We start from the raw sequence: 54811 nt of genomic DNA on the forward strand, positions 1-54811 counted from the left end.
GCCGGGTCGTGGACGGTCCGGTCGGCGCCGGTGAGGCGGACGGCGATCTCGTAGCCGCCCTCGGCCAGCGGGCCGTCCGGCAGGCGCTGCCCGTCCAGCAGTTCGACCCCGGGGGCCTGGTCGTCGGGCAGCCGGACGCTGACCTCGGGCAACCGGGCGGCCGAGCCCTGCGGCGCCCCGGCGGCGGTACGGGCCGGGTGCACCCCGACCTCCCAGGAGCGCGGCTCGAACCAGCTCGGCCGAGCGGTGGCGGCGAAGCGCATCAGGAAGCGCAGCCCGAGTTCGGGGACGGTCTGGCCGGTGCCGCAGAACATCCCGACGTTCATCAGGTCGTCGTAGTCGAAGAGCAGGGCGCCCTCGGTGTCGCGGCTGTGCGGCAGGCCGGCCGCGGCGAGTCTGCCGACCTGGTCGGGGGTGGCCCGCAGGGCGCGGGCGGCGGTGTCCACGCCGGTGTCGTAGCGGGCGATGTCCTTCGGCGCGGTACGGAACCGGCCGACGGCGTGGACGAGGGCCTCGGGCTGGGCGAGTTCGACCGTCATGCCCGGGCGCTCCTTGCCACCAGGTCGGCCACGAAGCCGGCCAGTTCGGCGACGGTCGCGGTCTCGAAGAGGAAGTCGTCCGGGATGACCACGTCGCACTCGTCCTCGATCTCGGTGATCGCGCGCAGGGCCTTGACCGATTCGATACCGGGGACGGCCGAGAGCGGCTTGGCCGGGTCGATGGCCTCGACCGGGACACCGGAGTGGCCGGCCAGGGCGGTCCGGACGACGCCGAGGATGCGGACGTCGTGGCGGGCCTGCAGGTCGCTGCTGGTGATGCTCATGTGGTGGTTCCCTTCGATGAGTTGGCCAAGGAGGCGGCCGTGGTCGCCGGCTCGCGGTAGAGCAGGGCGGCGGCCGAGCGCTTGACCTTGCCGGAGCTGGTGAACGGGATGCTGGACGGCGCCACCGGGCAGACGTCGGCCGAGCCGAGGCCGAGCCGCCCGGCCAGCCGGGTGCGGATCTCCTGGCTGACCTCGGCGGCCTGGCCGGGGTCGAGCTTGGTCTCCCAGAGCACGACCATCCGCTCGTCACCGTCCGAGCCCCAGGCGAAGGCGGCGCAGTGCCTGCGGTCCACGCCGGGGGTGTTGCGCACGATGTCCTCGACGTCCTCGGCGTAGTAGTTGTGGCCGTGGACGATCGCCATCGCCTTGATCCGGCCGACCACGTAGAGCTCGCCGTCGAGCTGGAAGCCGATGTCGCCGGTGCGCAGCCAGCCGTCCGGGCTGAACGGCTGCTGCTCGGGGGCGAGCCCCAGGTACCCGGAGGTGACGGAGGGGCCGCTGATCTGGACCTCGCCGACGGTGCCGGCCGGCAGCGGCTGGCCGGGGCGGTCGGGGTGGGCGATCCGGACCCGCACTCCGTCCACCGGGGTGCCGCAGGAGACCACGCTGCGCGCCTGCGGGTGGTCCGCCGGGAGCGGCGTGACGTGGGCGCCCGGTGTGAGTTCCAGCCGGTCGACGTCGATGCTGCGGTACTGCGCGAACGGTCGGCCGGTGCTGACGATCAGCGTGGCCTCGGCCAGCCCGTACTGCGGCTGGACGACCTGCGGGCGCAGCCCGGCCGGCCCGAAGGCGGCCTGGAAGGCGTGCAGGCTGCGCAACTGGACGGGCTCCGAGCCGTTGCCGGCCAGCCGCCAGCGGGACAGGTCGAGCCCGTCCGGCAGGCCCTCGGCCGCGGCCGCGGCCGTCAGGTGGTCGTAGAAGAAGTTCGGCGCGGGCGCGGCGGTGGCCCCGGCCTCGGCGAACGCGGCCAGCCAGCGCAGCGGCCGGCGGACGAAGTCGCCCGGCTGCCACAGGTGCACCCTGCTGCCCCGGCGCAGCGCGTTCAGCAGGGTGAACAGGCCCATGTCGTGGAAGAGCGGGAGCCAGAGCCCGAGGTGGTCCTCGGGGGACCACTCGGTGCCCGAGGCGATGGCGTCCAGGCCGGCCGAGACGGCCGCGTGCCCGAGGACGACGCCCTTGGGAGCGGAGGTGCTGCCGGAGGTGTACTGGATGACCGCCGGGGTGTCGCCGCCGAGGCCGGTCGGCGGCAACTCGGCGTGATCGGCCGGGGGTTCGGCGATGTCGATGATCCGAAGCCCGGGGACGACCAGCCGGATCCGGTTCAGGATCCGATGGCCGACCGAGCCGTCCACCAGGATCGCGTCCAGCGAGGCGTCCTCGGAGATCCGCCGGATGTGCTCGGCGTAGGCCTCCACGCCGCCGAAGGCCACCGGGAGGGCCAGCGGTACGGCGGCGGCGTCCAGGCGCAGCAGCGCGAGCAGGCCCCGGACCCACGGCTCGCCGTTGGCCATCAGCAGCCCGGCGCGGCGCACCGGGCGGCCGGAGTCGGCGGCGTCCGGGGAGTCCGGGCCCGCGCCGACCAGCAGCGCACCGGCGGTCCGCTCGGCACGGTCGAGCAGCTCGGGGCCGGTGACCGGGCCGCAGTCCCGGGACGGGGTGTGCAGCACGGTGCCGTCGTGCACGGATTCGGCCAGCAGGTGCCAGAGATGGGTCATCGTCGTCACCGGGCCCCGGCGAGGGCGGCCGAGCGGCCGAGGCGGCTGCCGAGCCGCTGGCGCAGCACCGCGCGACGGACCTTGTACGAGCCGGTGACCGGCATGGCCTCCCACTCCCAGAAGCAGACGGTGAGTTCGGGCAGACCGACCTCGGCCGCCACCGCGTGGAACCGCTCGCGGTCCGGGACCGAGCCGGGGCGCGGGCAGGCGACGGCGAAGATCCCGCCGTCCTCGGACTTGATCAGCACCAGCTCGACCAGTTCGGGCAGCGCCTCCAGCAGCCGGTCCTCCTTCTCCAGCAGGCTGTCCACGCCGTCCACGTGCTCGACCTCGCGGTCCAGCAACTCAAGTGATCCGTCCGCCAGTTGACGGCCGATGTCGCCCATCGGCCACCACGAGTCCTCGGGCGGCATGGCCGGCCCGCCGACATAGCCGCGCATCCGGCCGGTCGAGCGGGTCTCGATCCGGCCCGGCGTGCCGGCGGGGACGGGCGCGCCCGCCTCGTCGACGATCCGGACCTCCATCCCGCCGCCCGAGTGGCCGACGTTGCGCGGCGAGTAGTGCGCCGACTCGTCCCGGGTGACGACGCGCAGGCTGATCGGGCCCGACTCGGTCTGCCCGTACGCCTGGAGGTAGTGCGCTCCGGGCTGGTCGGAGGCGCTGAGCAGGGTGCGCACGGTGCGCGGGTGCATCGCGTCGAAGGTGCTGATGAACCGCTCGACGCCGCCGAACGGACGGTCGGGGTCGGCGGCCAGCTGCTCCCACTGGATGAAGATGTTCGGGTGGGTCTCCACCGAGGTGGGGCGGTGCTCCAGCAGCAGCCGCTTGACGTTCTCGGGCGACGGGTCGGCGATGGAGAGCGAGGCCATCGACGTCTCCAGCGAGGCGAGCGTGCCGGCGCAGGTCCGGGCGTGCACGAAGGAGAGGTGCTTGGCGTTGAGGTCGGCCGGGTTGTACTGGTCCCGGAAGATCATGATCATCGGGGCGACCATGCCGAACAGCGACCGCGTCGAGTGCGCGGCGAGCTTCGGCGCGCCGGTGGTGCCCGAGGAGTGGGTGATGACGAACCAGTCGTCCTCGTCGCGCGGGGCCGCGACGTGCGGGGCGCGGTCCTGCACCGGGAGCACCCAGTCGGCGTCGGTGGGCTCCAGCGACAGCACGCTGCGGGTGAGCAGGCTCAGCGCGTGCCGGTGCTCGGCCAGGCGGGCCAGGCCGAGTGAGTCGACCAGCACGTACGGGTTGCCCAACCGGGCGAAGCACTCGAGGAGTTCGCCGGTCTCCATCGCCGACGAGAGCAGGGCGGGCAGCGCGCCGATCCGGCCGAGCGCGCACATCACGCCCTCGACCTCGATGTGGTTGCGCTGCACCACCGCGACGGTGTCCCCGCGCCGGATGCCGGCGGCCCAGAAGCGGTCCGCGTAGTCCTCGACGGCTACGGCGAACTCGGCGAAGGTGGTGACCGGGCCGTCGTACGTCCGCCAGGGAAGGTCGGAGCGGAACGGGGTGTCGGGGTGCTTGGCCGCGGCGATCTCGGGCAGCACGCCCAGCGGCGCGGTGGGCTGCGGAACGGTGCCCAGCTGGAGTGCGGATACGTCAGGCATGCGGATTCCCTCTGCTCGGCATTGCTGATGGCACGCCGGAGTACGGCGTGTCTGGATGTGGGGGGTGTCAGCGCTCGGTTCGGCACTCCGGAGGTCGTCCGGACGGGGGCGAAAAGCCCGACACCGGATAAGAGCGAGGGGAGACCTGACACACTCCACCGATCCTCGAGAATTTCTCCGGACTTCGGTTTGGGGCTCGCAGGGAGCGTTCCGGCGGTTTGGCTCCTCTTATCGGGTATGAGTCGAGCAGAGCTCCAACCGGCCCTGGAGGAACAGGCCCTCACCCCATGGGAGATCGCCGCCCCCCTGGTGCGCGCCGCGCAGGCGGGCGACGTGATAGCGCTCAACGACCTGATGGAGCTGCTGCTTCCGTACGTCGGGCGGCTGTGCCGTCCGATCGCCCTGGCCGAGAGCGCGGACGCCATACAGGAGGCGCTGATCGTGGTGTTCCGGGGAATCGGGGGCCTGAAGGACCCGAGCGCGCTGTACGGCTGGGTGCGCACCATCACCGTCCGGGAGGCCGTCCGGGTGGCCCGCCGCGCCTCCCGCGAGACGCCGGTCCCCGATGTCGGCGACCAACCGGTACTGGCCGACAGCGAGTTGGCCACCGACGTGCACGACGTCCTGGGCCGGCTCTCGTCCGAGCACCGGGCGATCCTGGTGCTGAGGGAGTTGGAGGGGCTGAGCGAGCAGGCGGCGGGCGAGGTGCTGGGGCTGGCCCGAGGCACCGTCAAGTCGCGGCTGAGCCGGGCCCGTAGCAGCTTCCGTACGGCCTGGACGGCGTGAGAAACCGGGGGCGGCGGCCCGCGATGACCGCCGCCCCCGGGCCGGTTCAGGCGGGGGTCTCGAAGAGCTCCAGGGCGGCCCTGGCGACCACCTCCGGCCGCTCCTCGTGCAGGTAGTGCCCGCAGCCGGGCACGGCGGTGGTTCGCAGCGCGTCGGCGTTGCGCTCCCCGCCCGGCAGCACGCTGGGCGGCAGGACGAAGTCGTGCTCCCCGGTGAGCAGATGGGTCGGCGTGCTGAGTCGCAGCTTGCGGTACCGGCCGAGCGCCAGGCTCGCCACGTCCCGCAGCGCGAAGGCGCGGTGCAGGGCCTCGCCCGCCCTGGCGGCGCCCGGCTCGGCGCTCGAGGACACGAACTCCTCCAGCGCGCCGCCGCCCCAGACGGACTGGTCGACCACGCCGCGGCGCAGCAGGTAGCGGGTGAACCCCGGCCGGTGGCGCAGCAGGTAGCGGCCGAGCAGTGGTGCCTCCAGCAGCGCGGTGTACCAGAACCGCCAGGACTGCGGCGCCAGCCGGTGGTGCAGCGGCCAGGGGTGCACGATGTTCAGTGCCAGGAACTGCCGGAAGCGCTCGGGTGCGCGCAGGCAGAGCATGAACCCGACCCAGGCGCCCCACTCGTGCCCGATCAGCCGGACGGACGGCAGCTCCAGCGCGTCCATCAGGGCCAGCACGTCGTCGGCCCTGGTGCCGGTGTCGTACCCGTGGGCGGGGGCGTCCGACCAGCCGAAGCCGCGCAGGTCCGGAATGATCAGCCGGTACCGGTCCGACAGCAGCGGGGCGACCCGCCGCCAGGCGTACCAGTGCTGGGGGAACCCGTGCAGCAGCAGCACCGGCTCGCCCTGGCCGACCTCGGCGACATGCAGGCGGACCCCGCCGATGTCGACGAATCGGTGGCGCACACCGGGCAGCGGCGGGAAGGGCCTGGCCCCGTCGGGGGTGGTGACGGTCATCGGTACGGCTCCCTGGCTGGTCGGGACCGGGAGCCCGTGCTCCCGGCGGTTGCTGTGTCCTGTCAGGAGGGCCGGGCAGGGGACGAGGTTCCCGTGGAAATCCCTCGGAACCTCCGGGCGGGCCGCCCCCTCCTGTTTCCGTGACGGCTTATCCGATGCCGATGGAACTCGACGACCAGGGAGAACGACGTGCGAAGCAGGCGAGGACTCGCGGAAGCGGCCGGGCGCTGGAGCGCCACCCATCGATGGACAGCGGTGCTGCTCTGGGTGCTGTTCGTGGTGCTGGCGACCGTCCTGGGCGGGGCGGTCCAGCCCAGGACCCCGACCGCGGCCGAGTTGACGAACGGCGAGGCCCAGCGGGCCGAGCACATCCTCGATCAGGCCGGGCTCACGCTGCCCGCGCACGAGGTGGTGTTCATCCAGGACAGTACCGGGACGGTCGAGTCGGCCCGGTTCCAGGCCGCGGTGAAGGACACCGTCGCCGCGGTGAACGGCACCGGCAAGGTCACCCATGTGGTCTCGCCGCTCGACCCGGCCGGGCAGGCCGCGGTCTCGGCGGACCGGCACTCGGCGCTGGTGCAGTTCGACATGGCGGGTGACGGGCTGACCGCGAAGGACAGGGTCCAGCCGGTGCTGGACGCGGTGGCCAAGGTGGCCGGCTCCTACCAGGGCATGCGGGTCGAGCAGTTCGGCGAGGCCTCGTTCGCCCACAGCTACGGCACCAAGCTGAACACCGACTACTCCAATGCCGAACTCCTGTCGTTCCCGGTGACCTTGGGCATCCTGCTGGTCGCGTTCGGCGCGGCGATGGCAGCCCTGGTGCCGGTGCTGGTGGCCGTCACCGTGGTCACCGCCGCGAGCGGACTGCTGGTGGTGGCAAGCCAGTTGGTCCCGATCGACCAGAACGGCAGCTCGGTGATGTCGCTGATCGGCATCGCCGTGGGCGTCGACTACTCGCTCTTCTACCTCAGGCGAGTCCGCGAGGAGCGGGCGCTCGGCCGGACCACCGAGGCGGCCGTGACCGCCGCGGCCGCCACCTCGGGCCGCTCGATCCTCGTCTCCGGTCTCACCGTGATCGTCTCGCTGGCCGGCCTCTACCTCTCCGGCAACGGGATCTTCCTGGGCATGGCCACGGCCACGATCACCGTGGTCGCCGTCGCCGTGGCCGGCTCGCTGACGGTGCTGCCCGCGCTGCTCTCGCTGCTCGGCGACCGCATGGACAAGGGCAGGATCGGGCTGCGACGCAAGTCGGCTACGGGTTCCGGGCGTTCCGGTGTGCTCGACCTGGTGCTGCGCCGGCCCGCCGCCGCGGTGCTGCTGTGCGCGGCCTTCCTCGGGGCGCTGGTCGTTCCGGCGTTCTCGCTGCACACCTCGGACCCGGGCGTCAGTGACCTGCCCAAGGGCAGCCTGGCCGCCCTGCAGACCTACGACCGGATCCAGCAGGCCTTCCCGGGCGCGTCCTCCCCTGCGAAGATCGTCATCAAGGCCGACGGACTCACCGGCCCGGCCGGTACGGCCGCGCTCGACCGGCTGCGGCAGGCCGTCACCTCGACGCCCGGCCTGCGCGGCCCGGTCACCTTCGACGCCGACGGCACCGGCAAGGTCGGCGTGGCCACCGTCGGCCTGGACGGCAACGGCACCGACCGGACCTCCGTCGCCGCCCTCGACACGCTGCGCCGCACCGTCGTCCCCCGCGCCTTCGGTGATCTGGCGGGCGCGCAGATCGCGGTCGGCGGCACGACCGCGAACTCGGTCGACAGCAGCAAGCACCTCTCCGACAGCACGCCGTGGGTGGCCGGCTTCGTCCTGCTCTTCACCTTCGCCGTGATGCTCTTCTCGTTCCGCTCGCTGGTGATGGCCGCGCTGACCCTGGTGCTCAACCTGGTCTCGGTCGGGGCCGCCTTCGGCCTGGTCGTGGTGATCTTCCAGCACCACTGGGCCGAGGGGCTGCTCGGCTTCACCTCGACCGGCGGCATCGCCTCCTGGGTCCCGCTCTTCCTGTTCGTCTTCCTCTTCGGGCTGTCGATGGACTACCACGTCTTCGTGGTGAGCCGGATCCGCGAGGGCCGGGACCGCGGCCTCAGCACCGCGCGGGCCGTCGCTGAGGGCATCAAGGGCACCGCCGGGGTCGTCACCAGCGCCGCCGTCGTCATGGTGGCCGTCGCGGCGGTCTTCGGAGCGCTGCCCCAGCTGTCCATGAAGGAGTCCGGCGTCGGAATGTCGGCGGCCGTGCTGATCGACGCCACGCTGGTCCGGGCGGTCCTGCTGCCCGCCGCGCTGACCCTGCTGGGAGACCGCAGCTGGTACCTGCCGCGTCTGCTGCGCAGGCTCCCGGGCGGTCACGGCGGTCACGGCACTGGGCCGGCCCCGGCCGTGGATGCCGTACCGGAGCACGAGTCATCCGTGGCCCTCGTCGTCTGAGGCTCCGCCAGTAGGTGAGCGAGCAGGGACGGACAGGGGCGCGGGGAACTGCGCGAAGCGGCGGGGCGCACGTGGTGGCCCTCCGGTTTCGCACAGTTCCCCGCGCCCGTCCTGGTTGTCCGACCCTCATCAGGGCTAAGACCGACCGGCAAATGGAGGGTGGGAGAAGGAGCGGGTCGAGGGCCGAGTCCAGGCGGTGCCGACGAAGGAGCCCTGGCGACTGAGGAGAAGCCGTCTGGGGGAGAGCCATCGGCCCGCGACGCCGCCCTCCATTTGCCGGTCGGTCTAAGTCGGCAGTGCCCAACTGAGTACGCCCCCGGCCGTCCGCCGCACGGTGACCTGGACGGCGAGGTCCGGCCGCGCCACCGGGGAGGCGTGCCAGCCGTCGGGCCCGGCGGTCAGCCGGATCGCCCGCAGACCCGGCAGGGCGTCACCGTCGACCAGCGGGCTGAGCGCCTTGAAGGCGGCCTCCTTGGCCGAGTACAGCGCCAGCAGCCGCTCGGTCGCGTCCGGGGCCGCCGGGTCCAGCAGGCCGCTCTCCGCCGGGCCGAGGACCAGGTGGGCCGCCGCCAGGGGCGGGCCGCTCAGCTCCAGGTCGATCCCGACCGTACGGAAGTGCTCGGCCGGCCCGGCCAGCGCCACGGCCACGCCCTGCGAGTGGCTGATCGAGGCGCGCACGCCGACCGGGAGCCTCGGGCGCGGCCCGTCGCAGAGCACCGGGCCGCGGTCCAGGCCGACCGCATCCAGAGCACGGTGCAACGCCTCACGCCCCGCCAGGAATTCGACCCTGCGGCGCTCGGGAAAGGCCGCTGCGAACCGCTGCTCCACCCGGTGCCCACCCCCGCCTCCCAATTCCCGCACATAGGTCACGGCGAAACCGAGTCCGGTATCGCGGAGTTCATGCCAACTCTGCTCCGGCCCGGCATTCTGGTGCGCATCCACGCGAATTCTCCTGTCGTCCCACAACGGGCGTGATGCCCTCATGGGGACAGAGGCCCGGAGCGGCCCGGGCGCTCCCGGCGGAGCGCGGAATAGCGCCGAACACCCGGAATGCAGTTACTGATGAGTACTTCTACTGATGAGTACTGGCCGGAATTGGATGAGACGGCCCCCCCGGACCAAGATCTGCTAGTGTTCCCGCGGTGTGATGGCACGTGGCCCGCTGTACGCCGTCGAAACGGTCTTTCAGCGTGGTCCGTGAACGGGGACCAACGACGGGGGATATGTCGATGGCGGGTACGCATGGACGACAACAGGACGATCTGGCCGGACTGGTACGAAAAGCTCAGCGGGGCGATGTCATCGCGATGGGCGAGCTGTTGGAGTTGCTCGAACCCTATGTCGGGCGGGTATGCGCGCCGATAGCCCTGCAGGAGGCCGCAGATGCGGCCCAGGAGTCGATGATCGCGATTTTCCGGCGACTCGACCAACTCAAAACTCCTGAAGCCCTGTTCGGCTGGGCCAAGGCCATCGCGGCACGGGAGGCCGTCCGGGTCGTGACACGCAGTCGACGAGTCCCGGCAGCCGAGGTGGTCGAGGAGCCCGACCCCAGCGACGCCGAACTCGCCGCGGACATCCGCGACGCCCTGGGTCGCCTCACTCCGGAGCACCGAGCAGTGCTGACGATGCGTCATATCCAGGGCCTGGACGAGCAGGCGGTCGCCGGCATTCTCAATGTCCCGATCGGGACGGTGCGTTCCCGGCTCTTCCGGGCCCGCTCCATCTTCCGCAAGTCCTGGCTCGAAGGCAATCGAGCCTGAACGCGACTGGGCCTGAAGGCAGTTGAGCCGAGCCGGGACGCATCCTGCGTCCCGGCTCGGCTCAACTTGCCTACGGCCGCCGCCGTCAGGCGGTCTCCGCTGCGATCTTGGCGCGCACCCGATGCTCCAGGCGGTCCATCATCACCAGGCCCTTGCGCTTCACAGCGGCCGGGAACAGCTGCCGGACCACCTGAGTGCCGGGCAGCCGCAGGCCGCCGAAGAGCGCGAACCGCACCCCGTCCGGATCCGGCACTGCGGCCATCCCGCCGACCACCGCGCTGCTCTGCATCAGGCACCAGCCGGGCCTCAGCACGATGTCGAAGTGCTCCCGGTGCCCGATCGCACTGGTCGCCACAGCACTCAGTCGGTCACTCCCCGGCACGGCCGGCGAGACGCTGAAGGACCTCAGGCCGGAGATGAACCCCGGTAGTTCCCCCTCCAGATCAGCGGCCACCGACCAGACCTGGTCGAAAGACCCGGGCAGAACGCGTTCCTCGAACAGTCGATGTCCGCCCGCCGTCGCGAGTACTCGTAGCCGGCGCACCGAATCCAGCTCGACCGAAGGCCAGTCCGGCCGAGTCTGCTCGGCCGACCCTTCACTGCTGCTCATCATTCCCTCCCTGGACCAGCTGCTCCGTCAGAGTGACGGGGCAGCATCCGCGAGGCCTTCCATTCGTAGCGGCTGCCGACAACCAGGGATGCGGACCGTGCCCTGCGCCGGATGGGGTAGACCTCCCCACCGTACAAGAGTCCTCGCGGTGTCGAAGTACTCCCCGTCACCCGTGGATTTCCTCAAGAAATGCAGGGAGTATCCGGGCCGCAACGCCACTCTTTCGAAATGAGCCCCCCAGGACGAAAGAGGTCGGCAGATGGACCGGAACAACGATCGCCCGCCACGCGGGCTCCCGGACGGGATCCCCTGGCGGCCGATGGCCCGCTCCGGCCGGCTTGCCGCTCTCCCGCTCGGATACGCGGGGAGATCGGCGGTCAAGGTCGGACGGCGGCTGCTCGGGCAGTCCGCCGAGGCGCTCACCGAGGAGTTCCAGCGCCGCACGGCCGAGCAGCTGTTCTCGGTTCTCGGCGAACTCAAGGGCGGCGCGATGAAGGTCGGGCAGTTGCTGTCGGTCTTCGAGGCGGCGCTGCCCCCGGCCGTGGTCGCGCCGTACCGCACTGCCCTTGCCCAACTTCAGGATTCCGCACCACCGTTGGGGATCGATCTGCTGCGCGGCATGCTGGCCGAGGAGCTCGGCGACTCCTGGCGGGAGTTGTTCACCGAGTTCGACGAGACCCCGGCGGCGGCGGCCTCGATCGGGCAGGTGCACCGGGCCCGCTGGCACGACGGGCGGGAGGTCGCCGTCAAGATCCAGTACCCGCATGCCGGCGAGGCCCTGCTGGGCGACTACGACCGGATCTCCAAGCTGCTGCGGATCCTCACCCTCCCCTACCCCGGACTCGAGATCGGGCCCATGGTGCAGGAGTTGAAGAGCCGGGTGGCGGAGGAGCTGGACTACCGGCTGGAGGCCGCCGCACAGCAGAGCTTCGCCGAGGCCTACGCGGACGACCCCGACATCCACGTCCCGGGTGTGGTCGCCCACACCGGCCGGGTACTGGTGACCGAGTGGCTGACCGGCCGGCCGCTGGCCGATGTGATCACGCACGGCACCCAGCAGGAGCGCGACACCACCGGGCTGCGCCTGATCCGCTTCCTGCTCTCCGGGCCGGCCCGGGCAGGGCTGCTGCACGCCGACCCGCACCCCGGGAACTTCCGGGTGCTGCCGGACGGCCGGCTCGGCGTCCTGGACTTCGGCGCGGTCAAGCGGCTGCCCGAAGGGCTCCCGCGCACCCTTGGCACCCTTCAACGGCTCGCCCACGAGGGGGGTTTCGGGGCTGCCGAGGAGTTGATGCGTTCCGTCGGCTTCATCCGGCCCGGGTCGGCGCCCGGCCCGGACGTGGTCGCCGCCTTCCTCGCCCCGCTCGCCGTCCCCGCGGCACACGAGGAGTTCCACTTCACCCGCGCCTGGCTGCGTACCGAGCTGGCCCGGGTGGCAGGGCCGGACAGCCGGGGGCTGATCCGGCAGCTCAACCTGCCGCCGTCCTACGTGTTGATCAACCGCGCGATAACGGCGGGCAGCGCCGTGTTGTGCCAGCTCGACTGCACCGTTCGGTTCCGTGCCGAGGCGTTGCGCTGGCTGCCCGGCTTCGCGCCTGACGTCGCACCTGACGTCGCACCTGAACTCGCACGTGAACTCGCACCTGGCGTCGCACCTGAAGGAGTGTCGGCATGAGCAGCGGTTGGGACTTCCTCCCGTCGGCGTCGCTCGCCCCCGGTGAGGCCGGCCCGGACTCCGGACTGCTGGCCCCCACCTGGGCGGGTACCCCGGTCGAGACGCTGACCGGTGACATCGCCTGGTTGCAGGCGATGCTCGACGCCGAGGCCGCCCTGGCCCGGGCACAGGCGCAGCTCGGCCTGATACCGGCTGCGGCGGCGCAGACCATCACCGTCCAGGCGCGGGCCTCCTCGCTGGACCTGGTCTCGATCGCCAGGGGAGCGCGCGAGGCGGCCAACCCGGTGGTGGGCTTCGTCAGGGAGTTCACCCGGGTCGTCGAGTGCGCTGACCCGGACGCCGGGAGTTACGTCCACTACGGCTGCACCAGCCAGGACATCATGGACTCGGCGGCGATGGTGGTCTGCCGGCGTGCGCTGGCTCTCGCGGAGTCCGATCTGGTCGGGATCGCCGCGGCCCTGGCCAGGCTCGCCCAGCGCCACCGCGACACCCCGATGGCCGGCCGGACACTCGCCCAACACGCGGTGCCGATCACCTTCGGGGCGAAGGCGGCGGGCTGGCTCCAGCTGGTGCTGGACGCGACCGACCGGCTCCGCCGCCTGCTCGACACCGGACTGCCGGCCCAACTCGGCGGAGCTGCGGGCACGCTGGCCTCGTACGCGGAGATCTGCCGGTCCCGTGGGACGGGCAGCGCCCTCGAACTGTCCGCCCGTTACGCCGCCGAGCTCGGCCTCGCGTCGCCGCCGACCGCCTGGCATGTCGTCCGCACACCGATCGCGGACGTGGCGGCTGTGGCGAGCCTGGTCACCGGGGCGCTCGGCAAGATCGCGCTGGACGTGCAGCTGATGTCCCGGACCGAGGTGGCCGAAGTGGCCGAGCCGGCCGCGGACGGCCGGGGAGCCTCGTCGGCCATGCCGCAGAAGCGGAACCCGGTGCTCAGCACCCTGGTTCTCACGGCCGCGCGTCAGGTACCGGTCTACGCCCTCGTGCTGAACCAGAGCCTGCTCGCCGAGGACGAGCGACCGGCCGGCGCCTGGCACGCCGAGTGGCAGCCGCTGCGGGAGTGCCTGCGGCTGGTGGGCGGAGCGACCCATACGGCGCTGGAGCTGCTCGCCGGGCTGGAGGTCGACGCCGAACGGATGGCGGCCAACCTGCGGCTGACGGGTGGCTCGGTGGTCTCGGAGCGGCTGGCACTGGTGCTGTCACCCGTCCTGGGCCGGGCCGCCGCCAAGCAGACCCTGACCCGGGCCACCACCGAGTCCACCGCCACCGGGCAGCCGCTGCCGCAGGTGCTCGCGGCCCTGCTGCCGCCAGGCACCGAGGCCGCCTGCGGCGACCTCGACAAGCTCACGGACCCACGGGACTACCTCGGCGAGTCGGGCACCACCGTGGACCGCGCCCTCGCGCGCCACCGGTCCTCCGAGGAGACCGACGGCGTCACTCGTGTCCGGCCATGAGGGGATTGAAGGCCGCCGGCCTGTGGTAGCACTTGCTGGCATGACGGAGAGGCATACCGAGCGCGGCAGTTATCACCACGGTGCCCTGCCCGAGGCGCTGGTCGCGGCGGCGTTGGCGCTGCTGGACGAGGCGGGGCAGGACCGGGTGACCATGCGGGAGGTGGCGCGGCGGGCCGGGGTCTCGGCGGGGGCGCCGTTCCGGCACTTCCCGGATCGGCAGGCGCTGCTGACGGAGGTGGCGGACCGGGTGCTGGCCGACTTCGAGCAGTGGCAGCTGGCCGAGATCGAGGGGAGCGAGGGGACGGCGATGCGGGCGCTCGGGCTGGGGTTCGTCCGGTACGCGATCCACCATCCGCACCGGTTCGCGCTGGTCCGCTCACGGGTGTTCACGGCCTCCCGGCAGCCCGAGTTGCGCCAGCGGCTGGCCGGGATCGACGAGGCGCTCACCGAGTTCATCGTCGCGGACCAGCACGCGGGCCAACTGCGCCCCGGGGACCCGGCGCTGGTGGCGCTGGCGGGTCAGGCACTGACGTACGGCCTGGCACAGATGATCATCGACGGGTATCTGCCGCCGGAGAAGGCGGAGGAGCTGACCGCGCAGGTGCTGGACACCTTCGGTAAGGGAATTGCCAACCCTCGCTGACCGCAACGGATTTGGGCGTGCAGGGAACCTTGACCGGGATGTCGGGCGCTGATGTAATCACCGCTTACATAGGTGGTACGGAAAGCTGGAGGCACACGTGTTCGCCAAACCGACACCGGGATTCACCACCGCAGCCGCCACCGGAGACACCGTGGTGCTGCTGATCGGGATGCGCATCAACCGCTTCTGGGCCGTCCATCACTGGGTGCCGGTGATGGCGGCCATGTTCCGGATGCTCCACGACCTGGCCAAGGAGCCGGCGCGAGGCCTGCGCGGGCGCGTCCTGCTGACCGCCTCGCCGCGCACCTACTACGTCGTCCAGTACTGGGAGTCCGGCTCGCGGCGGATCACCCGGAACAGTTCGGCTACCGCCTCGCGGATCTGCTCGTTCGGGATCGCCGGAGGCTGTTGGACGAGGTCATGGCTCCCCTCCCGCCCTGCGGTCGCGTGGGCGACCTCCGCGCCGGCCGACGGCTGATCGGCCTGCTCAGCGGGGAGGGAGGGTTCTTGGTACCGGTTCTTTACAAGACAGGCGCCAGTAAGGCCGGTCGTCGCCTGACCGGAAACCGGACGGGGGACACCCGGTATCGCCAGCTGTGGGGTGTCGTAGACGTGGGCCTCGGAGCGGACGGTGCCGTCGGGCATCCGGATGATCTCGACCCGGTAGTACCCGGCCTCGGTCAGCTCCTTCAAGGCCTTGCGGATCGTCCCGCGCCCCTGCGGGCTGGAGTCGGCCATGTGTCGACCGTCCTCGCGCCAGCCGTCCGGGCGAGAGAGGAGGTCGGCCAGCAGTCCGCGGGCGGTGTAGGTGAGCCTACGGTCCTGCAGCAGGCTGTTGGGCAGCACCGTGAAGTTACGCATGTGGGCGTTACGATGTACGCGCATCGGGAGTTACAGCTCCTGTTGCCGGACCCCGGGGTGTTAGCGCACCGCCGGGGTCGCCTATTTTTGGTTGGACTACGGAACGTATCACAACGTCCAGGCACGCAAGGCGTGTTGGCGCCAGCGGGCTTGATCACATCGCTAGGCGGCCGAACGGGCGGCCCGGGCTACTGCTCGTAGGCCCAGGCACGGCCGGTCTGGCGGTACTCCTCGACGGGGATGGGGCTGACGCCGGCCCGCATCCGTGCGACGTAGAGGAGCCCGTCGAGGTGGTCGATCTCGTGGTGGACCAGCCGGGCGAGCCCGCGTTCGTAGGTGGTGGTGACGGTCCGGCCGTCCAGCGTCGTGGTCTCCACGGTGATCCGCAGCGGGCGAGGGACCAGGCCGCGGACGTCGAAGAAGGACAGGCAGCCCTCGAACTGCTCGTCCGTCTCCTCGGAGCCTTCAGTGATACGGGGGTTCAGGAGGATGATCGCCGGCGCGTCGGCCTCGGCGGGCCGCACGATGGCGGCGGCGCGGCCGATGCCGATCTGCGGTGCCGCGATGCCCATCCCTTTGGCGAAGGGGTGGATCTGCCCGATTCGGTCCATTGAGGCGAACAGCTTCTCGATGACCTGCTCGGCAGCCTCCCGCTCGGCGGGCACGTCGAAGGGGCTGGCGGGCTCGGCGAGGACGGGGGCGCCTTGCTGTACGACGCCGAGGTCACGCATCTGCTCGCTGGGCCGCACCTGGATCACCTGAACTCCCCTTGGGTCGTGTCGCGTTCGGGTCGTGCCCGAAATCGCCATTCCAGACGGTACCGGGCGTGGACTGCGGGCGTGGACGTGCTCCAGGAGAAGACGCGCGTACTGTCCTCCTCGCGCCGGATCGGTGCGGTCCGCAGCGGCGCCGCCTCGGCAGTCATGGAGGTCTCGGTACCCCACACCACCGGGTCAAGCTCGGCAGGAAAGGCGAGTTCGACTTCCAGGTGCTCGGTGGGAAGGCGGACTGCCCGTTGGAACCAATGGCCCCACTTCTCGTCGCCGACGGAGTACGCGTACTCGATCCACACCGACTCGCCTGGGTACAGCGGGTAGCGGCCCTGGTCGTTCTCGAAGAGCAGCCACACTTCCTTGAACGCATCGCGGTCGTGCTTTGCCTGCCAGCGCATCTCCTCGCCGCGGCAGGTGGCCGTCAGTGCCAGCTCGTCCCAGGTCAGCGGGTGCTCGCGGTAGTGCGCGTTGGAGCGCTCGGGCTCCCCGGGGTAGCGGTCGACGCTGATCCGGATCAGGTAGCGGGTGATCGGCTCGCTGCCAGTGTTCCGCAGCAGCCGGCGCATCGTCAGCCGGTAGAGGCTGCCGTCGTAGTCGAGGCGGGCCGCGTCGTGCTCCACCACGATCGCTGACCCCGTCGCGTACGGCTGCTCTGCCCTCCTGGGGGCGGGCGGAGCCGTGGCCGGGGTGGTGCGGGCCTTGGCGGCCTCGTAATCCAACCAGCGCTTCCAGATGGCCTTGCCCGCGTTCAGAACCTCCTCCGCGCGGCGGGCGAAGTCCTCGGTCGGCTTGTGCCGCCCGGACTCCACGTGGCTCACGTAGGACGGATCGAAGCCCATCTTCCCAGCGAGCTCCCGCTTGGGCAGGCCCCGCACCTCGCGCCAGTAGGCGACCTCCGCCGCGAACGCCTCGGCGGCCTGTTCCGTCGTGATGGCCTCGTCCTGCGCGTCCATCAAAGCCCCCGCTCTGGCTGCCGCGTGAGATGAATGAACCGTGAGTGATCTCGATTCATCATTCTGTCACGGATCCTGTTGCCAGTTTCCTTCCTTTAGCAGCCCGAGGCGACCCTCGGGCCACGAGAGGGAGGGCGCAAGCGATGCGCGTGCTGTACCTGCTCAACGTCTCCAACTCCAGCCAGCTGACAGCCGATTCCGGCTACACCTTCGCCGACCTGCTCGCCCCCGCCCTGGTCGACGCCGGGGCCGAGGTGACCGTGGCATCTCCCGTCCCGGCGGGCGATGACCGGGTGCACTTCGAGAGGATGCTCCCGGCGTCCACCAAGTACCGGGCCCGCTTCGACCCCGGCATGAAGGGACTGGTCGCTCTGATGGGCCGATGCCGGCCCGAGGTGGTGGTGGCCAACCAGATCGAGGCCGCCCCCGCGATCCGGGCCGCACTGCTGGAGGCCGGGGTGGGCGCCCGGATCGCCGGGTACTGCCACTACTTGCCGTTCTCCTTCACCGACACGGGCAACCTGGAGCTGGACCCGGCAATGGACGACGGCGGGCTTGGCCGCAGCGTGCTGCTGGCCTTCGTGGCCGGCCTTGCGGCCTGCGACCGTGTCCTGGTCCACTCCGCCGCCGCCGCTTCCTGGACCACGGCCGCCGCCGCCCGCATGGGCGTGGAGCTCGGCGAGAAGCTGCATGTGGTGCCCGCCCCCAGGGACGGGCGCCTGGTGCGCGACCCGGCCGAAGCCGCCCCACCCGACGGGCAGGCCACCGGGATCTACAACCACCGCCTGTACGCGCACTACGGCACCGCCCGCTTCACTCAGCTCGCCCGCCACCTTGTGGCCGAGGCACCGGTGAAGCTCACGGTGATGGACCTGTTCGGCAAGCGCAGCGCGGAGCGGATGCGCCTCGACCCCAGCCCAGAGCGGCACTTGGCTGAGCTCACGGCGACCGACGGCGTCACCGTCACCTCCGACCGGGGCGACCGCGTGCGCTACCGCAACCTGCTGGCCGACGCCGACTTCGGGATCGCCCCGTTTCGCCCCGGCTGCCCCTGGTCGATGTCGGTGATCGACTGCCAGGGCATGGGCCTGCCCGTAATCGCCCCGAGAACCGGCTGGCTGGCCGAACATATCGACAGCGAGTTGCTCTTCGACACCGACGAGCAGGCGGTCCAGATCGCCGCCCGCCTCGCCGGCGACGCGGAGTTCTACCGGGTCCACGCCAAGCGCGCGCACGCCTCCACCGCCGACTTCGCACCGGCTGCGGTGGCGGCCCGCTACTTGGAGGCGATCGCGTGACCGGCTTCGACGCGGTCCAACTCTCGTACGACGAGCCATTGGCCGACTCCCTGCACACCCGGCTCGCCCGGGTGCTGGGCGGCAACGTCAAGCGCCTGCACGGGGTGCGCGGGATGCGCCGCGCCTACCGGCTCACCGCCGAACTGGTCGACACCGAACAGTTCTTCCTCGCCGACGGGGACTTCGCTATCGACCACGAGTTCCCGACGGGCGCGGTGGAGCCGCTGGCCGATGGGGTGTCGATGCGGGTGTGGCGGGCGGTCAACCCGGTCAACGGCCTGACCTACGGCTACGGCGGGCTCAAGCTGATCCGGGCGAGCACCTTGCGCGAGATGGGGCAGGCGGTCGACGTGCTGGCCGCGCTGCCCGGCCGGGTCGAGTTCAGCCAGAGGACCGCTGGTACCACGCTGTTCAACCAGAGTCCGTTCCACGCCTGGAAGGCCGGGTTCCGCGAGTGCGCGATGCTCGCGCGTGGCAGCGAGTACGGTATGACGGACACCTCCGCTCAGGAGCGCATCGCGGCCTGGACGGCCAGTAGCGAGGGCGACTTCGCCGCCTACGCTGCCGCCGGCGCCCGCGACGGGATCGACTTTGCCGCCGTCGCCGCCCGCGACCCGAAGTGCTTCGAGGCTCTCAACGACCCGGCCTGGCTGCACGGGCACTTCACCGCACTGCACGGCGAACAGGCAGTCGCCGGATGAACCCGAACCCGGGCAGACCGCTGGTGCTGATCGAGCCCTACGCCCACCGGCCCGGCGGGCACCACCAGCGCACGCTGGCGGCGCTCGCCGCAGCCCGGCCCGGCAGCCTGGTCATCGCGCCCTGCGGTCTGGCCGACGGCATTACCGTGCCGAAGGAGACCCAGGCCCGGGCCGCCACTGGCCCAGTGGGGCTGGCGGCGGCCGTCCTGACCGGCGGCGCGAGCGCTGCCGAGCACATCTCCGCCCTTGGCCGACGGGTCTTCACCTCCCGTCGCTGGCCGCAGGCCGTGAGGCGGCTGCCGCACCAGGTCACACTCCTCGCCCGGTGTCTGACCGAGGCGGCGTGCCTTCGCACTGCTCGCCAGCTGGCTCCGGACGCCGCTGCGGTGGTGATCCTCACTGCGAGCGAGGCATTGCACGGCGCTGCCGCGCTGCTGGGCGGCAGCAAGCACCTGCGGTTCATCCACGAGGCGGTCACCACCGAGGATCTCCCGGTGCGGCTGCTGGGCCGGCTCGCTCGGCGCGGCGAGGAACGCGTGCTCGCGCTCTACCCGACAGCGGCGGTCCGGGACCAGTTCGCCCCGGCCTTCCCTCACCTGCCCGGCGAGGTACGGGCGTTCGCGGTCGACGACGGCCACCGGCTGACCGACGCCGAGTGTGTCGGTGCCCGCGCCGCCTTCACTGTCCCGGCCGACGCGAGGGCGGTGAGCCTAGTCGGCGGCTGGTGGCCCTACAAGGACATCCCGACGATCGACGCCGCCCTGGCCCGTCTCACCGAGCCGCTACACCTGCTGGTGTGCGGCAGCCCGCTGGACGACGCCGTGCTCGCCCGCTGGCACCAGCTGCCCAAAGTCCGCCTCCACACGCTGCCCGGCCCCGTCAACGACGACGTTCTGCGGCTGGTCTATGCCGCCGCCGATGCGGCTCTCGTCGCCCGCCTCCCAGGGGTGGGCAAGGAGAGCGGGCTGGTCATGGACGCTGTCCGTCTCGGCGTCCCCCTGATCGTCTCCCGCCACGACCCCGACCTCACTCGCCGGTTGGCCGGCCAGCCCTGGGTCCGGCTCTTCCAGGCGGGTGACACCGACGCGCTCGCCACAGCACTGGATGGTCTGGCTGATGCGGTGCCCGAGCGGCCCGGACCGCAGGCGCCCCGGCTGGTCGGCATGCATCCAGCGGCTGAGCAGGCCGCATTCCTTACCGACACCTGCACCCGACTGCAGGTCAAGGAGAAGGCATGACTCCCGTACCTCCCGCGCTCATCGCGGTGATCGGCCCCATCGAACCGGCCTTGCTGACCGCCTGGACGCGCCACTACCGCGCCATCGGCATCGAGCGCTTCCACCTCGCCTTCCACTTCCCCGACCACGTCCCCAACGCCTGGCGTCACCAACTGCTCTCCGCCAGCCACGAACTGGGCATCGTCCCCGGCCAGGTCAGCACAGGGCCGTGGCACGAGTACACCAACACCACCCTGCGGGACGCGCTTCGCGAGAAGGCCGGCCCCGGCTGGCACCTGCTCGCCGACTCCGACGAGTTCCAGACCTACCCGGTCTCGCTCGGCGAGGTGATCGCAGCAGCCCAGGACAGCGGTCGAAGGGTGATTGGCGGTCTCATGCTCGACCGCGTCACCGCAGACGGCCGTCTCGCCCTCTGGCGCCCTGAGACCGGCCTCGACCGTTCGTTCCCGCTCGGCGGCCACCTCACCCACCGGCTCCTGCGTGGAGATCCCCGCAAGATCGTCCTCGCTCGCTCCGGCGTTGCAGTGGCCTCAGGCAACCATCGCGCCCCCGGGCACAAGCCCGACCCGCAGGCGCTGGCATGCGTGCATCACTTCAAGTGGCGCTCCGGCGTCGCGGACGACCTCCGCCGTCGCGTCGAGCGGTTCACCTCCGGCATCTGGGCCGAGGAGAGCCCTGCCGTCCGCGAGGAGGCCGGCCGACTGCTGCGGCATCTCGACCGCCACCACGGGCGCATCGACGTCTCCGACCCTCGCCTCGCCTTCCGGCACGTCACCCTTGGCCGTCTGCCCAGCGGCTGGACCGCCGAGGCAGCCGAGATCGCCGCCTGCTGGCGGCCCGCGCGGGCCAGCGAACCGCAGCCGTGACCGCCACGATCGGCCAGAATGGAGGTCCGGGCGACCGTGCGAAGGAGACCGACGTTGAAGACCGCACCGCTGGCCGTGCTGCTGGTTGGGATCACCGGCTCCGGTAAGACCGTGCTGGCCCAGGCCCTCGCCGAGCGCGGCATGGTCCGCCTGTCCGTGGACGAGGAAGTCCACCGGCTCCACGGCCGCTATGGCATCGACTACCCCGAGCACGAGTACTTCGGGCGTGAGCGCCCCGTGGTCGACTCCATCCGTACCCAGTTGACCGAACACCTGGCCGCCGGCCACGGCATCGTCCTCGACCACGGCCTGTGGCTCCGATCCGACCGGGACGCTTGGAAGAAGGCAGTGGAGGCCGCCGGGGGACGGTGGCTGCTGGTGTACCTCCGCGTCGAGAAAACCGAGTTGCTCCAGCGCCTCGAACAGCGCAACCAGCGCCAGGACGCCAACGCGCTCACCGTCACCCCCGAGGCGCTGAACGACTTCTTCGCCCGCTTCGAGGCGCCGACCGAAGGCGAGGGCGCCATCGTCTACACCGGCGACCCGGAAGCGATCATCCGCTCGTAGACGGTCCCGGGTCGATCGGGAGGAGCCGCCGCCGGGGCTCCCGTGTGGCTGGAAGCCCAACACGCCCAGCGGAAAGGCACTCACGCCGCCGTCCGGCCAGACGTAGCGAGGCGGGCGCGGAACCGTCGTATCGGCCGAAGACCGCCGCCTCAACGCAGGCTGGCCGGGTGCTCGCCGCTAACGCGCTTGCCACGCGTCCGCAGGAAAACCCTTCCTCGTGCACCGGTTCCTCGACCAGCGTCTACGCACCCATCCCGTCACCGCCACCGTGCGCCTGCGCTCCGGTGACCTCGTCACTGTGGTAACTGGTGACGTCATCCAGCGCTACCAGTACGTCTTCGGCGAGTGGGAGCCGAACCTCAGCGCCTCCTCGCCTCCCATGCCGTCGCCCCCCCAGGGCCGCGTGGTCGCGATCGAGACCTCACCGGACTTCTACGAGGCCCTGGTCGCCGCAGCGAGCACCACCCACGAACGAACATCCGCTTCGTCAGAGCTGCCGCCTCCGACACCACCGGCGAGCTCACCCTCTGCCTGCAAGACCCCGCCAACCTCGGCCACACCACGGCCGTCCGCCCCCGCCGCGTACACGCGCTCTTCCAGGCTCCAACGGCGCCCCTGGCCGAGCTGCTCAGCGAGAGCGAACTCGCCACCGCAAACGTCGGGACTATCGACGTCGAAGGGGCCGAAGTCACTGCCTTGAAGGGCCTGTTGTCAGCGCTCCCTGGCTGCGGGATGACGTCGAGATCGTGGTGGAGGTGGGCCCCAGACTCCTGGCCAAGCAGGGCCAGGCTGTCGAGAGCATCCTCTTTCCAGGCGTGGGTCAAGGACCGCTCGATGCAGCTGGCGCCGTCCACGCTGCGGGTGCACTACAGCTACGTCACGGCGATCTTCCGTTTAGCTGAACTCGACCGGCGCAAGGAGATCGTCCCGCTCGCCGTCACGGTGGTGGCGGCCCTACTGGATGGCACCCCGGGCTGGTACCGTTCGCTGCTGTTGCTGGCTGCCGCTTCGGGGCTGTGGCAGGGCGAGCTCTTCGGGCTGGAAGTCGAGCACATCGACTTCCCCGGGACCAGCGTGTGACTGCTCCCAGCCGTTGATCACTCTGGACATCTAAACGCGCCTGTAAACCGAACGGCGAGGGCACAACGAAGGTAGCAGTGGAGTATGTCCTCGCCAGAGTGCCCTCGTTGTGCCCTGCGGTCGCATAGATCTTGCGTTTCCACAGGTCAGAGTCCCGAGCGTACCGCCCTTGATCCACCATAGAGCGAGGCTATTCGGACTGCTGGACCTGTCTTGACTGAATTAGCCCGGCGAATCCATGCGGTCAGGACGGCTGGTGGACCGCGGTGACGATGGTGTAGAGCTCGGCGATGACGCCGTCCTTGCAGTGGGCGATGTCCATCCCGGTGGCGACGGGTGCCTGGTCGGCGGGACCGGTAGCGGAAGCCGAGGTGGCCGAGGTCGTCGTTGACCGAGACGGGGCCGTCTGGCTGGAAGGCCCAGCCCGGGCTCTGCGCCCGCAACTCCGCGGCGCGCTGAGCCAGCGCCTCGCGTCCGCGGACGACGCGGTCGGGTTCGTGCCACACGACGTCCTCGGCGTAGGTCTCGGCGATGGCGAAGGCGCGGCGGTCGGGGTCCGGTTCGTTGAAGACGTCGAGCGGCTCAGCCGCGCAGGGTCCTCATCGCCGTGGCCCAGGCCTCGAGTTCGTCGAAGAGCTTGGTGACCGCGCCGTCGTGGTGTTCGCCGGGCTTGAAGAGCGCGAGGTTCTCGAAGTCGGTGAACAGCGAGAAGGCCAACTGCTGGTGCACGTGGGCGAGTTGGACCGCGCTCGCGATGGTGCGCAGGTGCTCGGCGGCGCGGATGCCGCCGACGGTGCCGTAGGAGACGAAGGCGGCGGCCTTGTTGTTCCACTCGGCGTAGGCGAAGTCGATCGCGTTCTTCAGCACGCCGGGGATGGAGTGGTTGTACTCGGGGGTGACGAAGACGTAGCCGTCGAACTCGGCGACCTTGGCCGTCCAGGCCTTCGTGTGCTCGCCCTGGTACTGACCCATGGACGGCGGCACGGGCTCGTCCATGAAGGGGAGTGGCCAGTCGGCGAGGTCGACCAGCTCGTAGTCGGCGCCGGTACGGGCCCCGGCGCGGTCGACGATCCAGTCGGCGACCGCCTTGCCGTTGCGGCCCGGGCGGGTGCTGCCGAGTATCACGGCGATCTTGAGAGCGCTCACGACGCTCACTCCTTTCGCGTGGCAGCCCCGCTACGCGGGACCGTCACGATGACACCTCCTGTATGACCTGATCCTTCAAGTCAAACTCTGGACCTGTCGACTTGAGGACTCAAGTCATAACTCCGAAGTTCAGATGTTCAGGCGTTCGGGTGTTCAGATGCTCAGGCGAGGCCGAGCTGGGCGGCGATGACCGTGCCCGAGGGGTAGCAGTCGAAGCGCTTGATCTTGCCGTCGACCAGCTCGAACACGTCGCAGCACGGGGCGTCCATGCGCCTGCCGGTGGGCGGGACGGTGCCGGAGGGCAGCTCCAGCGGGCCGAGGTGGGTGCCCTGCAGGCGCAGCTGCACGATCACCACGTCGCCCGTGACGTAGAAGCGCTCCAGCTCGCGGTGCATGTCGGGGAAGGCCTTCGCGTAGACCTCGACCGTCTTGCCGAGCTCGTCGGCGCCGCGGTAGGTGTGCGGGATCGACGTGTCGGTGAAGGTGCCGTCCTCGGTGAACGCCGCGACCCAGCCGGCGACGTCCTGCTCCTCGGCGACCTGGTAGGCGCTGCGGATGATCTTCTCGTTGTCCAGGGACATCTCGGTTCTCCTCCATCGGCGATGGTACCTTGTCATTGACTTTAACATTCAAGTCATGGCCCGGCAATGCCCCAGGGGCGCTCGGATATCTGAGATGCTTGCGCTAGATGATCACTTAACTCGTCAAGTCAGCGAGCGGGCGAGTCGATGCGCTGCAGGATCCGCTCGGCGTCCTGGCCGAGCCGGCGCAGGCGCTCGCCGGAGAGGTTGTCGACGACCAGGCGGCGGACGTAGGCCACGTGCGCGGGAGCGGCGGACTCCAGCTTGGCCATGCCGGCGGGCAGGAGGATGGCGTTCGTGAACCGCCCGTCGGCCGGATCGGGCTCGCGGCGGACGTACTCGCGGCTCTCCAGCCGCTTGACCATGTGCGAGAGCCGGGACAGCGACGTGCTGGTGTTCTCGGCGAGCACACTCATGCGCAGCGTCCACGCGGGGGCCTCGGACAGCATCGCCAGGGCCATGTACTCGACCATGCTCAGGTCGGCGTCACGCTGCAACTGCGCATCGATGGCCCACGGCAGCCGCGTCATCAGGCGGACCACCGACAGCCAGGAGGCCAGCTCGCCAGGAGCGAGCCACAGGTCCGCGTGCTCGTCCACCTGTGCCTGGGGTGCCTCGTCCTGAGTCGTCACCCGAAGAGCGTATCAGCGGCACTGTGCGGATGATATGAGTTGGCTACCGCGATGAATCAAAGCCGCGATCACTTGAAGATTCAGTAGCGCGGCAGAAACCCTGTTACGGGTTCGGCCCGGAGACCGCGACCACCAGCAGGCGGGTGCCGGCGCTGGTGCTGCGCCAGCGGTGGCGGACTCCACCCACCAGGTAGAGCGTGTCGCCCTGGTGGAGTCGGTGGACGTGGCCGTCGGCCTCGACTTCTGCCGAGCCGTCCGCGACGTACATCAACTCATCGCCCTGGTGCATGAATTCACGGTCTGCTTGATGGTCGCCGGTGAACTCGAGGGCGTGCAGCCGGCGTCGGCCGCGTACCAGTGGGCGGACGCCGGCCTCGGGTGACAGGCCGGCGTCGTCGCGTGCGCGGACGACGTCGACCGGGCGGTCCGCGGCGTCGGCGGCGGCCAGCAGTTCGACCGCGGTCGTCGCGAGTCCGTCCGCGATGCGCTGGAGCGACCGCATGCTCGGCCGGGCCCGGTCGTTCTCGATCTGACTGAGGAACGGGACGGACAGACCGCTGCGCCGGGCCACCTCCGCGAGGGTCAGGTCCAGGGACCTGCGCTGACGCCGAACCGCGCCGCCGAGCTGCGGCCCGCCCCCCGCGCGCCCGGACGCGTCCGCTCCGGCATTCCGGTCATCCATGATCGCTGCTCCCTTCCCGGGCTCACCCTACGCAGGTGCGCGCCACGTTTCGTGCGCCTGCAACACGGTCTTCACACGGCGCCCCTAGCCTCAAAGGAGTTTGATCCCATCAAATAAACTTTGAATACCTGGAGTTGACCGTGACCCGCGTGGACCAGAACCAGCAGCGCCGCCGTGGCACGGGGCTCATCGCCCTCGATCCGGACGCCGCGTTCCCCGGCTTCACCCTGTTCGCCCCGTTGACCGGCGCAGGCGGGGTCCACCTGGTGGATCTGCACGGCGAGACCGTGCACCGCTGGCACCTGCCCTACCGGCCGGGCCGCCACGCCCGGATCGTGCGCGGCGGGGAGCTCGCCTACAACGGCGTGCTGCCCGGCGAGAAGGCCCTCTTCCCGATGTGGCACAAGTACCGGGGCGGCGTGATGCTGCGGGCAGCGCCGGACGGCACGGTGCTGTGGGAGCACCGGGATCCGTTCCAGCACCACGACGCCCACCACCTCGAGGACGGCGGCGTGCTCTACACCGGCCTGGAAGCCCTGCGGGGCTCCGAGGCGGACGCGGTCCTCGGCGGCGTCCCCGGCACCGAGGCGGCCGGGTCGACGGTGTGGGCCGACACCATCACCGAGGTCGGGCCGGACGGATCACCGCGCTGGTCCTGGCGGGCCGCCGAGCACCTCGACCGCGCCGCGTACCCGCTCCACCCGGACTACGCACGCGAGCACTGGCCGCTGATCAACAGCGTCACCCCGCTCGCCGACGGCAACGTGCTGGCCAGCCTGCGCAGCGTCTCGGCGGTGGTGGTGATCAGCCGGGCCACCGGCGAGATCCTCTGGCGCACCGACCCCGGCACCGTCTCGCAACAGCACCACCCCACCGAGCTGGACGACGGCCGGCTGCTCGTCTTCGACAACGGCGTCTACCGCCCCGGTCACGACGTGCCGTACTCGCGAGTGATCGAGATCGACCGGACGGACGGCGAGGTCGTGTGGGAGTACCACGACCCGGCCCGCGAGTCGTTCTTCGCCCCCTTCATGGGCTCGGCGCAGCGGCTTCCGGGCGGCAACACCCTGGTGACCGACTCGCCCGCGGGCCGGCTCTTCGAGGTGACCCCGGACGGCTACCTGTGCTGGGAGTACGTCGTGCCCCACTTCGGCGCGTACACCGAGAGCGAGGTCCGATCGCTGTTCCCGGCCGAGCCCAACGCCGTCTTCCGCGCCTACCGTTACGCCCCCGAGGAGATCCCGTGGCTGGAGGCCCGCCCGTGAGCGCCGACGTCGGGCACCTGCCACCGCGGCGGCTGCTTCCGCTCGCCGCCCAGCACGTGCTCGCCATGGCGGCGACGCCGGTGTCCACCGTCTTCCTCGTCTCGGCCTCGCTGAGGCTGACACCTGGTCAGACGGCCGCCCTGCTGAGCGGGGTGCTCGTGCTGTCCGGGGCAGGATCGCTGCTCCAGTCACTCGGCCTCTGGGGGTTCGGCGCCCGGCTGCCGTTCGTGATGCTGCCGGGCGGGGCCGCCACGGCGCTCTTCCTCCAGATCGCGCACGACCACGGTCCGGCCGTCGCCTCCGGCTCGGTCCTGCTGGCGGCGGCCCTGCTGCTCGCGGTCACGCCGCTGTACGGCCGGGTGGTCGGACTCTTCCCGCCGCTGGTCATGGGCGTGACGGTGCTGCTCGTGGGGATCTCCATGGTCCGGGTGACCTCCCAGCTCCTCGCCGGGGCCGGCGGCACCGGCGCGGCACCGGGCGCGCTGGCCGCGGCGGGCCTGACGATCGCGGCCACCCTCGTCGCCCACCTGCTCCTCCGGGGCGCCTGGCGGCAGTCCGCCGTGCTGGTCGGACTGGCCGCAGGCACCGGACTCGCCGCAGCCACCGGCCTGGGCACGGTCGCCCCCGCTGCCGGGGTGGGCGTCTCCCTGCCCCACCTACTGCCGTACGGCACACCGCAGTTCGACGTGGTGGCAGCGCTCCCACTGCTGCTGTTCAGCCTCACCTCCCTGGCCGAGGCCACCGGCCAGACCGTCCTCAACAGCACCGCGCCCGACCCGGGGCGCGACGTGCCGCGGGTGGCCCGCGCCGACGCGCTGATCTCCCTGCTCGGCGGAGTCCTCGGTACGCCGCCGATGGTGACCAGCTCCGAGAACATCGGGATCAACCGGCTCACGGGCGTCCGCAGTCGCTTCGTGACAGCCGCGGCCGGAGGCCTGCTGATCACGGCGGGCCTGCTCTCGCCGCTGTCCCGGCTGGTGGCCGGGCTGCCCTCGCCGGTCGTCGCCGGGTCGGCGCTGGTCGTGTACGCGGTGATCACGGTCATGGGCGTGGAGATGCTCGGCCGGACGGACCGGACGGACCGGACGGACCGGACGGACTCGTCGGACACGTTGGTCGTCGGCCTGGCGCTGACCATGGGTCTGCTGCCCGTGGTGGCCCCCGGACTGTACGCGGGCTTCCCTGCCACGGTGCGAACGGTCCTGGGCAGCGGAGTCGTCGCCGGAACGCTGACGGCGATCCTGCTGCACGCGCTGTTCGCGGCCATCCCGCACCGGCCCCGGTGACGGCGTGCCCGCTTACTCGTGCACAAAGCAGACGAGTCGTCAACTGCCTTTCGGGCAAAGTTTGGTCGTCCCGCGATGAAGTTTTGATACGTTTCAGTGAGCGCCTTGAACTCTACGCGCGTGGAATCTAGTCTCTGGACATGCCAGACCGTTCAACCCATCGTCAAGGGCAGGCAGTGCCGCCCCGCCTCGCTGTGCTCGTCGCTGACGCGGACAACCGGCGCAGTGCACGGCGCTCCGCGCCGCTGTCCGCGCTGTCCAGATGCCACGCGTCCGAGGCGCTGCCCGATGGCATGACGGACGGTTCCGCAGTCCTCTGAGCGCGGCCGGCCCGGCAGGGGGGCCAGGGAGTGGCCGGTCGGCCGAGTCGGCGTCGGCCCGCGTTCTCCACAGGTGTGAGGACCAACGAATCAGACTTTCTTGACCGTTCTGGGGTATCCGGTCGGACTGGGGCCGTGGGTGTGGCTTCGGGCCGGTTGCGGACGCCCTGCCGGACGCACCAGAGAGGTGACCCCATTCACCAGGAAACGGCGCATGGTGCAGACAGTCCCGCCCGCACCATCGCAATGACAACCACGGAGTACGTGCCCCTCGGGGCGCTTCGGCCGGGGCATTCGCCCCGTCTCGCGGGCGAGGACGAGGCCCACGTCCGCCTGCTTGCGGAGTGCGGCGTTCAGCTGCCGCCGATCCTCGTTCAGCGGGGCACCATGCTGGTGGTCGACGGCATGCACCGCCTGCGGGCGGCCGAGTTCAGGGGCGACTCCGAGATCGAGGTGGCCTATGTCGAGGGCCCCGATGACGAGATCTTCGTCCGTGCGGTCAGGGAGAACATCGCGCACGGCCTTCCGCTGTCGCTGAGCGACCGAAAGGCCGCGGCCGCCCGGATCCTGACGGTGCATCCGGAGTGGTCGGATCGCATGGTCGCCAAGATCGTGGGGCTCTCCCCGAAGACGGCGGGTGCGGTGAGGAGGCGTGCAACCGAGGAGATTCCCCAGTTGCACACCCGCATCGGTCAGGACGGGCGGAGCCACCCGCTGTGCTCGGCCGAGCCCAGGCGGGCGGCCGCCGAGTTGATCGCGAACCATCCGGAGACCTCGCTGCGGGAGGTGGCCCGGCAGAGCGGCGTCTCGGTGGGGACGGCCCGCCGGGTGCGCCAGGAGGTGGTCGGTCCGCGGCGGCCGGAGCCTCCCGTGCGCGCATCCACCCGGGACGAGCGCATGGTCATCCAGGCGCTGGCCAGTGATCCCTCGCTGAAGTTCTCCGAGGCCGGCCGGGGGCTGCTCCGCAGGCTCTCCGCTAATGCGATCGAGCCGGCCGAGTGGCAGGAACTGCTCGCGGCGGTCCCCCCGCACTGCGTCGACCTGGTATCCGAAATCGCCATTACGTACAGCCGCTCCTGGGACCAGTTCGCCAAGAGCCTGAGAAGCGTGTCCGGGAACTCGAGGATCGGCGCCTGATCTCGAGGACCGGTGCTCGACCTCGGGATCGGCGCCTGATCCGGAACACACCTGCCGCTTCGGTTCGGAATTCGTTAGATTATTCAAACCGACGAGGCAGAAAGGGGGTGCAGGAAAATGGGTATCAAGCTTTCGATGGTCACGGCCAAGGCTGCTCACGGCGTGAGCTGACGATATGCCGCACCTGGCGGGCGTGGCAGCTGGACTGCCGCGCCCGCCAATCCGCCCAGCTGCTGCAATGACAAGGAGGGCACGAGATGATGACGAAATACCTTCCCCGGTTCCCCGAAGAACTCGGACGGGCGCGCGAGGCCGTGCTCTCCCTGGCCGCCGCGGAAGGCGCGGCAGCGGCCTACATCGGTGGCGCTCTCGCCGCTGGACTCGGGACCCCGATGTCGGACGTGGATGTCTACTTCGTCGTCCCCGACGGTAAGCCGTCCGCGGCCAGGCAGATATTCGTCGACGGGCGGCGATACGATATCGGATACCAGAGCACCGATTCACTCCGGGCGCTCGTCGACCAGATATCCGACTACCGTGCGGACCGGGACGACCTCGGTATTCTCACCGCGGTGGGACGGAAGTCACTGGACCCCGTGGTGCGTTTTCTGCTGAGTGAGACCGTCGTGGACGACGGCTCCATCAAGGCGTTGCAGGACCGTGCCCGGGAGTCGATCTCCGAGATCGTCAGGACCATGGTCGGCGTCATGTCCTTCGAGGTCCACAACGCGCTGGAGGACGCGCACGGCTTCCACGCCGTCGGCGATCTCCAGGCCGCCTCCTGGGCTCTGCGCTCCGCCTCGCTCTCCGCGGCCGAGGCCCTGCTGGCCTCGCGCGGTGACCTCTATCTCGGGCACAAGTGGGTCTGGGCCCGCTGGGCGCGGACGTTCGGTTCGGAGATTCCCCTCCCGTCCCCGGCGGCTGCGGCCGCCGAGCCGGTGGCCTTCGGGGAGTCCGTCGCGGTCTGCCAGGACCTGCTGATCCAGGCGATCACCGGGGCGTCGTACGAGGTGAAGCCCAGCGTGGCCCCGGGGGCGCTCTCCCGTGCCCCGATGGCCTGCGCCGTCCCGTTGAGCGGTTCCGTTCTGGTCTACCTCGACGGCAGTGACGCGGCCGAGATCAGCCGGGAGGGACTGCTGCTGCTCGGGCTGGCACACGGCCGTACCCGCGCCGACGCCGTCTCCCTGACGGCCGGTCAGCTGCGCTCGGGTGGCGCCCAGGTCACGGAAGCCGAGGTGGCCGACTATCTCGACGACTTCGTCGAGGCCGGCCTGCTGACGGTCAAGGCCTAGGCGACCCGGTGTCCGGTACGGCTACCCCCGTCATGCTGCCGCAGGCGCAGCAGCGTGCGGCCTTTCGACCCCTGTGGATCGCGACCTTCGTCTCCGCGGCCGGTACGGGACTGGTCTATCCGGTCACCGCGATCCACATCGCGACGAACCTGCGGCTCGGCGTCCCGGCGGTGGCGCTCTTCTACGGGACGTTCGCCGTGGCCGCCGGCCTCCTCGGTCCGCTCGGGGGGTCGCTGACCGCGCGCTTCGGAGCGCGGGTGGCGGCGGTCGTCGGCGGGTGCTGCCAGATCGCCGCGTGGACGACCATGGCGTTCGTCTCCGGCCTGGTCCAGGTCCTGTTCGTCGCCGCGCTGTCCGGGATCGGCGGTTCGCTCTTCTTCCCCGCGCTGTTCAGCACGATCCTGGGCGGCATCCCGGAGGAGCTGCGCAAGCGCACCTTCGGGTTCCGGTACACCGTGATCAACCTCGGGATCGCCACGGGCGCTGGCCTTTCCAGCGTCCTGGTCGCCTCCGTTGCGCCGTCCGTCCTCTTTCTGGCGAACGCCGCGAGCTTTCTGCCCGTCATCCTCTGGGTGTGGCGGCACGCAGGCGGCGCGGAGGCCGCGGACGCCCCGGAGGACGGTGACGGTGCCGGACGGCCGTCCGTCTGGTCACCTGCGTTCGGGATCGCGCTGGCCGTGACGTTTCTGGTCTCGGCCTTCGGCGCGGTGCAACTGGAGTCAACCGTTCCGCTCATCCTGAGGCGACTCGCCCACGAGAGCATGTCCACGGTGACCGTCGTGACCGTGGTGAACGCGGTCTCGGTCGTCCTGTTGCAGCGACTCCTGCGGGCGAGGGTGGATCGGTTCAGCAACGCCGGGGCGGTGGCCCTGGGCGCCGGGCTCTGGGGGGCCGCCTACCTGCTGGCTCTGACGGCGACCGGCCTGACCGACAGTCGGTCCTGGTTCGGCAAGGCCGTGCTGATGTGTTTCGCGGCGGTCTTCGCCGCCGGTGAGGTGGTGACCGCCTCCGCGCTGACCCCGATGATCGTCGGCCTGGCTCCACCGGGTGCGGCCGCGCGGGCGACCGGGACGTCCGGCTCCGCGTGGAGCCTCGGAACGCTGGCCGGACCGGCGGTCGGCACCACGGCCGTGGCCCTGGCCGGGCCGATCGGCAGTTGGGGAGCGCTCGCGGTCGGAGCGGCGTGCGCGCTCCTGCTCAGCCTGCTGCTGCGCTCGCACGAGACCGGACGATAACCGAGGAGAGGGAAGCGACATGGGTGTCGAAAGAGAGCGGAAGTTCCTGGTGGCCGGAGCCGCGTGGCGGGCCGAGGTCGTCTCGGTGCACCGCATCCGCCAGGGGTTCCTGTCGACGGACCTCCAGCGGGTCGTCCGCGTCCGCGTGGTCGACGAGAGCGCCGGATACCTGACGGTCAAGGGAGCCCGCCGCGGCATCAGCCGCGCGGAGTACGAGTACCCGGTCCCGGTGGCCGACGCGATCGAGATGCTGGAGCAGCTGTGCCTGCCGGGCAGGATCGACAAGACGCGCCATGTCTGCGGATCCGACGGCTACCAGTTGATCGTCGACGAGTTCGGCGGCGACCACCAGGGGCTGGTCCTCGCGGAGGTCGAGTACGACGGCGAGTCCACCGATGCCGTGCTGCCCGGGTGGCTCGGCGCCGAGGTCACCGGCGACGACCGCTACTCCAACGCCGTGCTGGCCCTGGGGAGCGGGTCGTGAGCGAGCAGCGCGTCGCCCTGGTGACCGGCACGAACCGCGGCGCGGGAAACGGCATCGCCCTGGCGCTCCATGCGGCCGGCTACCGCGTCATCTCCCTCAACCGCACACCCGGCGGTGCCCCGGAACTCGGCGAGATCATCTGCGACCTGTCCGACCCGGCGGCGCTCACCGAGGCCCTGGCCGAGGTGCGCCGACGCACCGACCGGCTCGACGTGTGTGTCTGGAACGCGGCGGTCCGCCGACTGGGGACCATGGAGGAGCTGGACGAGGAGTCGTGGGCGGCGAGCGTGGCCGTCAACCTGGTCTCCCCGGCACTCCTGACCCGGGGCACGCTCCCGATGCTGCGCGAGTCCGGCGGCATGTACGTCTTCGTCGGCAGTCACGCGGCGACCCGGTACTTCGAGGGCGGCGCGGCCTACTCCGCGACGAAGGCCGGCCTCAAGGCACTGGTCGAGGTGCTGCTGCTGGAGGAGCGCGGTCACGGCGTCCGCGCCGTGCTCGTCTCACCGGGGGCGATCGCCAACCGGGCCTGGGACGACTCGCCGACCAAGATCTCCACCGCGTCGTTCGGCTCGTTCGTCGTCGACCTCGTCGACCGGATGCCGGCGGATCTCGCGGTGGGCGAGATCGAGGTGCGGCCCGCCGTGCTGGAGCAGGTGCGGGAGCACGGGATCGCGCGCCTGCAGAGGGTCTGAACTGGCAGCACCGATGGGGTTGTTGCCGATACGAAGGAGAAGACATGATCACGGGACGCCGGTACGCGGCTCTGGACGGCCACGACGGGTGCGGAAAGTCGACCCTGGCGCGAGCCGTGGCCGAGCGCGTCGGCGCGCAGGTCGTCAGGCCCTACCCCGACAGCCTGGGGGACCACATCGCGTGGTTGTGGGGCAGCAAGCGCTTCGCGGAGGCCGACGTGCTCGCCAGGTCGAGCATCGAACGCGTGCTTGAGCTGACCGACCCGGCCCGCCCGGTGCTGTTCGACCGGTGCTGGAGCACGATGTTCACGGTGCTTCCCGAGAGCTACTGGCAGGCCTGGCATCCGCTCTGCCCGACCGTGCTCTGCCATGCCGACACCCGGGTGGTGATGGACCGCCTCGCGCAGCGCGGTGAGGACGTGGGCGACTTCGAGGAGCACGAGTACTACCAGAAGCTGTACCGGTCCCACGCGGAACTGACGCCCGACACGCTCGTCATCGACACGACCGACCGGCCGTTGGACGACTGCGTGGCGGAGATCGTGGAATTCCTGTCGTGGTAGCGGGCAGCGTCGCCGTGACCGCGCCGGTGCACTGGGATCCCCAGGAGCGCTCCCTCGTGGTGGGCGAGCCCTGCGACGAACGCGCGGACGGCTGCGCCCTGCTGAGGTTCACGGGGATGGTCTGGCTCACCTTCGACAGCGACGGCCGGATGATGTCCGTCGATCTCCACGACGTGCCCGACGAGTTGGCGGTGGTCGTTCCCCGTGCCCTGCGGCCCCGGTTCTCGTGGAACAGCACGGAGACCGACAACGCGAGCTCCTGGCTGCTCGACACCGACAGCGGCTGGGTCTGGATCCGGCTCGCCTCGGGCATGGCGCACCGTCGGCTGATCGGTAAGGCGGACGTCCAGGTGTGGCTGCGGGACGGCGCCGTGGCGGCGTTGCGGCTGGTGCTCGACGGCGAGGAGCCTGCGGCAGGGGCGTCGCCCGGTACCGTGCGGCAGGACTGACCGCCCGGGTCGAGCTGTGTCGACCCGGCGGCGACAGAGGGCAGCGGCCTGCGCCGCTGCCCTCTTGGCGTGGGCTCTTCTCCCTTGCCGCCCCGGCCAGTTGGCGGCGGCCGGCGATCACTGCGAACGCTTGAACGCTACGCGCGTGGATCCTAGTCTCACGTCATGTCAGTCACGAACGCAGCTGTGAGTACATCGATTTCGTCGCAGATACGTCGCGCACCGAAGGTGCTGCTGCACGACCATCTGGACGGCGGGCTGAGGCCCCTGACCGTGGTCCAACTGGCGCGGGAGTACGGATACGGCGATCTGCCGACCACCGATCCCGAGGAGCTGGGCAGTTGGTTCCAGGCGGCGGCCGACTCCGGGTCGCTGGAGCGCTACCTCGAGACCTTCCGGCACACCGTCGGCGTCACCCAGACCCGCGACGCCCTGTTCCGCGTCGCGAAGGAGTGCGCGCAGGACCTGGCAGCCGACGGAGTCGTCTACGCCGAGGTCAGGTTCGCCCCGGAGCTGCACGTCGAGCGCGGACTCACCCTCGGCCAGGTGGTGGAGGCGGTGCTGGACGGGTTCCGCGAGGGCGAGCGCCGGGCCGCCGCGGACGGGCACGGCATCCGGGTGGGCGCCCTGCTCACCGCGATGCGGCACGCCGACCGTGCCCAGGAGGTCGCCGAACTGGTCGTGCTGCACCGGCAGTCGGGGGTCGTCGGATTCGACATCGCGGGCGCCGAGGCCGGGTTCCGGCCGACCCGGCAGCTCTCCTCGTTCGAGTACCTGAAGCGGGAGAACGCGCACTTCACCATCCACGCGGGTGAGGCGTTCGGCCTGCCGTCGATCTGGGAGGCGCTGCAGCTCTGCGGCGCCGAGCGGCTCGGCCACGGCGTGCGCATCATCGACGACGTCAAGGTGGCCGACGACGGGACCGCGACGCTCGGGGAGCTCGCCGCCTACGTGCGCGACCGGCGGATTCCGCTGGAGCTGTGCCCGACGTCGAACCTGCAGACCGGCGCGGCGGCCTCGTACGCCGAACACCCCGTCGGGACGCTGCGCCGGCTCGGGTTCCGGGTGACGGTCAACACCGACAACCGGCTGATGAGCGGGACGAGCGTGAGCCGCGAGTTCGAGGAGCTGAGCGCGGCCTTCGGCTACACCCTCGACGACGTGCAGTGGTTCACCATCAACGCGATGAAGTCCTCGTTCCTGCCGTTCGGCGAGCGGCTGGCCATGATCAACGACGTGATCAAGCCGGGATTCGCGAAGCTGAAGGCCGAGGCCGCACAGGAGCCGCAGCCGCAGCTTCCCGCGCCGGGCGACGACCGGGGCGCCCCGGACATCGTCGGGCGCAGCAAGCGGCTGTGGCGCAGGAGCGACGGCACCTGCGAGATCGAGATCATCCCCAGCCTGCGGAGCTTCACCTACGACCGCGACGAGCTCATCCCGGCGACCGCCAAGCTGCGGCTGGACTTCTACCAGGCAGCGGCCGCCCGGCTGGCGGAGCGAGGGGTCAGGACGGTCTTCCGGGAGCGCCTGAGCGACAGTTCCTACCTCGCCGACTACGTGCCGGGACCGCCGTTCGAGGTCATCGTCAAGAACCTCGCGACCGGGTCCACCACGATCAAGTACCCCGGCCTGTTCGCCGAGGGGCACCGCTTCGACCCGCCGGTGGTCAAGTTCGACTTCCGGGTGGACCCGGAGGACCAGCCCATCGGCGAGGACTACCTGAAGGCCCTGGGGGTCGACACCGAGGCGTACCGCCGGACCGCGCTCGCCTGCAACGAGGCACTGCGCGACTGGCTCGCACCGCTCGACCTGTGGGACTTCTGCCTCGTCATCGGCGACGGCCCGGACGGGCAGCCGGTCATCAACTCCGAGATCTCCCCCGACTGCATGCGGCTGCGCGACCCCGAGGGCAGGCCGCTGGACAAGGACCTGTTCCGGCAGGGAGCCTCCGCTCAGCAGATCGTGGCGGCCTGGACCGACCTGGTGCGCCGGATCACCGGATGAACGAGCCCCGGTGACGGCACGTCGGCCTCCACGGTGACGAGGTGCCCGGCCGCGCGGCCGGGCAAGGCGATGGGAGTCGTTGGTGAACCTGGTTCAGCTCATCTGTACGGATCTGGACGGCACACTGCTCGACTCCCGGGGTGACCTGAGCCCCGGGAGCCTGGAGGCCATCACCACGGCGCGCCGCTCGGGGATCGCGGTGGTCTGCGTCACCGGTCGGCCGGTGCGCGACACACTGACGATCACCCGCCGCTACGGACTGACCGGGCCCGTGGTGTGCAGCAACGGCGCCGTGACCGTCGACGCCGAGAGCGGCTCGCCGCTGCTGTGCCGGGGCTTCGACCCGGCGGAGTGCGCCGAGCTGCTCTCCGTCCTCGAGGCCGGACTCCCCGGCCTGATCGTGGGCATCGAGTCGATCGGCGGCCTCTACCTGGAGGAGGGCTTCGCGCAGCTCGTCCCGGACTGCTGGCCGCACCAGCCGGTGAGCGCGGCGCGCACGGTGCTCCACCCGGACGACCCGGTGGTCAAGATCCTGGCGATCCACCCCGACCTGACGACGCAGGCCCTGGAGCGCGCCATCGTCGACCTGGTCGGCGACCGCCTGGAGGTCACCCGCTCCACCGGCCGCTTCGTGGAACTCTCGGCCCGGGGAGTGGACAAGGGGCAGGCCCTGCACTGGCTCACCCGGCACCTGTCCGTGCCCCCGGCGCGGACCGCCGCGGTGGGGGACATGCCCAACGACATACCGATGCTCCGCGCGGCGGGGCTCGCCGCCGCCGTCGCCAACGCGCACCCCGACGTACGACGTGCCGCGCACGTCGTGCTGCCGAGCAACGACGACGACGGGGTCGCCGCGCTGATCCGCCGCTCACTGCGCTGAGCGGACACACCGAAGGAGACCACCAACCCATGCCGTACCTCGCCCTCCTGGGCCGGCCTCATGTCGTCAGGCTGCTCTCCAGCTCGCTGGTCGGACGGCTGCCGGGGGCGATGGCCGCCCTCGGCATCGCCCTGACGCTGCGCCATGCGGGGTACGGCTACCAGCTGGTGGGGCTGACGACCGGGGTGTTCGCCGCGGCGGGTGCGGTCGGCGGTCCGCTGCTGGGCCGGCTGGTGGACCGTACCGGGCAGTCCCGGACGCTGCTGTTCTCCGCCTGCCTGGCGGCGGCCGGGTTCGCCCTGCTGGCAGCGGCTCCCGGAACCCCGTGGGCCGCGCTGGTCGGGGCGGCGGTGGCCGGGGCCGCCGCCCCGCCGCTGGAACCCTGCCTGCGGACCCTGTGGCCGGAGCTGGTCGATCCGCAGGACGTCGAGTCGGCCTATGCCGTCGACGCCGGAGCGCAGGAACTCCTCTTCATCGCGGGCCCGTTGGCCGTGGCGGGCATCGCGGCGCTGGCCCCGGCCCGGGACACCCTGTGGGCCGCCGCGCTGCTCGGGCTGGTCGGCTCGGTGGGGATGGCCACCGCCGCCCCGTCGCGCGCCTGGACACCGGTCCCCGCGACCACGGCACCGCACTGGCTGGGCCCGCTGCGCAGCCGGGGACTGCTGCTCCTGCTGGTCGCCCTGGGCGGCTCCGGGGTGGCCGTCGGGACCTTCAACGTCTTCACCGTGGCGTACGCGGAGAAGCACCGACTGCCGGGCGGCGCAGGCACGTTGCTGGCTCTGTCGGCTCTCGGCGCGCTCGTCGGAGCGCTGACCTACGGCGCGGTCGGTACGCACGGCTGGAAGAGCGCGGCCCCGAACAAGGCTGGGCAACTCGCGGCGGGCATGGCAGGGTCGTACTGGCTGGTGGCGCTGGTCCCCGGGCCGGCCGGCAGCTGCCTGCTGGCCCTGCTGACCGGGGTGTTCTTCGCCCCCCTGCTGACCGTGTCCTTCGGCCTCGTCGGCGAACTGGCCCCCGAAGGGGCCGTCACCGAGGCCTTCGCCTGGCTCGTGACGTTCATCGGCGTCGGCATCGCGCTCGGAGCGGCCGTCGGCGGAGTCGTCCTCTCGCACGGAACGCTGCGAACGGCGGCGGCCTGCGGGGCCCTTGGAGCCAGCCTGGGCGCGGCGACGCTGCTGGCCGCCCGGGCGCGACTGGCGCCGGGGCGCGTGCTGACCGCGACCGGACAGCACTGACACCACTGCCACCACCGGCACCACTGACTCGCCCCGCCGTCCGGTGGGGTGCCGCACCAGCACGGGAGGAGGTGTTCTCGATGGGTACGACTCCGAAGGCGGTCACGCGCGGCCTCGCCGAGTAGTTCGCGAGCAGTTCGCGCCACCCCGTGAAACCTGCGGGGTCCGGGCGCCGGCACCCCGGGGTGCCGGCGCCCCGAGCACTGATCAGACGTGGCGAGGAGAAAGAGCGAACGTGGTGTCGGAAAACCCTGCCCTGCCGGAGAGTTCACGCAAGGCCCTGGACGAGATCCTCGAGCGCGGCCGGCGGGCGGCCGGCCGGCTGGAGAGCGAACGCGGCTACCGGCGGATCTACATGGGAGGGGCGCCCACCGCGGGCCTCGGCTCACCGAAGTCCGACATCGACCTCTTCGTGGTGCTGGACTCGCGGGCTCCGACGTCCTCCGAGCAACTGGCCTTCGAGGGCGCGCGCGTCGACATCGAGTACCTCGAACTGGACGCCCTCCGCAGCCTGGTGGACACCTGCACGGCCTTCCGCAGCACGTCCGAGGACATGGAGCAGATCGGCTACGCCACCCGCAGCCGACTGGATTCGCTGACCCGCTTCGTGCTCGGCGAGATCCTGCTGGACCAGGACGGGGCGCTGCGGGACCTGCTCGACCGGTGGGCGGACCGGCGGGCCGACTACCAGCGGCTGCTGGTCGCGCGGCACGCGACGGACGTGGAGAACCTCGGGGACGACGTCACCGGCGCCCTCCTCAACGAAGACCTCCCCGGCGCCGAGTACCAGTCCCGGGAGGCCCTCTACCGCGCTGCCGAGGCGTATCTCTGCGGTCGCGGCGACTACTACATCAACACCAAATGGCTCTGGACCAAGTGGGCACGCACGGTCGGCGACGAGCTCGGTGCCGCGGTGAGCGGCATCCTGCGCGACCCCCGGCTGCCCTCGGCCGGGGACGCGGTCAGCCGCAACCTCTGGCTGGCCCAGGATCTCGTCGCGATGGCGGCGACCGGCTACCGGTACCGGCCGGTGGCGTCCGCCGACCCCGAGCACTGCCGCAGGCAGCCGGCGGACTCGCTCGTCCCGACATCCGACAGCTATCTGGTGACGCAGCAGACCGCCTCGCAGGCCGTCGAGCTCAGCCGGCAGGGCGTCCTGCTGTGGGGAGTCGCCCACGGCCGGACCGAGCAGGAGGCGCTGCGACTGGTCCAGGCGCAGCTGTCCGCCGACGGGATCGGCGTCCCGATCGAGGAGATCGGCGGCTACTACCGGCTCCTGCGGGACCACCGGCTCATCGCATGAATCCCCCCGCCGTATCCAGGAGCATCTACCGGCACCGGGGCTTCCTGGCGCTGTGGAGCGCCGTCACGGTCTCCGGCATCGGATCGCAGGTGACGGCCGTCGCGCTGCCGCTCACCGCGATGCTGACGCTGCACGCCGACGCACTGCAACTCGGCACCCTGGCCATGGTCCAGACGCTGCCGGTGCTGTTCGTCACTCCCGTGGCCGGCGTCGTGGTGGACCGCTTCCCGGTCAAGCTGATCAACGCCCTGTGCGACGTGGTCAGGGGGGTTCTGCTGCTGGCCGTGCCCGTACTCGCCGCCCTGGACGGGCTGTCGCTGCTCCGGCTGTACGTCCTGGGACTGCTGGTGGGCTGCTTCAAGGCCCTGGCCGACGTCGCCCACCACTCGATCCTTCCGCAGGTGATCGAGGAGCACCGGCTCGTCGCGGGCAACGCCGCGATCAACACCAGCTACTCGGTGACCGATGTCGCCGGCCCCGGGCTGGGCGGGGTGCTGACCCAACTGCTGAGCGCCCCGCAGGCCCTGATCGCCGACTCGGTCAGCTTCTTCCTGTCGGCCGGGCTGATCGCCTCCCTGCGCGTCCGGCCCGTCGAGCGCGCGCCCAGGCAGCGCTGGTCGACCATGGCACGGGAGGGCTTCGGCTACCTGTTCGGTCAGCAGGGCCTGCTGACCCTCGCGCTGTGCAGCGGGGTCGCGAACCTGTTCCTCCAGGCCTACAGCACGGTACTGGTGATCTTCGTCGTCCGGTCGCTGGGCCTGCCGTCCTCCGTGCTCGGCGCCGTCTACGCCTGCGGGGCGCTGGGCGGGGTGGCGGGATCGGCGCTGGCCGAGCGGATCGGCCGGGTGACGCGGCCGACCACCGCCATGATGGGCGGCCTGCTCGGCACCGGTCTCGGGATGGCAGGTCTGGCCACCGCCGATCTGGTCGCCGCGCCGTGGGCGCGGATCGCGATCCTGATCGCCGGGACCGCCGCCTACACGGCGGGTCTCGGCGTCTACAACGTCCACGCGATGAGCACCCGCCAGAAGCTCGTCCAGCGCGACATGCTGGGCCGGGTGACCGCGAGTTATCGCCTGCTGTCCCACGGAGCCCTGCCGGTCGGCTCCCTCCTCGGCGGGCTGGGCGCCCAGCGGCTCGGGGCACCGGGCGCCGTCGCGCTCTCGGGCGCCGGCGTCGTCGCCTGGGTCGGCGTCCTGCTACTGACCCCGTTTCGGCGGCTGCCCCAGTGAAGGGCTACTCGTCGTGGTCCCCGAAGTGCGGGATCGGCTTGCCGCGGCGGGCCATCTCGGCCTCGAAGAGGGCCTGGAACCGCTTGGCGGACTCGTCGAGGACGATCGGGGCGTCCTCGTCGTCCGGAATGAGGCCCTGGGCGCGCAGGCGGGCGTCCTGCACCATGACCGGCTCCTCCGGGTCGTAGTCGTGGGGGCGGGGGCCCTCGGGGCCGTCCGGTCCGAAGCGGACCGTCCGCTCCACCCGGATGATCCGCAGGAAGCGGTCGTCGACGGTGAGTTCGCAGCCCTGCTCGGCTTCGAGCCCGTCCGCGGCCTCGGCGTAGACCGCCCGCTGCTCGGGGGTCATCCGGAGCTCGAACGGCTCGGTCACGCGCAGGCGCATGGAGAGCAGGTCCTTGGCGCGGAAGGGGGTGGGCGCGTCCGCCATGCCGCTGGGCCGCCACCGGGTGCCGATCCGTTCCGCGACGGTGAAGGCGGCCGGCAGCAGCACGATTCCGGGGTGGGTCCGGCTCGCCCGCAGCGCGTCCGCGCGGATGCCCTTCGGCACCTGGCCCTTGGCGGGGTGCAGCTGGATGAGGTCGGTCTTCAGGATGCCCTCGGACATGCCGGTCGGCACGGTGGGGTCCATGACGAAGCCGACGGCCGGGTCCAGGCCCTTGGCGATGTCGGGCTTCTGGTGGTCGTCGGGGTCGCTGGGCCGGGGCGGCTCGGGCCCGTCCGGGCCGCTGCGGATGTGCCGCTCGGCCCGCACCACGCGGTAGCGGGCGTCCAGTTCGATCTCGTCGAGCTTCTCCCGGTCCATCCGCTCGGCCAGCGCCTGGTACCTCTGCTGCGCCTCGGTGTCGCCGGCGTCCCTCGCCTTGGCGGCCTGCTCGCGGCTGAGCATGCCCAGGTGGTCGCGCGCCGACTGCGGAAAGCTCTCGACCATCGCGGAGAGCAGCTCCCAGCCGCCCTCGAGCCGCTCGCGCGCGACGCCGAAGACCGGGTTCCCGGCCGACAGGATCTGCGGATACTCCTCGCGCGCCCGCCACGCCTCGACGTCCGCGAGTTCGGCCACCGGGCCTTCCGGGGCGGTCATCCTGATGGTCAGGTAGCCAGGAGCATCATCAGCGAAGTTCACCATGCAGCACATGATGCAACCGGCCAACCACTGTGCGCTGTCTTTTGGCTCGATTTTCCCCTTCACGAGTGGAGGGGTGTTTAGGGCCTAGGCAGAGAGTCGGGCCGGGGGCGCCGAGGAGGCCAGCAGGCGTTCGGCGATGGCTCGGGCCTGGCGGGCCGCGGCGCCGCCGCGTTCGCGCATGGCGGTGACGGTGGCGCCGTCCATCAGCAGGATGAACTGCTCGGCCAGCGCGCGGTGGTCGGGATACCCGGCCTCCTCGATCAGGCGGTCGAGGAGGTCCTTCACCTTGCCCTTGTGCTCGTTGGCCAGGCGGAAGATCTCGCCGTACGGGTCGGAGGCTTCGGCCATCGCGTTGATGAAGGCGCAGCCGCGGAAGTTCTCGGACTCGGCTGATTCCGCGAGTGCGTCGAAGACCGCGAGCGGGCCGCCGCCGTGGGCGGCCACCGTCTCCTCCAGCCAGGCGTGCCAGTGCGCGTCGCGTCGCTTCAGGACGGCGTGCACCAGTTCGTCCTTGCCGGCGAAGTGCCGATAGAAGGAGGCGCGTCCGACTCCGGTGACGGCCAGCAGCCGTTCCACGCCGACGGCCCGGATGCCCTCCGTGTAGAAGAGCTCTTCGGCGCCTTGGAGGAGTCGCTCGCGTGCGTCTGTCGGCATGCGGCTCAGTGTAATGGACGCGGGCGCGAGTCGGAACCGATCGGTACCGTCCGTCAACTGGCAGCTGTCCAGATCCACTTGACCCTCTTCGGTACCGACCGGTACCGTCCTGCGGAGAAGGATCTCGCCCGGTGACCACCGAGCGGACAGAGACGGGAATCCGGATGAGCGACAGCGACACCACCTCCCCGGGGCGCGGCTGGCGCGCACGCACCGCACTCCTGACGCTGGGCGCCTTCGCGGTGGGCACCGACGGGTTCGTCATCGTCGGGCTGCTCCCCGAGATGACGAAATCGCTGAAGATCAGCATGGCCGAAGCCGGCCAGCTGGTCAGCGTGTTCACCCTCGCGTACGCGATCCTGTCGCCGGTCCTGGCCACGCTCACCAGCAAGTGGTCCCGGCGACGCGTCCTGGTGACCGCCCTCGTGCTGCTCGGCGCAGGAAACGCGATCACCGCACTGGCCCAGTCGTACGGCCTGATCCTCGCCTCCCGCGTCCTCGCGGGGTCCGGCGCGGCGATGTTCGCGGCCAACGCCGTCGCGACGGCCGCGACGCTGGCCGGCGCCAAGCGGCGCGGCAGCGCCATCGCCATGGTCACGGCCGGCTCGACGCTCGCACTCGTCCTGGGCGCCCCGCTGGGGACCTTCATCGGCAGCGCCTGGGGCTGGCAGGCGGCGATCTGGTTCGTCACCGCGGTGGCCGGCCTCGTCGCGGTGGCCATCGCCACCCTCCTGCCGAAGATCAAGCTCGACCAGAGCATTACCCTGCGCCGGCGCCTGGCGCCGCTCACCGACCGGCGGGTGCTGAGGATCCTGGTCGTCACGGTGCTGGCCTTCGTCGCCATCTTCCTCCCCTTCACCTACATGGGTGCGGTCTTCGCCCCCGCCATCGGCGGTGACCAGGGCCGACTCGCCGTGCTGCTGCTGGTGTTCGGCATCGCCGCCACCGGAGGAAACCTGATGTCCGGCTCGCTGGCCGACCGGCGCGACCCGCGGCTCGTCGTCATCGGCGCGACCACCGGCATCGCCGTGGTCGTCCTGCTGATGCTCACCGTCCGGGGGGAGTTCGCCTTGGTGGCCGTCCTGCAGGCGCTCAGCGGCGTGGTGTCCTTCTCGGTGATCGGCCCGCAGCAGCACCGCATCATCGGGTACGCGCCCGAAGGAGGCGCCCCCCTGGTGACCTCGCTCAACACCTCCAGCGCCTACCTGGGGCAGTTCCTGTCCAGCGTCATCGGCGCGTCCCTGCTGGCCACCGCCGGCTCCGCCGCCTACCTGCTGCCGGTCTCCGCCGCCTTCGCGCTGACCGCGGCCGCGCTCACCTGGTGGTCCAAGCGCTCCTCGAACCGGCACGAGGGGCAAACCGCCCGGGACGCCGGCACGGTGGCCGTACCGGTGAAGTGACGACCTGCAAGGCAACAGGGGGAAATCGCGTGATCAGCACGGAAGCGCAGCATGTCGACATCGACGGGATCCCCGTCGGCTACTACGTGCAGGGCCAGGGACCGGAGGTCGTCCTGCTGCACGGCGCCAGCGGCCACCCGGAGACGAGCTTTCCCAACCTGCTCGACGAGATGACGAAGAGTCGGCGGGTGATCGTGCCCGGCTACTCCGGCAGCAGCCTGACGCCGCTTCCCGAGGGGGAGTTGGACGTCGACCGGCTGGCCGACCAGGTGCTCGGGGTGGTGCGGGCGGCTGCGCACGGTCCGGTGGACCTGATCGGTTTCTCCACCGGCGCGGTCGTCGGCGCCGCCGCCGCGGCCCAGGAACCCGGGCTCGTCCGCCGGTTGATCCTCTGCGGCGGGTTCGCCCACTACGGCCACCCGTGGCAGCGCCTGTTCACCCGTACCTGGAAGCGTCTCGCGGAGCTGGATGCCAACACCTTCGCGGAGTTCACCCTCCTGCACGCGATCTCGGACGGCCACCTGGACACGCTCTCCTCGCGGGACCGCCTGATGCTGCGGTCCGGGCTGATGCCCTCCCGCGGGATGGTCGCGCTGGTCGACCTCATCAGCCGGCTGGACATCAGCGAGAGCCTGCCGAAGATCACGTCTCCCACCCTCGTCATCGGCAACCGGCAGGACCAGTTGGTGCCGATCAGGTACGCACGGCAGTTCCACGAGGCGATTTCGGGAGCTGAGTACGCCGAACTCGACTCCGGCCACCTGGCGGCGCTGGAGCGGCCGGAGGAGCTGGTCCAGCTGATCGAGGAGTTCCTGGATTCCTAGGGATGGTAGGGCAGTTGCGGGACGTCGAAGCAGTTGGTGTCCATGTCGGGCACCTGGGTGACCCACCCGGGACCGCCCGCCGGGGCGGCGTCCTGCCAGCGGGCCACGTTCAGGCAGGCGCGGGTCGGGCCGCTGGGACGGGGCTCGGGGGTGAAGTCGGCGGGGATCAGCAGCCCGTGCGCGTCGTAGGGCTGGGCGCGGTTCATGAACCGCTCCACGCAGGCCCGGGTCAGCGCCGCCCCGCACGAGTCCATCGCGTCGGTCAGCCACTGCGCGCCCGCCCAGCCCTCCAACTCCCAGGCCGACAGCAGCGGTTCGCGCTCCGGGTAGTACCGGTCCATGGCGCTGCGGAACTGCTGGACGGCGGGCAGACCGGTGTCCGCGTAGTTGCGGCTGGACGAGGTGGCCCACAGGACGCCGCGGCAGCCGGGCGCCGCCGCGTAGTCGCGGCCGACCGTCCGGGTCCAGTTCTGCACGTTGGTCACCTTGGCGGCGAGCCGCACCCCCGCCGCGTCCAGGGCCTGGCAGAGTCCGGTGTTGCCGCGGGTGTCCATCGCGTCGAAGACGATCTGGGTGCCGTCGGAGGCCATCGCGGTGGCCACCGCGGCGAACGCGGGCAGCGCCAGGTCCACCGTCTTCGTCAGCACGTGGTAGCCCTCGGCCGCCAGGCCCTGTTCGATCTGGTGCGCGTAACTCAGTGACTCCGCCTGGTTGTAGGCGACCACCGCGGCCCGCCGCACGCCCAGCCGCTGCTTGAAGAACCGGTAGACCTCGGTGCTGAGGAAGAGCGTCCCGTCCCAGCCGACCGAGCGGCCGTCGCGCGGGGCGTTGCTGCCGTAGATCCCGTACAGGTGCGGATACCGGTCGTACTCGGTGCCCAATGGTTGGCTGCCCACGTCCGGCACCGCCTTGCCGCTGACGTACGGGGCTCCCGCGTAGTCGAGCACGCTGCCGGCCGCGAAGGCGAAGACCTGGTCCTGGTCGATCAGCTTGTGCACGCAACTCTGGTTGCCCAGGCCGCTGCCGGAGTCGTCGCAGGTCACCACCTGCACCGTCCGCCCGTGCAGGCCGCCGGCCGCGTTCAGTGCCTGGAAGAACGCCAGCGCGCCGTAGCGGGGGCCGGAGAGCACCTCGGTGCCGAGCGGGCTGGTCAGCGAGGTGACGATGCCGATCTTGATCTGCCCCGGCGTCACCCCGGTGTCGCCGGCCGGGTTGCCCGCGGCGGCCGTCGGACCCGGCGCGGCGAAGTCGCTCTCCGGCAGCCGGGTGCCGCAGCCGGCGAGCGAGCCGGACAGCACCAGCAGGGTGGCCGCCAGCGCGGCGGCCACCCTGCCGGTCCGTACCGGGATCAGCTGCTGCTGCACCCGGGCACCGCACTGGCCGCGGTGTTGCCGCTCTGCGCGACCAGCGCGCACAGCGAGGCCTGCGAGACCTTCCAGGTGCCGTTGTCCAGCACCGCCTGACCGGCCGCGTTCGGCTGCACCACCTGGCCCTGCAACGACAGGTTGTAGGTGACGATCGCCGTGTCGGCGGAGCTGAACTGGACGTTCGTCACCTGCGCGCTGATCTGCGAGATCCGCGGGTCGGCGGCGAAGGCCTGGAGCAGCGGCTGGAGTTGGTCGCCGTTCTGCAGCAGCGCGGCCTTGGCGCTGATCGGCGTGCTGGGGGAGAAGAAGTTCTGCCAGTTCTGGGTGACCTGGGCGGTGGCGGCGGCCACGTCCGCCGGGGCGCTGCCGGTGGCGGACGGCGAGGCCGCGGCGGACCCGGACGGCGTCGCCGACGCGCTGCTCGCGGACGGGGTCGGGGTGGTGCCGGCGCTGCTCTTCTTGCTGCTCGAACAGGACGCCACCAGCAGCAGCACCCCGAGCACGGCCGTCGCCGTCCGAAGGACCGCAAGGCGGCCGGACGGGTGAGGTCGCGGTTCTGCGGACGGGCGATCCGCCGGGTCGGCCGGCCGGGCGTTGGGCATGGTGCGCATGGGTTCTCCGCCTGGTGTCGCGCTGCGACCGGGTGTGACGCAGGTGACACTATGAAGGCCGATCGGCCGCCTGCCCGCAACACGACGGCGGGCGAGCGGGTCGGCGCGGCGGAAAGGATCGTGATGGACAGCTCGGGGCGCCCGGTCCGCATCCGCCGACTGCTCGCCGGCGCACCGTTCGGCTGGCTGCTGGCCCTGCTGGGCGGGGCGATGTGCGTGCTCGGCTGGTACGCCGTCTCGGGCGAGCGACTGGCCGCCCGCCAGCTCCCCTACCTCGCCTCCGCCACCGCGCCGGGCGCCGCGCTGATCGTGGCGGGCGTGGTCTGGGCGGCGCTGCGCACCCCGGGCGCCCCGGCCACGGCCGCGGGACCTCTGCCGGACGAGCCGATCGCCGCCGACTGGGGGCCGTTCGAGAGCGACGGCGAGCCGGTGACGCCCGGCGGCGGCCTGGTCGCGGTGCCCGGCGGCACCCTCTGCCACCGTCCCGGCTGCCCGCTGGTGGCGGGCAAGCCGCAGGCCGTCGCGGTCGACGGCGCGGCGGTCCGGGCCCGCGGGTTGGCGCCGTGCCCGGTCTGCGAGCCGGACGTGCTGCCTGAGGGCGGCCCGCTCTGATGGCCGACCCCGGGCTGGCGATCGACTTCGCACTGGCCGGCGTGGCCGTCGGTGCCGCGGCCGCGCTCAGCGGGGTCGGGCTGGTGATCTGCTACCGACTGACCGGGGTGCTCAACCTGGCGCAGGGCGGCATCGCCGTCTTCGTCGCCTATCTGCTGCGCGAACTGGTGGTGGTGCGCGGCTGGCCGGTGGGCTGGGGCGCGGTGCTCTGCCTGCTGGTGGTGGCGCCCGGGCTCGGCGTGCTGCTCCAGCTGGCCGTGTTCGGACCGCTCCAGCGACGCCGGGCGGCGATCGGCGAGGTGGTGGTCGCCTGCGTCGGCGTCCTGGTGCTGCTGATCGGCGCGGTCGCGGCGATCTGGGGCACCGCGCCGCTGGCCGACGTGCCGGCGCTGGTCCCGGCGCGGACCGTCACGCTGCCCGGCGGCCACCTGCTGCGGGTGGACGCGGTGGCCCAGCTCGGCACGGTGCTGGTGATCGCGGTGGCGCTCTGGGCGGTCGGGCGGTGGACCGGCTTCGGGGTCCGGGCCAGGGCGGTCTCCGCCGATCCCACCCTGGCCGAGCTGGCCGGGGTGAACGCGGGGCGGGTGGCCGCGGCCGGCTGGGCCTTCGGCTCCTTCACGGCCGGACTGGTGGGCGTGCTGCTGGCGCCCCTCGTGCTGCTCGACCCGTACGGGCTGCCGCTGCTGGTGATGGAGACCCTCGCGGTCGCGGTGGCGGCCCGGCTGCGCAGCCTGCCGATCGCGGTGGCCGTCGGGCTCGCGCTGGGCATCGGCCAGTCCGAGCTGACCTGGCTGCACCCGGGCGGCACGCTGGGGCCGCTGCTGGACGCCGTGCAGTCCAACCTTTTCGCCGTCGCGCTGCTGGTGGCCGCCCTGGTGCCGTGGGGCTTCGTCGAGGGCTTCGCAGAGCAGGGGCTGCTGGGCGGCGGCGGGCTGCCGCAGCTCGGGCGGCCGCGCGGCGGTGGCGGGGGAGCGGCTTGGGGGGCTGCGGTCTGCGCGCTCGCGCTGCTCACCCCGCTGGCGCTGCGGGCGGGCGGGGTGCGGGCCGTGCTGACCGTGCCCGCGCTGGCGCTGATCCTGCTCTCGGTGGTGCTGGTGACCGGCGGCGGCGGGCTGGTCTCGCTGGGCCAGGGCTCCTTCGCGGGCCTGGGCGCGCTCGCCGCCGCGCTGCTCGCCTCCGGACGGGTGCCGGTGGGCGCGGCGCTGGTGGTCACCGTGCTCGGGCTGGCGGCGGCCGGGCTGCTGATCGGCCGTCCGGTGGTGCACCGGCGCGGCCTGGTGCTGGCCCTGGTGACCTTCGCGCTGGCGGTCGGGCTGAGCCGCTTCGTCTTCGAGCAGCCGTACGCGACTGCCGGGCTGACCGTGCTGCGGCCCGTCTTCCTGCGCGGCGACCACGCCTTCTACGCCGCCGAGTTGGCGGTCCTCGGGGTGGGTGCGCTGCTGGTGGCGGGGGTGCGGCGAGGGCGGCTCGGCCGGGCGCTGGTGGCGATGCGCGACCACGAGGCGGGCGCCTGGGCGGCGGGGGTGGCGGTGCCCCGGGTCAAGCTGCTGGTCTTCGGGCTGGGCGCTGGACTGGCGGGCGCGGGCGGGGTGCTGCTCGCGCTCAGCGGCGAGGCCTTCGACGCCTCGGTCTTCGACCCGGTGCAGGGGCTGCTCTGGTTCGCGGCCGTGGTGGTGGCCGGGGTGGACAGCGCGGTGGGCGCGGTGCTGGCGGCGTTTGCCCTGGTGGGGCTGGACGCGGCGACTGTCCCGGGGATGTCGGCGGTGGTGGTGGGCGCCCTCGCGGCGGGGGCGGGGTGGCTGCCCGGCGGGCTCGCGGGGTGGGTCCGACGGGTGGCGGCGGGGTGAGCGGGGAGGCGGCCGGTGCTGGGATGCTGGTCGGGCGCGGGGTGCTGCGGCGGCTCGGCGGCGTGGCGGTGGTGGACGGCGTGGACCTGGCGGTCCGTCCCGGGCGGGTCACCGCGCTGGTCGGCCCGAACGGCGCGGGCAAGAGCGTGCTGCTCGACTGCCTCAGCGGACTGGCCCGGCCCGACGGCGGGCGGATCCTGCTCGGCGACCGCGACATCACCCGGGCACCCTGCCACCGGCGGGCCCGGCTGGGCGTGGCGCGGACCTTCCAACAGGTGGCCGTCTTCCCCGAGTTGACGGTCGCGGAGAACGTCCAGGTCGGCGCCGAGCAGCGGCCCCGGCGGGCCGGCCGCCCGGGAGCGGTCCAGGACCGGGTGGCCGGCGCCCTGCGACTGCTCGGCCTGACCCTGCTCGCCCACCGACCGGCGGGCGACCTGCCGCTCGGGGTGCTCCGGCTGGTCGAGCTGGCCAGAGCGCTGGCCGGCTCACCGCGGGTGCTGCTGGTGGACGAGGTCTCGGTCGGCCTCGACGCGGGCCAGGTCGCCTGGGTCGCCCGGGTGCTGGCCCTGGTGGCCCGCGAGGGAGCGGGCGTGCTGCTGGTGGAGCACGACCTCGGGCTGGTCTCCCGGCTCGCCGAACTCGCCTACGTGCTGGACGGCGGCCGGGTGGTGACCACCGGTCCGATCGAGCGGGTGCTCGCCGACCAGAGGGTCCGGCGGCTCTGGTGAGCGCTCCGACGGGCGGCCTGGCCGCCGAACTGCGCGGCGTCCGAGTCCGCTACGGTCGGGTCGACCGGCTGCACGGGGTGGACGTGCGCTGCCCGAACGGGCGGGTCGGCTTCCTGGTCGGCCGCAACGGTTCCGGCCGCTCCACGGTGCTGGCGACCCTGGCCGGCCTGGCCCGCCCGTACCAGGGCCGGGTCACCGTGGCCGGACGCGACGTCACCGCACTGGCCGCCCACCGCCGGGCCGCGCTCGGGGTGGTGCTGGTCCCGGCCCGCCGGGCGGTCTTCTCGACCCTGACGGTGGCCGAGACCCTCAGCCTCTCCGGCCCGCCCGAGCACGCGGCGGCCCGATTTCCGGAACTGACCGCACTGTTCGCCCGCCGGTGCACCGAACTCTCCGGCGGCCAGCAGCAGTTGGTCGCCCTCGCTCGGGCCCTGCTGGCCGACCCTTCGCTCCTCCTGCTCGACGAACCCGAACGCGGCCTGGCCCCCACCGTGGTGACCCGCCTACGCCACCTCCTCACCGACCGCGCCAAGGCCGGCCACGCCGTCCTGCTGACCGCCCGCACCCTGCCCCCCTGGGCCCCGGACGACGCCCTGGTCCACGTCCTGGAGCGCGGCCGCCTGGTCTGGCTCGGCGAGGCGGGCGAACTGCGCCAGGGCTGAACTGCGCCAGGGCTGAACCGCGGCCGGCGAAACCCGCATGCGGAGGCTCGGGTGGGTCTGGGAGCATGCCCGGATGGCGCTTCGATTCGTACCGCTGGTCATCCGGCACACGCACCGACTTCCTGACCCCTGCGGGCCTGCCGGGGAGGGCGGGGGCGCTGCGCGGCAGTTGGATGCTGCGCTGATGTCGGTGGGGTTCAAGCTGTCGGCGGGGGTGCTGGAGCGGCTGTCGGGGCTGGCGGGGGAGGTGGTGGTCGAGGCCGGCGCTCGGGTGTTGGAGACCGTGCGCGCGATGGTGGGTGACCACGTGCGGCACAACGTGTACTTCGTCGACTTCCCGGCCAACGTGCCGGACACGTTCGAGTTCTGGATGCGGTGCGTCGCTGAGGCGGGCGCGTCGGACCGGCTCGGTACGGGTGTGCTCGACCTGCTGACGCTGCCGTCGTACGGCAACTACCGGCACACGTACGCCGAGATGCTCGCCGCGCACGATGAGCTGATCGCCGCCGCGGGCGACCGCCTGACGGTGCTGCACCTGGGTGGCAGCCCGGAGGACGAGGTGGCCGCGCTGTATCTGGCCCTGGCGGGCAGCAGTACTCCGCTGGGGGAGGAGGGGCTGACGGACCTGCGCGCGCTCGCCGGGTACTGCGTGGACGGTCCGCAGCCCGCGGCGATCCCGGTCCGGGAGAACCGCGCCGTCGTCAACCTGGCGCGGCTCCAGGCCGGCGCGGGCCTGCTGCTGGACACCGTCACCGACGTGCTCCGGCTGGCCTGTGCGCTGTCGGACGGCGATGTGGGCCTGGTGGAGCCGACCCGGTTCCGGTCGCTGTCCCGACCGGTGCGCCGCGCCCTGCTGGCCGGCCTGGACGCGGTGGTGGCGGCGGCCCCCGGCAAGCTCGCCGACGTCGGCGCGCACCGGGAGGCGTTCAAGCGCCTCGGCGAGCGCCTCCACCCGCACGAGTACCCGCGCTGGCCGCACGCCGCCGAGGTGTTCGCGGTGGCGCGGGGCGAGCAGGTGGCCCGGTCCTTCGGCAGCCGCGTCGAGGAGCTGCTCGGCGCGGGCGACGTCACCGGGGCGGTGCGGCTGCTGACGGCCGCGCCGGGCAGGCTGTTCCGCTCGCTGGACCGCCTGCTGCGCGCGTGCCGCACGCAGGACGAGCGCGACGCCGTCGTGGCGGCCGCTGAGCAGGTCGCCCCGCAGGTCGCCGGCCGGGTGCTGCTGTCGGTCCGCGAGCACCTTCAGAACCGCGCCCAGGAGACCGGCGTGCGCCGCTTCTTCGTCAATCGCCTGGGCCGTGCCTGGGTAGCCGACGACACCCGGCCGCCCGTTCCGGCGTCCGAGCGCGAGCGCCTGATCGCCGTCCTGGACGCCGAGACGCTGCGCCGCCTCCCGGAGCCAGGGCACCTGCTGATCGACCCGGACGTCCTGGACGTCGCGCTCCCGCTCAGCGGCAGGGCGACGACCGGCGGCTTCGGCGTGCTGCCCCGGGGCTCCCTCTCCCCGGTCGACGGCGAGCTGCTGCGGTTCTTCGTCTACTGGAAGGAGAGCAGCCGCACCACCGACTTCGACCTGTCGGCGCTGCTGCTGAACGAGTGGTACCAGACCATCACCTGGCTCTCCTACACCGCTCTCCAGGCGATCGAGGGCGAGCACTCCGGTGACATCACGGCCGCGCCCGACGGCGCCTCGGAGTTCATCAACCTGCGGTTGGACGCCGTGCGCGGCAGCTTCATCGTCCCGCAGGTCAACATCTACTCGGGGGAGGGCTTCGAGGAGGTCGAGGAGTCGTTCTTCGGTTTCATGCTGCGCGACGCCGAGCAGTTGGGCCGCCCCTTCGAGGCACGCACCGTGCGGATGAGGTCGGACCTGCGCGGTCCGGGCAGGGTCGCGCTGCCGCTGGCGTTCCTGCGCGGGAGCGACGGGCGCTGGCGTGCGAAGTGGCTGCACCTGTACCTCCGGGGCAACCCGAACTCCAACCGGGTCGAGGGGAACCGGGTGTCGGTCGCCACGCTGGTGCGCGGCATCGTCGAGCGCGACCACCTGACGGTCCGGTACCTCACGGAGCTGATGGGTCCGCGCGCCACCGCCACCACACTGTGGGACGGCGCGTCCGTCCCGGACGGCCCGGTCACCTACATCGGCCTGGAGCGCCCGGAGGGACTGCACCCGGACTCCGTGGTCGTCACCCCGGAAAACCTGCGTGCCCTGATCCCCGGCTGACTGCTAGCGTTGGTCCCGGCGAGGCCATGGACGGACTTCCTTCTCAACTCACCCTGAATTAGTCCCTCCGCTTTCCTCGCCCTCGACGTCACGCCGGGGTGCCGAACGGCACCCCGGCGTCGTCGTCCCCTCATGTGTCGCCACTAGGATCGGCCGCCTCCGTAGGAAGAGCCCACCGAAAGGCCGCCATGACCACCCCGCCCCAGCTCAACGTGCCCGACATCGCCCGCGGACGGCTGGACGCCTCGCGGCAGGGCCGCCCGTGCTTCACCTCGGACCTGTCGGTCAACGAGTTCGTGCTGCTGGGCGACGCGGGCTTCGAGCCGCTGGGCATGGTGCTCGGCAGCAGCGTCTACCACGTGGGGTTGCAGAGCGCGGGCTGGAAGGTCAGCCAGGAGCTCGGCACCCAGACCCAGGCCATGTACAGCGTGCGCGAGTTGGCGATGGGCCGGATGGAGGCCGAGGCGGCGCAGCTCGGCGCGGACGGCGTCGTCGGCGTGACGCTGCGGCCGATGAACTACAACTTCTTCAGCGACGTCATCGAGTTCATCGCCACGGGCACCGCCGTCCGGGCGACCGACGGGAAGAACTACCGCGCCCCGAACGGCAAGCCGTTCACCACCCCGCTCTCGGGCCAGGACTTCTGGACGCTGTGGCAGCACGGCTGGCTGCCGCGCCGGCTGGTGCTCGGCAACTGCGTCTACCACGTGGCCCACCAGTCGCTGCGGCAGACGCTCTCGCAGGTCGGGCAGAACACCGAACTGCCGCAGTTCACCCAGGCGCTGTACGACGCACGGGAGTTGGCGATGGCCAGGATGCAGTACGAGGGCCAGCAGCTGGGGGCCGACGGGATCGTGGGCACCGCTGTGAACGACCACCGCTACTGGGGGGAGCACGCGGTCGAGTTCGTCGCCGTCGGCACGGCCGTCAGCCGGATCCGCCCGGACGCGACGCCGGTGAAGCCCGGCCTCACCCTGCCGATGACCGGCTGACGTCGGCGTCGTCGGCCGGCACGTCGACGGCCGTGATGAGATCGGCCCGCAGCAGCCTGCCGACCTCTGTCCGCAGCCACACTCGGGAATCACCCATGGCCTCGCCGCCCTCGCTCGTGCCGGTCGTCGTACTCGGCGGGTATCCGCGGCAGGGCACCCCGAAACGTCATGCGGTTGCCGAGACGCGCTTGCGGAGGTACACCGAGGGTGGGGCACCCTGCACGGCGGGAGGTGGCGACGATGATCACGGAGCTGGCCCTGGAGCGCGTGGAGTTCACCTGCGGCCACTGCTGGAACGAGTGGAGCACCGACTTCGACGTCCAGCGCTACCGGGACGAGGACGGCAGTGACTGGGAGTACTTCTCCCGCGACGGCGTGGCGGTGGAGTCCCCGTACACGCCCGCGGGAGCCGCGCGCTGCCCGCGGTGCGGGCACCACTGGGTGGGCCGGATCCTGGCCCGGCGGCTGATCCCGGTCCCGCCCGGCCGGGTCAGCACACCCCGCCAGCAGATCACGGACGCGCGCGGGCACCGCTCCGAGCGCCACGGCGCCCCGCCGATCGGCGCGCACGC

General features: G+C 71.7%; 53 protein-coding genes and 2 pseudogenes (2 of these 55 cut by a window edge). 37 read left to right on the forward strand and 18 right to left on the reverse strand.

Annotated features, from left to right (window positions below; translation table 11 throughout):
* The 4 genes in view from P3T37_RS17760 to P3T37_RS17775 are tightly spaced (at most 5 nt apart) and all read right to left on the reverse strand, a layout consistent with a single transcriptional unit that may run on beyond the window.
* Positions 1-539: the 5' portion of a hypothetical protein gene (locus P3T37_RS17760; protein ID WP_280724660.1), read on the reverse strand. The gene continues 478 nt to the left of window position 1, outside the view; 539 of the gene's 1017 nt are visible here — the first part of the coding sequence; it begins with the start codon at positions 537-539; its stop codon lies beyond the left edge, outside the window.
* Positions 536-823, reverse strand: a complete 288-nt coding sequence (locus P3T37_RS17765) for an acyl carrier protein (protein WP_280724661.1) — start codon at positions 821-823, stop codon at positions 536-538. Before P3T37_RS17765 ends, P3T37_RS17760 begins: the two co-directional genes overlap by 4 nt.
* A complete protein-coding gene (locus tag P3T37_RS17770; RefSeq protein ID WP_280724662.1) occupies positions 820-2538 on the reverse strand; it encodes an AMP-binding protein in 1719 nt (572 codons plus the stop codon). Before P3T37_RS17770 ends, P3T37_RS17765 begins: the two co-directional genes overlap by 4 nt.
* Before the next feature lie 5 nt (positions 2539-2543).
* Complete coding sequence (locus P3T37_RS17775; RefSeq protein WP_280724663.1) at positions 2544-4139, reverse strand: class I adenylate-forming enzyme family protein; 1596 nt, start codon at positions 4137-4139, stop codon at positions 2544-2546.
* Positions 4140-4376: 237 nt separating this feature from the next.
* Here P3T37_RS17775 and P3T37_RS17780 point away from each other — a divergent pair, with 237 nt between their 5' ends.
* The gene (locus P3T37_RS17780) at positions 4377-4925 is read left to right on the forward strand and encodes an RNA polymerase sigma factor (protein WP_280724664.1); all 549 of its coding nucleotides are present in this window, start codon (positions 4377-4379) and stop codon (positions 4923-4925) included.
* Positions 4926-4971: 46 nt separating this feature from the next.
* Here P3T37_RS17780 and P3T37_RS17785 read toward each other — a convergent pair whose 3' ends face one another.
* On the reverse strand, positions 4972-5871 hold the full coding sequence (locus P3T37_RS17785; protein ID WP_280724665.1) for an alpha/beta hydrolase: 900 nt from the start codon (positions 5869-5871) through the stop codon (positions 4972-4974).
* Positions 5872-6060: 189 nt separating this feature from the next.
* Here P3T37_RS17785 and P3T37_RS17790 point away from each other — a divergent pair, with 189 nt between their 5' ends.
* The gene (locus tag P3T37_RS17790; protein ID WP_280724666.1) at positions 6061-8292 is read left to right on the forward strand and encodes an MMPL family transporter; all 2232 of its coding nucleotides are present in this window, start codon (positions 6061-6063) and stop codon (positions 8290-8292) included.
* A 285-nt stretch (positions 8293-8577) separates the two neighbouring features.
* Here the strand turns inward: P3T37_RS17790 and P3T37_RS17795 are convergent, their stop codons facing one another.
* Complete coding sequence (locus tag P3T37_RS17795) at positions 8578-9120, reverse strand: 4'-phosphopantetheinyl transferase superfamily protein (RefSeq protein ID WP_280724667.1); 543 nt, start codon at positions 9118-9120, stop codon at positions 8578-8580.
* 401 nt (positions 9121-9521) lie between these two features.
* Between P3T37_RS17795 and P3T37_RS17800 the strand changes: the two genes are divergently transcribed.
* Positions 9522-10052 carry a sigma-70 family RNA polymerase sigma factor gene (locus P3T37_RS17800; RefSeq protein ID WP_280724668.1) on the forward strand — a complete coding sequence of 177 codons (531 nt, stop codon included), beginning with the start codon at positions 9522-9524 and terminating at the stop codon, positions 10050-10052.
* Positions 10053-10137: 85 nt separating this feature from the next.
* Here P3T37_RS17800 and P3T37_RS17805 read toward each other — a convergent pair whose 3' ends face one another.
* Positions 10138-10662 (reverse strand): hypothetical protein, encoded by a 525-nt coding sequence (locus P3T37_RS17805; RefSeq protein ID WP_280724669.1) that lies wholly within the window; start codon positions 10660-10662, stop codon positions 10138-10140.
* Positions 10663-10921: 259 nt separating this feature from the next.
* Here P3T37_RS17805 and P3T37_RS17810 point away from each other — a divergent pair, with 259 nt between their 5' ends.
* From P3T37_RS17810 to P3T37_RS17825, 4 genes and pseudogenes are all read left to right on the forward strand, one after another.
* Positions 10922-12337: an AarF/UbiB family protein gene (locus P3T37_RS17810; protein ID WP_280724670.1), complete on the forward strand. Its 1416-nt coding sequence runs from the start codon at positions 10922-10924 to the stop codon at positions 12335-12337.
* Positions 12334-13794 (forward strand): 3-carboxy-cis,cis-muconate cycloisomerase, encoded by a 1461-nt coding sequence (gene pcaB, locus P3T37_RS17815; protein ID WP_280724671.1) that lies wholly within the window; start codon positions 12334-12336, stop codon positions 13792-13794. Before P3T37_RS17810 ends, pcaB begins: the two co-directional genes overlap by 4 nt.
* 40 nt (positions 13795-13834) lie before the next feature.
* Entirely contained in the window at positions 13835-14437 is a 603-nt protein-coding gene (locus P3T37_RS17820; RefSeq protein ID WP_280724672.1) for a TetR/AcrR family transcriptional regulator, read from the forward strand.
* A 97-nt stretch (positions 14438-14534) separates the two neighbouring features.
* Positions 14535-14771, forward strand: a pseudogene (locus P3T37_RS17825) (DUF4188 domain-containing protein); the annotation flags it as partial.
* Here P3T37_RS17825 and P3T37_RS17830 read toward each other — a convergent pair.
* The 3 genes from P3T37_RS17830 to P3T37_RS17840 form a co-directional block, all read right to left on the reverse strand.
* A complete protein-coding gene (locus P3T37_RS17830; RefSeq protein ID WP_280724788.1) occupies positions 14747-15322 on the reverse strand; it encodes a hypothetical protein in 576 nt (191 codons plus the stop codon). The pseudogene P3T37_RS17825 and the gene P3T37_RS17830 overlap by 25 nt on opposite strands.
* 164 nt (positions 15323-15486) lie before the next feature.
* A complete protein-coding gene (locus P3T37_RS17835; protein WP_280724673.1) occupies positions 15487-16056 on the reverse strand; it encodes a peptide deformylase in 570 nt (189 codons plus the stop codon).
* Positions 16053-17024, reverse strand: coding sequence for a helix-turn-helix transcriptional regulator (locus P3T37_RS17840; protein ID WP_280724674.1), 972 nt, complete (start codon positions 17022-17024; stop codon positions 16053-16055). The genes P3T37_RS17835 and P3T37_RS17840 overlap by 4 nt, the downstream gene beginning before the upstream one ends.
* 143 nt (positions 17025-17167) lie before the next feature.
* On the opposite strand from P3T37_RS17840, the gene P3T37_RS17845 reads away from it, so the two are divergent.
* The 6 genes from P3T37_RS17845 (at position 17168) to P3T37_RS17870 (ending at position 22774) form a co-directional block, all read left to right on the forward strand.
* Complete coding sequence (locus P3T37_RS17845) at positions 17168-18322, forward strand: glycosyltransferase family 1 protein (protein WP_280724675.1); 1155 nt, start codon at positions 17168-17170, stop codon at positions 18320-18322.
* Positions 18319-19023, forward strand: a complete 705-nt coding sequence (locus P3T37_RS17850) for a hypothetical protein (protein WP_280724676.1) — start codon at positions 18319-18321, stop codon at positions 19021-19023. The genes P3T37_RS17845 and P3T37_RS17850 overlap by 4 nt, the downstream gene beginning before the upstream one ends.
* On the forward strand, positions 19020-20261 hold the full coding sequence (locus P3T37_RS17855) for a hypothetical protein (protein WP_280724677.1): 1242 nt from the start codon (positions 19020-19022) through the stop codon (positions 20259-20261). The genes P3T37_RS17850 and P3T37_RS17855 overlap by 4 nt, the downstream gene beginning before the upstream one ends.
* Positions 20258-21127 (forward strand): glycosyltransferase family 2 protein, encoded by an 870-nt coding sequence (locus tag P3T37_RS17860; RefSeq protein WP_280724678.1) that lies wholly within the window; start codon positions 20258-20260, stop codon positions 21125-21127. The genes P3T37_RS17855 and P3T37_RS17860 overlap by 4 nt, the downstream gene beginning before the upstream one ends.
* A gap of 54 nt (positions 21128-21181) precedes the next feature.
* Positions 21182-21694 (forward strand): ATP-binding protein, encoded by a 513-nt coding sequence (locus P3T37_RS17865; RefSeq protein ID WP_280724679.1) that lies wholly within the window; start codon positions 21182-21184, stop codon positions 21692-21694.
* Between the two features lie 834 nt (positions 21695-22528).
* Entirely contained in the window at positions 22529-22774 is a 246-nt protein-coding gene (locus P3T37_RS17870; RefSeq protein WP_280724680.1) for a hypothetical protein, read from the forward strand.
* A gap of 582 nt (positions 22775-23356) precedes the next feature.
* On the opposite strand, the gene P3T37_RS17875 is transcribed toward P3T37_RS17870, so the two are convergent.
* The 4 genes from P3T37_RS17875 to P3T37_RS17890 form a co-directional block, all read right to left on the reverse strand.
* Entirely contained in the window at positions 23357-23920 is a 564-nt protein-coding gene (locus P3T37_RS17875; RefSeq protein WP_280724681.1) for an NAD(P)H-dependent oxidoreductase, read from the reverse strand.
* A 161-nt stretch (positions 23921-24081) separates the two neighbouring features.
* The gene (locus P3T37_RS17880; RefSeq protein ID WP_280724682.1) at positions 24082-24501 is read right to left on the reverse strand and encodes a nuclear transport factor 2 family protein; all 420 of its coding nucleotides are present in this window, start codon (positions 24499-24501) and stop codon (positions 24082-24084) included.
* Positions 24502-24629: 128 nt separating this feature from the next.
* Complete coding sequence (locus tag P3T37_RS17885; protein WP_280724683.1) at positions 24630-25133, reverse strand: MarR family transcriptional regulator; 504 nt, start codon at positions 25131-25133, stop codon at positions 24630-24632.
* A gap of 103 nt (positions 25134-25236) precedes the next feature.
* Positions 25237-25815, reverse strand: a complete 579-nt coding sequence (locus P3T37_RS17890) for a helix-turn-helix domain-containing protein (protein ID WP_280724684.1) — start codon at positions 25813-25815, stop codon at positions 25237-25239.
* Positions 25816-25955: 140 nt separating this feature from the next.
* Between P3T37_RS17890 and P3T37_RS17895 the strand changes: the two genes are divergently transcribed.
* From P3T37_RS17895 to P3T37_RS17965, 15 genes and pseudogenes are all read left to right on the forward strand, one after another.
* The gene (locus tag P3T37_RS17895; RefSeq protein WP_280724685.1) at positions 25956-27080 is read left to right on the forward strand and encodes an aryl-sulfate sulfotransferase; all 1125 of its coding nucleotides are present in this window, start codon (positions 25956-25958) and stop codon (positions 27078-27080) included.
* Positions 27077-28366, forward strand: coding sequence for a solute carrier family 23 protein (locus P3T37_RS17900; protein ID WP_280724687.1), 1290 nt, complete (start codon positions 27077-27079; stop codon positions 28364-28366). Before P3T37_RS17895 ends, P3T37_RS17900 begins: the two co-directional genes overlap by 4 nt.
* A gap of 566 nt (positions 28367-28932) precedes the next feature.
* Entirely contained in the window at positions 28933-29823 is an 891-nt protein-coding gene (locus tag P3T37_RS17905; protein WP_280724782.1) for a ParB N-terminal domain-containing protein, read from the forward strand.
* A 257-nt stretch (positions 29824-30080) separates the two neighbouring features.
* Positions 30081-31115, forward strand: a complete 1035-nt coding sequence (locus P3T37_RS17910) for a hypothetical protein (protein WP_280724688.1) — start codon at positions 30081-30083, stop codon at positions 31113-31115.
* An 8-nt stretch (positions 31116-31123) separates the two neighbouring features.
* Positions 31124-32350 carry an MFS transporter gene (locus tag P3T37_RS17915; protein WP_280724689.1) on the forward strand — a complete coding sequence of 409 codons (1227 nt, stop codon included), beginning with the start codon at positions 31124-31126 and terminating at the stop codon, positions 32348-32350.
* A 19-nt stretch (positions 32351-32369) separates the two neighbouring features.
* Entirely contained in the window at positions 32370-32834 is a 465-nt protein-coding gene (locus P3T37_RS17920) for a CYTH domain-containing protein (protein ID WP_280724690.1), read from the forward strand.
* Positions 32831-33529, forward strand: a complete 699-nt coding sequence (locus P3T37_RS17925; RefSeq protein WP_280724691.1) for an SDR family NAD(P)-dependent oxidoreductase — start codon at positions 32831-32833, stop codon at positions 33527-33529. The genes P3T37_RS17920 and P3T37_RS17925 overlap by 4 nt, the downstream gene beginning before the upstream one ends.
* A 44-nt stretch (positions 33530-33573) precedes the next feature.
* Positions 33574-34092: a hypothetical protein gene (locus tag P3T37_RS17930; protein WP_280724692.1), complete on the forward strand. Its 519-nt coding sequence runs from the start codon at positions 33574-33576 to the stop codon at positions 34090-34092.
* Positions 34086-34541: a hypothetical protein gene (locus tag P3T37_RS17935; protein WP_280724693.1), complete on the forward strand. Its 456-nt coding sequence runs from the start codon at positions 34086-34088 to the stop codon at positions 34539-34541. The genes P3T37_RS17930 and P3T37_RS17935 overlap by 7 nt, the downstream gene beginning before the upstream one ends.
* A 165-nt stretch (positions 34542-34706) precedes the next feature.
* A pseudogene (locus tag P3T37_RS17940) lies at positions 34707-35813 on the forward strand (adenosine deaminase); the annotation flags it as partial.
* Positions 35814-35894: 81 nt separating this feature from the next.
* Positions 35895-36545: a phosphoribosylaminoimidazolesuccinocarboxamide synthase gene (locus P3T37_RS17945; protein ID WP_348533256.1), complete on the forward strand. Its 651-nt coding sequence runs from the start codon at positions 35895-35897 to the stop codon at positions 36543-36545.
* An 82-nt stretch (positions 36546-36627) separates the two neighbouring features.
* Entirely contained in the window at positions 36628-37425 is a 798-nt protein-coding gene (locus P3T37_RS17950; RefSeq protein WP_280724694.1) for an HAD family hydrolase, read from the forward strand.
* Positions 37426-37454: 29 nt separating this feature from the next.
* Entirely contained in the window at positions 37455-38660 is a 1206-nt protein-coding gene (locus tag P3T37_RS17955; protein WP_280724695.1) for an MFS transporter, read from the forward strand.
* Between the two features lie 238 nt (positions 38661-38898).
* Complete coding sequence (locus P3T37_RS17960; protein ID WP_280724696.1) at positions 38899-39963, forward strand: hypothetical protein; 1065 nt, start codon at positions 38899-38901, stop codon at positions 39961-39963.
* Positions 39960-41195 carry an MFS transporter gene (locus P3T37_RS17965; RefSeq protein ID WP_280724697.1) on the forward strand — a complete coding sequence of 412 codons (1236 nt, stop codon included), beginning with the start codon at positions 39960-39962 and terminating at the stop codon, positions 41193-41195. Before P3T37_RS17960 ends, P3T37_RS17965 begins: the two co-directional genes overlap by 4 nt.
* A 4-nt stretch (positions 41196-41199) precedes the next feature.
* Here P3T37_RS17965 and P3T37_RS17970 read toward each other — a convergent pair whose 3' ends face one another.
* Both P3T37_RS17970 and P3T37_RS17975 read right to left on the reverse strand, forming a co-directional pair.
* The gene (locus tag P3T37_RS17970) at positions 41200-42321 is read right to left on the reverse strand and encodes a DUF5954 family protein (protein WP_280724698.1); all 1122 of its coding nucleotides are present in this window, start codon (positions 42319-42321) and stop codon (positions 41200-41202) included.
* Between the two features lie 84 nt (positions 42322-42405).
* Positions 42406-42975: a TetR/AcrR family transcriptional regulator gene (locus P3T37_RS17975; RefSeq protein WP_280724699.1), complete on the reverse strand. Its 570-nt coding sequence runs from the start codon at positions 42973-42975 to the stop codon at positions 42406-42408.
* A 164-nt stretch (positions 42976-43139) separates the two neighbouring features.
* On the opposite strand from P3T37_RS17975, the gene P3T37_RS17980 reads away from it, so the two are divergent.
* Both P3T37_RS17980 and P3T37_RS17985 read left to right on the forward strand, forming a co-directional pair.
* Entirely contained in the window at positions 43140-44375 is a 1236-nt protein-coding gene (locus P3T37_RS17980; protein ID WP_280724700.1) for an MFS transporter, read from the forward strand.
* 29 nt (positions 44376-44404) lie between these two features.
* Complete coding sequence (locus P3T37_RS17985) at positions 44405-45199, forward strand: alpha/beta hydrolase (RefSeq protein WP_280724701.1); 795 nt, start codon at positions 44405-44407, stop codon at positions 45197-45199.
* On the opposite strand, the gene P3T37_RS17990 is transcribed toward P3T37_RS17985, so the two are convergent.
* Positions 45196-46563, reverse strand: a complete 1368-nt coding sequence (locus P3T37_RS17990; RefSeq protein WP_280724702.1) for an ABC transporter substrate-binding protein — start codon at positions 46561-46563, stop codon at positions 45196-45198. The genes P3T37_RS17985 and P3T37_RS17990 overlap by 4 nt on opposite strands.
* Positions 46548-47177 (reverse strand): hypothetical protein, encoded by a 630-nt coding sequence (locus P3T37_RS17995; protein WP_280724703.1) that lies wholly within the window; start codon positions 47175-47177, stop codon positions 46548-46550. The genes P3T37_RS17990 and P3T37_RS17995 overlap by 16 nt, the downstream gene beginning before the upstream one ends.
* 51 nt (positions 47178-47228) lie before the next feature.
* Here P3T37_RS17995 and P3T37_RS18000 point away from each other — a divergent pair, with 51 nt between their 5' ends.
* From P3T37_RS18000 to P3T37_RS18025, 7 genes are all read left to right on the forward strand, one after another.
* Positions 47229-47789 carry a hypothetical protein gene (locus P3T37_RS18000; RefSeq protein WP_280724704.1) on the forward strand — a complete coding sequence of 187 codons (561 nt, stop codon included), beginning with the start codon at positions 47229-47231 and terminating at the stop codon, positions 47787-47789.
* Positions 47789-49636, forward strand: a complete 1848-nt coding sequence (locus P3T37_RS18005) for an ABC transporter permease (protein WP_348533250.1) — start codon at positions 47789-47791, stop codon at positions 49634-49636. The genes P3T37_RS18000 and P3T37_RS18005 overlap by 1 nt, the downstream gene beginning before the upstream one ends.
* The gene (locus P3T37_RS37065) at positions 49633-50364 is read left to right on the forward strand and encodes an ATP-binding cassette domain-containing protein (RefSeq protein WP_348533251.1); all 732 of its coding nucleotides are present in this window, start codon (positions 49633-49635) and stop codon (positions 50362-50364) included. Before P3T37_RS18005 ends, P3T37_RS37065 begins: the two co-directional genes overlap by 4 nt.
* Positions 50361-51026 carry an ATP-binding cassette domain-containing protein gene (locus P3T37_RS18010; RefSeq protein ID WP_280724705.1) on the forward strand — a complete coding sequence of 222 codons (666 nt, stop codon included), beginning with the start codon at positions 50361-50363 and terminating at the stop codon, positions 51024-51026. Before P3T37_RS37065 ends, P3T37_RS18010 begins: the two co-directional genes overlap by 4 nt.
* A gap of 37 nt (positions 51027-51063) precedes the next feature.
* Positions 51064-53247, forward strand: a complete 2184-nt coding sequence (locus tag P3T37_RS18015) for a hypothetical protein (RefSeq protein ID WP_280724706.1) — start codon at positions 51064-51066, stop codon at positions 53245-53247.
* Between the two features lie 188 nt (positions 53248-53435).
* Positions 53436-54239, forward strand: a complete 804-nt coding sequence (locus P3T37_RS18020) for a heavy metal-binding domain-containing protein (RefSeq protein ID WP_280724707.1) — start codon at positions 53436-53438, stop codon at positions 54237-54239.
* Positions 54240-54479: 240 nt separating this feature from the next.
* Positions 54480-54811 carry the 5' portion of a hypothetical protein gene (locus P3T37_RS18025; protein ID WP_280724708.1) on the forward strand. Its footprint extends 52 nt past the window's final position, so only the first 332 of its 384 coding nucleotides appear in the window; it begins with the start codon at positions 54480-54482; its stop codon lies beyond the right edge, outside the window.

It is taken from the genome of Kitasatospora sp. MAA4, from assembly GCF_029893355.1.
Taxonomy (GTDB): Bacteria; Actinomycetota; Actinomycetes; order Streptomycetales; family Streptomycetaceae; genus Kitasatospora.

Bases quoted from the DNA above. Each gene is read 5' to 3' on its own strand.
- P3T37_RS17765 (WP_280724661.1), bottom strand. From the start codon at position 823: ATGAGCATCACCAGCAGCGACCTGCAGGCCCGCCACGACGTCCGCATC.
- P3T37_RS17770 (WP_280724662.1), bottom strand. From the start codon at position 2,538: ATGACCCATCTCTGGCACCTGCTGGCCGAATCCGTGCACGACGGCACC.
- P3T37_RS17775 (WP_280724663.1), bottom strand. From the start codon at position 4,139: ATGCCTGACGTATCCGCACTCCAGCTGGGCACCGTTCCGCAGCCCACC.
- P3T37_RS17780 (WP_280724664.1), top strand. From the start codon at position 4,377: ATGAGTCGAGCAGAGCTCCAACCGGCCCTGGAGGAACAGGCCCTCACC.
- P3T37_RS17785 (WP_280724665.1), bottom strand. From the start codon at position 5,871: ATGACCGTCACCACCCCCGACGGGGCCAGGCCCTTCCCGCCGCTGCCC.
- P3T37_RS17800 (WP_280724668.1), top strand. From the start codon at position 9,522: ATGGCGGGTACGCATGGACGACAACAGGACGATCTGGCCGGACTGGTA.
- P3T37_RS17805 (WP_280724669.1), bottom strand. From the start codon at position 10,662: ATGAGCAGCAGTGAAGGGTCGGCCGAGCAGACTCGGCCGGACTGGCCT.
- P3T37_RS17810 (WP_280724670.1), top strand. From the start codon at position 10,922: ATGGACCGGAACAACGATCGCCCGCCACGCGGGCTCCCGGACGGGATC.
- pcaB (WP_280724671.1), top strand. From the start codon at position 12,334: ATGAGCAGCGGTTGGGACTTCCTCCCGTCGGCGTCGCTCGCCCCCGGT.
- P3T37_RS17820 (WP_280724672.1), top strand. From the start codon at position 13,835: ATGACGGAGAGGCATACCGAGCGCGGCAGTTATCACCACGGTGCCCTG.
- P3T37_RS17830 (WP_280724788.1), bottom strand. From the start codon at position 15,322: ATGCGCGTACATCGTAACGCCCACATGCGTAACTTCACGGTGCTGCCC.
- P3T37_RS17840 (WP_280724674.1), bottom strand. From the start codon at position 17,024: ATGGACGCGCAGGACGAGGCCATCACGACGGAACAGGCCGCCGAGGCG.
- P3T37_RS17845 (WP_280724675.1), top strand. From the start codon at position 17,168: ATGCGCGTGCTGTACCTGCTCAACGTCTCCAACTCCAGCCAGCTGACA.
- P3T37_RS17855 (WP_280724677.1), top strand. From the start codon at position 19,020: ATGAACCCGAACCCGGGCAGACCGCTGGTGCTGATCGAGCCCTACGCC.
- P3T37_RS17860 (WP_280724678.1), top strand. From the start codon at position 20,258: ATGACTCCCGTACCTCCCGCGCTCATCGCGGTGATCGGCCCCATCGAA.
- P3T37_RS17870 (WP_280724680.1), top strand. From the start codon at position 22,529: ATGCAGCTGGCGCCGTCCACGCTGCGGGTGCACTACAGCTACGTCACG.
- P3T37_RS17880 (WP_280724682.1), bottom strand. From the start codon at position 24,501: ATGTCCCTGGACAACGAGAAGATCATCCGCAGCGCCTACCAGGTCGCC.
- P3T37_RS17890 (WP_280724684.1), bottom strand. From the start codon at position 25,815: ATGGATGACCGGAATGCCGGAGCGGACGCGTCCGGGCGCGCGGGGGGC.
- P3T37_RS17905 (WP_280724782.1), top strand. From the start codon at position 28,933: ATGACAACCACGGAGTACGTGCCCCTCGGGGCGCTTCGGCCGGGGCAT.
- P3T37_RS17910 (WP_280724688.1), top strand. From the start codon at position 30,081: ATGATGACGAAATACCTTCCCCGGTTCCCCGAAGAACTCGGACGGGCG.
- P3T37_RS17920 (WP_280724690.1), top strand. From the start codon at position 32,370: ATGGGTGTCGAAAGAGAGCGGAAGTTCCTGGTGGCCGGAGCCGCGTGG.
- P3T37_RS17930 (WP_280724692.1), top strand. From the start codon at position 33,574: ATGATCACGGGACGCCGGTACGCGGCTCTGGACGGCCACGACGGGTGC.
- P3T37_RS17955 (WP_280724695.1), top strand. From the start codon at position 37,455: ATGCCGTACCTCGCCCTCCTGGGCCGGCCTCATGTCGTCAGGCTGCTC.
- P3T37_RS17965 (WP_280724697.1), top strand. From the start codon at position 39,960: ATGAATCCCCCCGCCGTATCCAGGAGCATCTACCGGCACCGGGGCTTC.
- P3T37_RS17970 (WP_280724698.1), bottom strand. From the start codon at position 42,321: ATGGTGAACTTCGCTGATGATGCTCCTGGCTACCTGACCATCAGGATG.
- P3T37_RS17975 (WP_280724699.1), bottom strand. From the start codon at position 42,975: ATGCCGACAGACGCACGCGAGCGACTCCTCCAAGGCGCCGAAGAGCTC.
- P3T37_RS17980 (WP_280724700.1), top strand. From the start codon at position 43,140: ATGAGCGACAGCGACACCACCTCCCCGGGGCGCGGCTGGCGCGCACGC.
- P3T37_RS17995 (WP_280724703.1), bottom strand. From the start codon at position 47,177: ATGCGCACCATGCCCAACGCCCGGCCGGCCGACCCGGCGGATCGCCCG.
- P3T37_RS18000 (WP_280724704.1), top strand. From the start codon at position 47,229: ATGAAGGCCGATCGGCCGCCTGCCCGCAACACGACGGCGGGCGAGCGG.
- P3T37_RS18005 (WP_348533250.1), top strand. From the start codon at position 47,789: ATGGCCGACCCCGGGCTGGCGATCGACTTCGCACTGGCCGGCGTGGCC.
- P3T37_RS18015 (WP_280724706.1), top strand. From the start codon at position 51,064: ATGCGGAGGCTCGGGTGGGTCTGGGAGCATGCCCGGATGGCGCTTCGA.
- P3T37_RS18020 (WP_280724707.1), top strand. From the start codon at position 53,436: ATGACCACCCCGCCCCAGCTCAACGTGCCCGACATCGCCCGCGGACGG.